This is a genomic window from Faecalibacterium sp. AF28-13AC, assembly GCF_003478405.1.
Lineage (GTDB): Bacteria > Bacillota > Clostridia > Oscillospirales > Ruminococcaceae > Faecalibacterium > Faecalibacterium prausnitzii_E.
In genome coordinates, this window is record NZ_QUFG01000007.1 from 57,133 (window position 1) to 112,745 (window position 55,613).

54 protein-coding genes, 2 tRNA genes and 1 riboswitch (1 of these 57 running past the window's edge) are annotated in these 55,613 nt (G+C 61.7%); of the genes, 16 read left to right on the forward strand and 40 right to left on the reverse strand.

Annotated elements, in window-relative coordinates:
- Both DWY95_RS11160 and DWY95_RS11165 read left to right on the forward strand, forming a co-directional pair.
- A protein-coding gene (locus DWY95_RS11160) for a hypothetical protein (RefSeq protein WP_118553550.1) crosses the window boundary here: on the forward strand, positions 1 to 466 show its 3' portion. It extends 14 nt beyond the left edge of the window; 466 of the gene's 480 nt are visible here — the last part of the coding sequence; its start codon lies beyond the left edge, outside the window; the stop codon is at positions 464 to 466.
- 184 nt (positions 467 to 650) lie between these two features.
- Entirely contained in the window at positions 651 to 980 is a 330-nt protein-coding gene (locus DWY95_RS11165; RefSeq protein ID WP_097793145.1) for a DUF6465 family protein, read from the forward strand.
- 106 nt (positions 981 to 1,086) lie between these two features.
- On the opposite strand, the gene DWY95_RS11170 is transcribed toward DWY95_RS11165, so the two are convergent.
- From DWY95_RS11170 to DWY95_RS11180, 3 genes are read right to left on the reverse strand one after another with little or no spacing between them, the layout of a single operon-like run.
- Positions 1,087 to 2,583, reverse strand: coding sequence for a carboxypeptidase M32 (locus DWY95_RS11170; RefSeq protein WP_118553551.1), 1,497 nt, complete (start codon positions 2,581 to 2,583; stop codon positions 1,087 to 1,089).
- Positions 2,584 to 2,598: 15 nt separating this feature from the next.
- A complete protein-coding gene (locus DWY95_RS11175) occupies positions 2,599 to 3,261 on the reverse strand; it encodes a metallophosphoesterase (RefSeq protein ID WP_118553552.1) in 663 nt (220 codons plus the stop codon).
- Positions 3,262 to 3,297: 36 nt separating this feature from the next.
- Complete coding sequence (locus DWY95_RS11180) at positions 3,298 to 5,223, reverse strand: BMP family ABC transporter substrate-binding protein (protein ID WP_118553553.1); 1,926 nt, start codon at positions 5,221 to 5,223, stop codon at positions 3,298 to 3,300.
- Positions 5,224 to 5,402: 179 nt separating this feature from the next.
- Here DWY95_RS11180 and DWY95_RS11185 point away from each other — a divergent pair, with 179 nt between their 5' ends.
- From DWY95_RS11185 to DWY95_RS11200, 4 genes are all read left to right on the forward strand, one after another.
- Entirely contained in the window at positions 5,403 to 5,966 is a 564-nt protein-coding gene (locus DWY95_RS11185; protein WP_118553554.1) for a DUF1643 domain-containing protein, read from the forward strand.
- Between the two features lie 18 nt (positions 5,967 to 5,984).
- Positions 5,985 to 6,524: a phosphatase PAP2 family protein gene (locus tag DWY95_RS11190; protein ID WP_118553555.1), complete on the forward strand. Its 540-nt coding sequence runs from the start codon at positions 5,985 to 5,987 to the stop codon at positions 6,522 to 6,524.
- 146 nt (positions 6,525 to 6,670) lie between these two features.
- Positions 6,671 to 6,744 (forward strand) — tRNA-Arg (locus DWY95_RS11195).
- 7 nt (positions 6,745 to 6,751) lie between these two features.
- Positions 6,752 to 6,825 (forward strand) — tRNA-His (locus DWY95_RS11200).
- 409 nt (positions 6,826 to 7,234) lie between these two features.
- Here the strand turns inward: DWY95_RS11200 and DWY95_RS11205 are convergent.
- The 10 genes from DWY95_RS11205 to DWY95_RS11250 all read right to left on the reverse strand — a co-directional run bounded on the left by DWY95_RS11205 (position 7,235) and on the right by DWY95_RS11250 (position 16,950).
- The gene (locus tag DWY95_RS11205; RefSeq protein WP_118553556.1) at positions 7,235 to 8,521 is read right to left on the reverse strand and encodes a cell envelope biogenesis protein TolA; all 1,287 of its coding nucleotides are present in this window, start codon (positions 8,519 to 8,521) and stop codon (positions 7,235 to 7,237) included.
- Positions 8,522 to 8,534: 13 nt separating this feature from the next.
- Positions 8,535 to 8,723 carry a hypothetical protein gene (locus DWY95_RS11210; RefSeq protein ID WP_097791894.1) on the reverse strand — a complete coding sequence of 63 codons (189 nt, stop codon included), beginning with the start codon at positions 8,721 to 8,723 and terminating at the stop codon, positions 8,535 to 8,537.
- A 4-nt stretch (positions 8,724 to 8,727) separates the two neighbouring features.
- A complete protein-coding gene (locus tag DWY95_RS11215) occupies positions 8,728 to 10,620 on the reverse strand; it encodes a hypothetical protein (RefSeq protein WP_118553557.1) in 1,893 nt (630 codons plus the stop codon).
- Positions 10,621 to 10,633: 13 nt separating this feature from the next.
- Positions 10,634 to 11,020, reverse strand: a complete 387-nt coding sequence (locus tag DWY95_RS11220) for a hypothetical protein (RefSeq protein ID WP_118553558.1) — start codon at positions 11,018 to 11,020, stop codon at positions 10,634 to 10,636.
- A gap of 72 nt (positions 11,021 to 11,092) precedes the next feature.
- The gene (locus DWY95_RS11225; protein ID WP_097791897.1) at positions 11,093 to 11,308 is read right to left on the reverse strand and encodes a hypothetical protein; all 216 of its coding nucleotides are present in this window, start codon (positions 11,306 to 11,308) and stop codon (positions 11,093 to 11,095) included.
- Between the two features lie 99 nt (positions 11,309 to 11,407).
- Positions 11,408 to 12,427, reverse strand: a complete 1,020-nt coding sequence (locus DWY95_RS11230) for a N4-gp56 family major capsid protein (protein ID WP_243082730.1) — start codon at positions 12,425 to 12,427, stop codon at positions 11,408 to 11,410.
- A gap of 75 nt (positions 12,428 to 12,502) precedes the next feature.
- Positions 12,503 to 13,459, reverse strand: coding sequence for a ribosomal-processing cysteine protease Prp (locus DWY95_RS11235; RefSeq protein ID WP_118553559.1), 957 nt, complete (start codon positions 13,457 to 13,459; stop codon positions 12,503 to 12,505).
- Positions 13,456 to 15,201, reverse strand: a complete 1,746-nt coding sequence (locus tag DWY95_RS11240) for a hypothetical protein (RefSeq protein ID WP_118553652.1) — start codon at positions 15,199 to 15,201, stop codon at positions 13,456 to 13,458. Before DWY95_RS11240 ends, DWY95_RS11235 begins: the two co-directional genes overlap by 4 nt.
- A 19-nt stretch (positions 15,202 to 15,220) precedes the next feature.
- Positions 15,221 to 16,666, reverse strand: a complete 1,446-nt coding sequence (locus DWY95_RS11245) for a terminase family protein (RefSeq protein ID WP_118553560.1) — start codon at positions 16,664 to 16,666, stop codon at positions 15,221 to 15,223.
- Positions 16,663 to 16,950: a chemotaxis protein gene (locus tag DWY95_RS11250; RefSeq protein ID WP_118553561.1), complete on the reverse strand. Its 288-nt coding sequence runs from the start codon at positions 16,948 to 16,950 to the stop codon at positions 16,663 to 16,665. The genes DWY95_RS11245 and DWY95_RS11250 overlap by 4 nt, the downstream gene beginning before the upstream one ends.
- A gap of 288 nt (positions 16,951 to 17,238) precedes the next feature.
- Between DWY95_RS11250 and DWY95_RS11255 the strand changes: the two genes are divergently transcribed.
- From DWY95_RS11255 to DWY95_RS11265, 3 genes are read left to right on the forward strand one after another with little or no spacing between them, the layout of a single operon-like run.
- A complete protein-coding gene (locus DWY95_RS11255; protein WP_118553562.1) occupies positions 17,239 to 18,795 on the forward strand; it encodes a glucosyltransferase domain-containing protein in 1,557 nt (518 codons plus the stop codon).
- On the forward strand, positions 18,782 to 19,684 hold the full coding sequence (locus DWY95_RS11260) for a ChbG/HpnK family deacetylase (RefSeq protein WP_118553563.1): 903 nt from the start codon (positions 18,782 to 18,784) through the stop codon (positions 19,682 to 19,684). The genes DWY95_RS11255 and DWY95_RS11260 overlap by 14 nt, the downstream gene beginning before the upstream one ends.
- Complete coding sequence (locus DWY95_RS11265) at positions 19,674 to 20,609, forward strand: glycosyltransferase family 2 protein (protein ID WP_223383236.1); 936 nt, start codon at positions 19,674 to 19,676, stop codon at positions 20,607 to 20,609. The genes DWY95_RS11260 and DWY95_RS11265 overlap by 11 nt, the downstream gene beginning before the upstream one ends.
- A gap of 84 nt (positions 20,610 to 20,693) precedes the next feature.
- Here DWY95_RS11265 and DWY95_RS11270 read toward each other — a convergent pair whose 3' ends face one another.
- The 4 genes from DWY95_RS11270 to DWY95_RS11290 all read right to left on the reverse strand — a co-directional run bounded on the left by DWY95_RS11270 (position 20,694) and on the right by DWY95_RS11290 (position 27,018).
- On the reverse strand, positions 20,694 to 23,450 hold the full coding sequence (locus DWY95_RS11270; RefSeq protein ID WP_118553565.1) for an insulinase family protein: 2,757 nt from the start codon (positions 23,448 to 23,450) through the stop codon (positions 20,694 to 20,696).
- 307 nt (positions 23,451 to 23,757) lie between these two features.
- On the reverse strand, positions 23,758 to 25,014 hold the full coding sequence (locus DWY95_RS11280) for an MFS transporter (protein ID WP_118553567.1): 1,257 nt from the start codon (positions 25,012 to 25,014) through the stop codon (positions 23,758 to 23,760).
- Positions 25,015 to 25,022: 8 nt separating this feature from the next.
- Positions 25,023 to 25,820 (reverse strand): zinc dependent phospholipase C family protein, encoded by a 798-nt coding sequence (locus DWY95_RS11285; RefSeq protein WP_118553568.1) that lies wholly within the window; start codon positions 25,818 to 25,820, stop codon positions 25,023 to 25,025.
- 211 nt (positions 25,821 to 26,031) lie between these two features.
- Positions 26,032 to 27,018, reverse strand: coding sequence for an NAD(P)H-dependent glycerol-3-phosphate dehydrogenase (locus DWY95_RS11290; RefSeq protein ID WP_243082747.1), 987 nt, complete (start codon positions 27,016 to 27,018; stop codon positions 26,032 to 26,034).
- 361 nt (positions 27,019 to 27,379) lie between these two features.
- On the opposite strand from DWY95_RS11290, the gene DWY95_RS11295 reads away from it, so the two are divergent.
- From DWY95_RS11295 to DWY95_RS11305, 3 genes are read left to right on the forward strand one after another with little or no spacing between them, the layout of a single operon-like run.
- A complete protein-coding gene (locus DWY95_RS11295; protein WP_097791910.1) occupies positions 27,380 to 28,063 on the forward strand; it encodes an amino acid ABC transporter permease in 684 nt (227 codons plus the stop codon).
- A 17-nt stretch (positions 28,064 to 28,080) separates the two neighbouring features.
- On the forward strand, positions 28,081 to 28,896 hold the full coding sequence (locus DWY95_RS11300; protein WP_118553570.1) for an amino acid ABC transporter ATP-binding protein: 816 nt from the start codon (positions 28,081 to 28,083) through the stop codon (positions 28,894 to 28,896).
- 43 nt (positions 28,897 to 28,939) lie between these two features.
- Complete coding sequence (locus DWY95_RS11305; RefSeq protein WP_118553571.1) at positions 28,940 to 29,788, forward strand: transporter substrate-binding domain-containing protein; 849 nt, start codon at positions 28,940 to 28,942, stop codon at positions 29,786 to 29,788.
- Between the two features lie 187 nt (positions 29,789 to 29,975).
- Here DWY95_RS11305 and uvrC read toward each other — a convergent pair whose 3' ends face one another.
- The 9 genes from uvrC to DWY95_RS11350 form a co-directional block, all read right to left on the reverse strand.
- Positions 29,976 to 31,829: an excinuclease ABC subunit UvrC gene (gene uvrC, locus DWY95_RS11310; protein WP_118553572.1), complete on the reverse strand. Its 1,854-nt coding sequence runs from the start codon at positions 31,827 to 31,829 to the stop codon at positions 29,976 to 29,978.
- On the reverse strand, positions 31,826 to 32,083 hold the full coding sequence (locus tag DWY95_RS11315; RefSeq protein WP_118553573.1) for a hypothetical protein: 258 nt from the start codon (positions 32,081 to 32,083) through the stop codon (positions 31,826 to 31,828). The genes uvrC and DWY95_RS11315 overlap by 4 nt, the downstream gene beginning before the upstream one ends.
- Positions 32,084 to 32,162: 79 nt before the next feature.
- A complete protein-coding gene (locus DWY95_RS11320) occupies positions 32,163 to 32,426 on the reverse strand; it encodes an HPr family phosphocarrier protein (protein WP_005920365.1) in 264 nt (87 codons plus the stop codon).
- A 259-nt stretch (positions 32,427 to 32,685) separates the two neighbouring features.
- Positions 32,686 to 33,918: a tRNA (guanosine(37)-N1)-methyltransferase TrmD gene (gene trmD / locus DWY95_RS11325; protein ID WP_118553574.1), complete on the reverse strand. Its 1,233-nt coding sequence runs from the start codon at positions 33,916 to 33,918 to the stop codon at positions 32,686 to 32,688.
- A gap of 3 nt (positions 33,919 to 33,921) precedes the next feature.
- Positions 33,922 to 34,458, reverse strand: coding sequence for a ribosome maturation factor RimM (gene rimM / locus DWY95_RS11330; RefSeq protein WP_118553575.1), 537 nt, complete (start codon positions 34,456 to 34,458; stop codon positions 33,922 to 33,924).
- A 249-nt stretch (positions 34,459 to 34,707) separates the two neighbouring features.
- Positions 34,708 to 34,941, reverse strand: coding sequence for a KH domain-containing protein (locus DWY95_RS11335; protein ID WP_005920371.1), 234 nt, complete (start codon positions 34,939 to 34,941; stop codon positions 34,708 to 34,710).
- A 16-nt stretch (positions 34,942 to 34,957) separates the two neighbouring features.
- The gene (gene rpsP / locus DWY95_RS11340) at positions 34,958 to 35,200 is read right to left on the reverse strand and encodes a 30S ribosomal protein S16 (RefSeq protein WP_097791917.1); all 243 of its coding nucleotides are present in this window, start codon (positions 35,198 to 35,200) and stop codon (positions 34,958 to 34,960) included.
- A gap of 88 nt (positions 35,201 to 35,288) precedes the next feature.
- Positions 35,289 to 36,644 (reverse strand): signal recognition particle protein, encoded by a 1,356-nt coding sequence (ffh, locus tag DWY95_RS11345; RefSeq protein ID WP_097791918.1) that lies wholly within the window; start codon positions 36,642 to 36,644, stop codon positions 35,289 to 35,291.
- 31 nt (positions 36,645 to 36,675) lie between these two features.
- Positions 36,676 to 37,059, reverse strand: a complete 384-nt coding sequence (locus DWY95_RS11350) for a sigma factor-like helix-turn-helix DNA-binding protein (RefSeq protein ID WP_097791919.1) — start codon at positions 37,057 to 37,059, stop codon at positions 36,676 to 36,678.
- Between the two features lie 211 nt (positions 37,060 to 37,270).
- On the opposite strand from DWY95_RS11350, the gene DWY95_RS11355 reads away from it, so the two are divergent.
- The gene (locus tag DWY95_RS11355; protein ID WP_118553576.1) at positions 37,271 to 38,182 is read left to right on the forward strand and encodes a pyridoxal-phosphate dependent enzyme; all 912 of its coding nucleotides are present in this window, start codon (positions 37,271 to 37,273) and stop codon (positions 38,180 to 38,182) included.
- 24 nt (positions 38,183 to 38,206) lie between these two features.
- Complete coding sequence (locus tag DWY95_RS11360; protein ID WP_118553577.1) at positions 38,207 to 39,535, forward strand: MATE family efflux transporter; 1,329 nt, start codon at positions 38,207 to 38,209, stop codon at positions 39,533 to 39,535.
- A 73-nt stretch (positions 39,536 to 39,608) separates the two neighbouring features.
- On the opposite strand, the gene DWY95_RS11365 is transcribed toward DWY95_RS11360, so the two are convergent.
- The 11 genes from DWY95_RS11365 to DWY95_RS11410 all read right to left on the reverse strand — a co-directional run bounded on the left by DWY95_RS11365 (position 39,609) and on the right by DWY95_RS11410 (position 50,491).
- Complete coding sequence (locus DWY95_RS11365) at positions 39,609 to 40,751, reverse strand: ribose-phosphate pyrophosphokinase (protein ID WP_118553578.1); 1,143 nt, start codon at positions 40,749 to 40,751, stop codon at positions 39,609 to 39,611.
- Positions 40,752 to 41,038: 287 nt separating this feature from the next.
- Complete coding sequence (gene metK / locus DWY95_RS11370) at positions 41,039 to 42,193, reverse strand: methionine adenosyltransferase (RefSeq protein ID WP_118553579.1); 1,155 nt, start codon at positions 42,191 to 42,193, stop codon at positions 41,039 to 41,041.
- A gap of 107 nt (positions 42,194 to 42,300) precedes the next feature.
- Positions 42,301 to 42,399: riboswitch (SAM riboswitch) on the reverse strand.
- A 154-nt stretch (positions 42,400 to 42,553) separates the two neighbouring features.
- Positions 42,554 to 43,219, reverse strand: a complete 666-nt coding sequence (gene deoC / locus DWY95_RS11375) for a deoxyribose-phosphate aldolase (RefSeq protein ID WP_118553580.1) — start codon at positions 43,217 to 43,219, stop codon at positions 42,554 to 42,556.
- A gap of 15 nt (positions 43,220 to 43,234) precedes the next feature.
- Entirely contained in the window at positions 43,235 to 43,369 is a 135-nt protein-coding gene (locus DWY95_RS17555) for a hypothetical protein (protein WP_005944717.1), read from the reverse strand.
- A 37-nt stretch (positions 43,370 to 43,406) separates the two neighbouring features.
- Complete coding sequence (locus DWY95_RS11380; RefSeq protein WP_118553581.1) at positions 43,407 to 44,024, reverse strand: GtrA family protein; 618 nt, start codon at positions 44,022 to 44,024, stop codon at positions 43,407 to 43,409.
- A gap of 126 nt (positions 44,025 to 44,150) precedes the next feature.
- Positions 44,151 to 46,061, reverse strand: coding sequence for a bifunctional 4-hydroxy-3-methylbut-2-enyl diphosphate reductase/30S ribosomal protein S1 (locus DWY95_RS11385; protein WP_118553582.1), 1,911 nt, complete (start codon positions 46,059 to 46,061; stop codon positions 44,151 to 44,153).
- 28 nt (positions 46,062 to 46,089) lie between these two features.
- A complete protein-coding gene (locus tag DWY95_RS11390) occupies positions 46,090 to 46,707 on the reverse strand; it encodes a lysophospholipid acyltransferase family protein (RefSeq protein WP_118553583.1) in 618 nt (205 codons plus the stop codon).
- A gap of 10 nt (positions 46,708 to 46,717) precedes the next feature.
- Positions 46,718 to 47,380, reverse strand: coding sequence for a (d)CMP kinase (gene cmk / locus DWY95_RS11395; RefSeq protein WP_118553584.1), 663 nt, complete (start codon positions 47,378 to 47,380; stop codon positions 46,718 to 46,720).
- A 23-nt stretch (positions 47,381 to 47,403) separates the two neighbouring features.
- Positions 47,404 to 48,696, reverse strand: coding sequence for an NAD(P)/FAD-dependent oxidoreductase (locus tag DWY95_RS11400; RefSeq protein WP_118553585.1), 1,293 nt, complete (start codon positions 48,694 to 48,696; stop codon positions 47,404 to 47,406).
- A 156-nt stretch (positions 48,697 to 48,852) separates the two neighbouring features.
- Positions 48,853 to 49,650, reverse strand: a complete 798-nt coding sequence (locus DWY95_RS11405) for a M23 family metallopeptidase (RefSeq protein WP_118553586.1) — start codon at positions 49,648 to 49,650, stop codon at positions 48,853 to 48,855.
- Positions 49,651 to 49,789: 139 nt separating this feature from the next.
- On the reverse strand, positions 49,790 to 50,491 hold the full coding sequence (locus DWY95_RS11410; RefSeq protein ID WP_118553587.1) for a Bax inhibitor-1/YccA family protein: 702 nt from the start codon (positions 50,489 to 50,491) through the stop codon (positions 49,790 to 49,792).
- Between the two features lie 100 nt (positions 50,492 to 50,591).
- Here DWY95_RS11410 and hemW point away from each other — a divergent pair, with 100 nt between their 5' ends.
- Positions 50,592 to 51,674, forward strand: a complete 1,083-nt coding sequence (gene hemW / locus DWY95_RS11415; RefSeq protein WP_118553588.1) for a radical SAM family heme chaperone HemW — start codon at positions 50,592 to 50,594, stop codon at positions 51,672 to 51,674.
- Here the strand turns inward: hemW and DWY95_RS11420 are convergent.
- Both DWY95_RS11420 and DWY95_RS11425 read right to left on the reverse strand, forming a co-directional pair.
- Entirely contained in the window at positions 51,669 to 52,244 is a 576-nt protein-coding gene (locus DWY95_RS11420; RefSeq protein WP_118553589.1) for an ATP-binding cassette domain-containing protein, read from the reverse strand. The genes hemW and DWY95_RS11420 overlap by 6 nt on opposite strands.
- Position 52,245: 1 nt before the next feature.
- Complete coding sequence (locus tag DWY95_RS11425) at positions 52,246 to 53,013, reverse strand: ABC transporter permease subunit (protein WP_118553590.1); 768 nt, start codon at positions 53,011 to 53,013, stop codon at positions 52,246 to 52,248.
- Positions 53,014 to 53,179: 166 nt separating this feature from the next.
- On the opposite strand from DWY95_RS11425, the gene brnQ reads away from it, so the two are divergent.
- A complete protein-coding gene (gene brnQ, locus DWY95_RS11430) occupies positions 53,180 to 54,439 on the forward strand; it encodes a branched-chain amino acid transport system II carrier protein (protein ID WP_118553591.1) in 1,260 nt (419 codons plus the stop codon).
- A 45-nt stretch (positions 54,440 to 54,484) separates the two neighbouring features.
- Here brnQ and DWY95_RS11435 read toward each other — a convergent pair whose 3' ends face one another.
- Entirely contained in the window at positions 54,485 to 55,513 is a 1,029-nt protein-coding gene (locus DWY95_RS11435) for an ABC transporter substrate-binding protein (RefSeq protein WP_118553653.1), read from the reverse strand.
- Positions 55,514 to 55,613 lie beyond the last annotated feature (100 nt).

Below are 55,613 nucleotides of genomic sequence, written 5' to 3' on the forward strand. Positions count from 1 at the left end.
TTCTGCTCCTGCGACGGCTGCACAGCGCCAGCGGGACCGCTTGCTGGGCGCACTGATCGGGCTGGCGCGCGCCACCGTCAATGAACCGAAGACCGAAGACACCGACCACGTTCTGGCCGCCGGGCTGCGGCAGGCGGCCAGGGCAGATGCCGCCGAGGACGCTCTGCGCCGGATGCAGGACATCGTCGAGACCGAGAAGCACCGGGTCGCGCCCAACTGCGCCACCTGCACCATGCGCTGCGGCAACACCGACAACTACGACCTGGCCCGGCTGTGGGATGCACCGGAGGAGCTTCGCACCCTGAAGCTGCGGCTCCTGGCTGCGCTGTTCACACTTGCCCAGCGGCGCAGCACCGACCGCATCCGGAAGGAGATCTGTGACGATCTATTTGTCCTTGCGGAAGATTGGGATTCTTCGCTGCTTTCCCCCATCGTCCGCCGTGCCGAAGAGCTATGCAAAGAGTAATTCTTTTTCAGATTCTTACGCAGATTCTTGCTGAAATCAGACCTATTTTCGAAAAACCTCTTTACAAATGATTCCGAAGTCACTATTATATAATTATATGTGACCGTTTGAAATCGATTCTTTTCATTGGGGTCATCCAGCGCTGTATACAGCGCAGATATTTTTGAGAAAGAAGGTTGAATCCATGTCTGAGAAAAAAAACGTTGTCTCCACCGCCGCAGACGCTCCTGCTGTGGAAAAGACTGCGCGTAAGACGGCCAAAGCGGACAAGGCCGCCAAAACCACTGCCAAGACCGGCAAAACGGCGCATCGCGGCCGTCCGCCGCTGGCACCGGAAGTCTATGTTGAGCACGGCGGCAAGCAGTACAACATCACCGACCTGGTAGACCGTGCCAAGGCCGATTACCGTCTGACCCACAAGGTCGGCGTCCAGTCCTGCAAGGTGTATATCAAGCCCGAAGAGGAAGCTGCTTACTACGTCGTGAACAAAGTCAGCGGCAAGCTCCCTCTCTGAGCGGCTGTGTTCCATCCGTTCCCACAACTGTGATGGCTCCACTGTGAAACAAAAAAGCGGCATCGGAACTGCATCCGGTGCCGCTTTTTTGTTTGTTTTTTACAGCTTACAACGCGTACAGCTCTGTGTACTTTCGGGTCAGGTAATCGAGGTACACCTGCGGGTCAAGGGTGCCGCAGGCATTCCGGACCACGTCGGCCGGTTCCAGCAGCTGGCCGTACTGGTGCACATGCTCCCGCAGCCAGCCGGTCACGCCGGAGAGGTCGCCCTTTGCCACCTGCCCGAACACATCGAACGCCTGCTCCATCCTGCGGAGCATCTGCGCGCCGTAGGCATTGCCCAGCGCATACGACGGGAAGTAACCGAAGGAGCCGCCGGACCAGTGGCTGTCCTGCAGGCAGCCCTCCCGGTCATTGGGGACCTCCACGCCCAGATATTCCCGATACAGGCGGGCCCACTCGGCCGGGACTTCCTCTGCCCGCAGCGTACCGCCGATGAGCTGTTTTTCGATCTCGTACCGCACCATGATATGCAGGCAGTAGGTCAGCTCGTCCGACTCGGTGCGGATGAGGCTCGGCTCCACCTTGTTCACGGCCCGGTAGAACTGCTCGGCGCTCACCCCGCCCAGCTGCTCCGGGAAGAACGCCTGCACCCTGGGGTAGATGGCTTCAAGGAACGCGCGGGAACGCCCGATGAGGTTCTCGTAAAAGCGGGACTGGCTCTCGTGGACGCCCATGCTGACGCCGCCGGCCAGGCAGGTATACTGCAAGTCATCCCGGATACCCAGCTCGTACAGCGCATGGCCGCCCTCGTGGAGGACGGAGTACATCGACGAGGCCACGTTGTGCAGGTCGTAATGGGTGGTGATGCGGACATCCTTGTTGTTGAACTCCAGCGTGAAGGGATGCTCGGTCTCGCCAAGGCCGCAGTGGCCGCGGTCGATGCCCATGACCTCCATGATGTAGTCGGCAAAGGCCTTCTGCCGCTCCACCGGATATTCCAGATGCAGGAAGCTGTCATCGACCGGGGGCTTCTCGCCGATGGCCCGGACAAGCGGCACGATGCCGTCCCGCAGCGTCTCAAAGAAGGCGTCCAGCTGCCGGGTGTCCACCCCGCGCTCATACTCGTTCAGCAGGGCGTCGTAGGGAGCCTTGGCTGCATCGTAGTAGCCCGCAAATTTCCGGTTGTAATCCACAAGCTCCTGCAAAACGGGGCAGAACGAAGCAAAATCATCGTTCTCCTTGGCCTTGTGCCAAACATCGCTGGCGCGGTTGGTCAGCTCGGTGTAGGCCATATACTCGTCCGCCGGGATGCGAGCCAGTTTCCCGCTCTCGCGGCGCAGCAGCTCCACCTCGCGCTTGTGGAGAGCATCGAGCGAGCCGGACGCCGCAGCCAGTTCATCCAGCAGGCGCTTCGTCTCCGGGTCGGTCATCAGCTTCTGGTGCTCTCCGGCTAGAATGCCGAGAGCCACGCCCCTGCCCTCGGCGGTATTCTTCGGGGCCACCGTCACGGCGTCCAGATAGAGGGAATTCTCCGCGCAGGCATAGGCGTAGAGTTTCTTTTGCAATGCGTCAAGGCGGGCCAGTTGTTCTGTTTGTTCCATGGGGCTTCTCCTTTTTCATTCTTCCGTCGGGAAGGCGGGATTTTTCCAGAAAAATTTGTGCCGGGCCTGCGGGTCCGGGTCCGGGATCTCGAACTCATACCGCTCGGTCGCATTGATGACCGTCGTGCGTCCGCAGCTACATACGCGGGGCAGCTTTGCATCATAACTCAGGTGGATATGGCCGTGCACGAACCACCTGGGCTGGTATTCTTCCAGCAGGTCATTGAAGCAGTCGAACCCCTTGTGGGCCTTGTCAAAGCCATCGTTCAGGCCGCCTGCCGGGGCATGGGTCAGCAGCAGGTCGATGCCGCCCGCGCGGTGGGCCTTGAACCAGAGCTTCCGCACCCGGCGGCGCATCTCCCGCTCGGTGTACTGGTAGGCATCCTCGTCCCGGTTGTAGCGGATGCAGCCGCCCAGCCCCATGATGCGCAGCCCTTTCCAGACGTAGACCTCATCGTCCACGCAGATGCAGCCGCCCGGCTCATCGTGGCGGTAGCTGCCGTCGTGGTTGCCGTGTACGTATAAGATCGGGGCCGAGGTGAAATTCGTCAGGTATTCCAGGTATTTCTTGGGCAGGTCGCCGCAGGAAAGGATCAGGTCGATCCCCTGCAGCCGCTCCCGTGTGCAGTAATCCCACAGTGCTTTGGAGGGGGTATCCGAAATCGCAAGTATCTTCACGTCCGCAATGCTCCGTTCTGTTGAATTTTTTGCTCGTTACAGCGGCATCCCTTTCAGGCTGCCCAGACCATTGATCTCCATCAGGCCGCGCGTTTTGACGTCGAGGTCTTCGTAGAGCGGCAGTGCGCCTTCCACGCATTCGCCCAGCCAGTCCATTTCCATCAGCTCTTTGGGCGTGTAGGTATCCCCCTGCGGCACCATTTTCACATGCCCCTGCGCATACAGCCCGCCCGACGGGAAGATGGCCAGCTCATGCTTGCGCAGGTTCTCCTCGATGATGTTCAGCAGCTGGCGGGTGCCGCCGGCCAGCTCTTCATAATAGTCCACCCGCTCGGCATCGCTCTGCAGGCCCCACCAGTAGTTGACTGCCTTGCCGCTGGCCTCGCTGCCCCAGGTGCCATTGAAGATCGAACGGATGATGCCGATGTAGAAAGTCTCCCACTTCCACACCGGCAGCGCCACCGGCTTCAGGCTGCCGTCCGGCAGGCGGCGGCAGAGGCCGAAGTCGCGGTTGCTGTCCGCCGGTTCATTGCTGCTGCGGGCGTAGAGCAGGGTGATGTCCTCCCGGTCGGAGAAATCCAGCGGCTGACCCTCCACCGGCACACAGGCCCAGCGGAGCACCACATGGCCGTCCGGCCGGACGGCCCGCATCCCGCGCGCAAAGGCGTTGACCGCCGCCGGGATGCCGTACACCGGGTTCGCGGCCACATAGCCCACCCGGTCTGTCTTGGAGAGGATACCCGCCAGCATACCCAGCAGGTAGTTCACCTCATAGGTGCGCGGGTAGTAGGTGCGCACCAGCGGGTGCGGGGTGTTCAGGCAGCAGTTCAGGATTTTGGTCTTCGGGTGCTGGGCCGCCACCTTCAGGCAGGCAGGCCGCATCCGGATGCTGGTGGTGAACACCACATCCGCATTGTCGTGGGCCACTTCTTCCAGGATCTGTTCCGCATCCACCTCCGGGGACACGTTTTCCCGGTTGGTGATGACGAGCCGGTCGCCAAATTCCGCTTTGAGGGCCTCGATGCCCTTTTCGTGGCCGCGCACCCAGGCGCTCGTTTTGGCGTCGTATTCGTGCAGGAAGACCACCTTGAGCTGGCTGGGCTTCTGGCTGAAGATGTTCAGCTTGCTCAGCAGCGGCTCGCTGGCGGAGTTCGGCTCCAGCGAGAGCGTTACCGCGTGGGGCTCGGTCAGGATCTTGATCTCATCCCACAGCTTGGAGAGGTTCTCCCGCACCTGCGCCGGGGTGGACTGGCAGGCGTCCGAATAGCGGTAGACCGAAAGGTAGACCAGCAGGGCGTCGCCCGGCGTCAGGTCCAGCGCCGAACCACCCAGCGCATAGAACTGCTGGCTGAACATGGTGTAGAGCGACGAAAAATTCATCCGGTCGTCGTCCGTCCAGGCTTCGCCCGACGCCTTGCAGACCAAAGTCTGCAATTTTGCATAGCCGCCCAGTTTGGAGAAGCGCACGTTGTTCACCTTGGACAGCTTGTAAAAATCAAGAAATTCGTAGTAGATCTTATTTTCCAGCGTATCGTTCCGGGCCGGGATAAGCCGGGTCACGGTGCCGGGGACGGTGACAGCCTCATAATATTTGAGGACGGACACCCGCTTGTTGCCCTCTTGCACATAGAACCGGTTCAGGTATTCGTAGGCGATGATGGGGGTATGGATGCCCTCTTCCAGATGGGCATCGCAGAGGTTCGACCACTTGACGGCGAACTCGGTGTCATCGTCCAACAGGGGCATGAAGTTGGCGGCAAACGCCGTGTGGCGGCCGCTGGTCTTGGTGCCCACGATGCTCTCGGCAGGGATGTCCACCAGCCCCAGCGGCTCCTGCGCCACGATGTCCACACCGTTCAGGATCTCATCCAGGACTTTCAGATAAGGCGACTGCCCCCGCGCGACGCAGGCACGGTATGCACGCTGGCCCGCACGCAGCGCATTTCTGTAATCTTCTATCATAGCAAGACTCCTTCCAGGGAAATGAAGGGTTTCTTCCACTCTTTGGAGCATACACGGCTCCAAGCACAGTATACCATGAAATTTGGATTTGTGGGAGATTTTCTCCCCCGAAGGAGTTGATTTCAGTCAAATTTTCAGGTACGATAGAAAAGAAGAGCGTATTTTGAGAGGTAACGACTATGCAAACGGAACAGCTTCCCCGTCTGGAAGCAGGCGAATACCCCGGCGGCATCTGGTATTATGAGCCCCACACCTACCTGCCCTACCGCTATGTGCTGGGCCGGGTGGGCAGACACCCGCTGGTCTGCATCGGCATCAACCCCAGCACCGCGCAGCCCGGCGCACTGGACCCCACCCTGAAAAGCGTGGAACGGCTGGCCAATGCCAACGGCTTTGACAGCTGGATCATGTTCAACGTCTACCCCCAGCGTGCCACCGACCCCAACGATATGGACAAGGTCCCCGACCGCGCCCTCTGCGACGAGAACCTGCTCTGGCTCCGGGCCGTGCTGGCCGAGACCGAGCCGACCATGTGGGCGGCCTGGGGCACCCTGATCGAAAAGCGGGATTACCTGCCCGGCCTGATGCGGGAGATGGTGGCCCTGACCCGTGAGCGGGAGATCCCGTGGGTCACCTTCGGCAAGCGGAGCAAGAAGGGCCACCCCCACCACCCGCTCTACCTGCGCAAGGATTCCACCCCGGAGCCGTTCGATGTGGAAGAATATCTCGACACCTGTTTCTGACCAAGGGAGGCCTGCACCATGACACCGGAACACTATCAGAAGATCCTGCACTGGCTGAACGCCCACCCGGCGGCAAAGCAGCTCGTCATCCTGCTGAACCACTGGCTCCCGGCGGTGCCGTTCGTCTGCTACCCGGTACTGCTGGTGCTGCTGAACCTTCAGTGGTTCCGGCTGCTGCGGGGCGGGCTGGACCAGACCGCCCTTGATTTCATGCAGTGCATCGCCCGCGCCATTCTGGTGCCGGGGTTCGTTTTTCTGGGCGGCACTCTGCTGCGCAAAAAGCTCAACTTTCCCCGCCCGTATGAGCAGCCCGGCTTCACCCCGCTGGTGGAAAAGGAGACCCGCGGCCAGTCCTTCCCTTCCCGCCACGCGCTGAGCGCGGCCGTTCTGGCGGCCGTGTGGCTCTCTTTTTATCCGGCGGTCGGCGGCGTCATGGTCGCTGTCACCGTGGCCATCTGTGTGCTGCGGGTGCTGGCCGGAGTGCATTTCCCGCGCGATGTCATCGCCGGTGCCCTGCTCGGTTTTTCGCTTGGCATCGTCGGAATGCGGCTGCTCTGAGAGCTGCTCGACCCGCCCGGCCGAAAAATTTCAAAAAAATCCACTTTTTTGCTTGACAGAACCCGATGGGTATGGTATTATACTTCTCGCAGCCCGCCTCCGACGGTGGCCTGCCCAAGATAAGGAACCCAATGGGATAACAACGTGCGCCCGTAGCTCAGGTGGATAGAGCAACTGCCTTCTAAGCAGTGGGCCGGGGGTTCGAGTCCCTTCGGGCGCATTATGTGGTGCCTTTAGCGTAGTCGGTTAACGCGCCAGATTGTGGATCTGGAGACCGTGGGTTCGAGTCCCACAAGGCACCCTCTCATCAAAAAGACCAAGAATCAAATGATTCTTGGTCTTTTTTCTTTTGTGTTTCTCTGTGGGACTCGAACAGCACGGCCCCGCCAGCGGCGGGGTAACAAACAGCCCGGTGGGCTGTTTGTTAGTGCGCGGGTCCTGGACCATTAGGAATGTCTACCGTGGTCCCACGTTGGGTGCCTTGTGGGACTCGAACAGCACGGCCCCGCCAGCGGCGGGGTAACAAACAGCCCAGTGGGCTGTTTGTTAGTGCGCGGGTCCTAGACCACTAGGAATGTCTACTGTGGCCCCACGTTGGGTGCCTTGTGGGACTCGAACAGCACGGCCCCGCGTTTCTCTGCTTCCACCGTTCCAAAACGACCCCAGCCGCAGCACAGAAGCCCCCACTTCTGCGCTGCGGCTGTTTTTTTTCAGCTGTTGAGCTGTTTCATGATCTCCCCGACTTCTTTGCTGTTGTAGCCTTCCTTCAGCAGCTCCGTCCGGATGGCGGCATCGCTCCGGCCCTGGCTGCGCAGGCGGGCGGCGGTGTAGGGCACTGCCGTGCTGCCCAGCACACCGCTCTTGCCCACGTTCAGGTTCCCGCTGCCCGGACCCGACGTGCCCGAAGCCCCCGCTGCTGCCGCTTTCTGGGCCGCTGCCGCGCTGGCTTTCTGGGCCTGCTGGGCCGCCTTGGACTGCTTGAGGGCCCATTCGCCCTTGGCGATGTTCAGTTTTTCGCTGGTCACCTGATTATTGAACTGCTGCTGGCGGAGCTTGTCCTGATACTGCTGCTGCGCAAAGTCGTTGTCGTACTTCTGCTGCGCCTGCGCGTTCTGGACCTGCTTTTCCTGCATCTGCTGGTTCCAGGCCGTATCCGCACGGTCTGCCTCATAGGCATGGTTGTTCGCGTAGATGTTGTACCCGGTGTTCACGAGCGACCCCGCCAGCGAGCCGAGGCCCGTGGTGCCGGAGAGCGCGATCTGCACCGCGTCGCCGATGAGGCCCAGCACCGTGACCGCATTGTTGAACCGCTGCTGCTTCTGGGCAGCGGCCTCCTGTTCCTGCGCGGCGTAGTTGCCATACAGGGTGTCCAGACGGCTCAGGTAGTCCTGATACTGGCCGTAGTCCTGCTGATAGGCCGTGTTGTAGGCGTTGCCCAGCTGTTCCAGCCGGGTGTAATAGTCCGAAAGTTTCTGCTGATACAGCCCCTGCGCGTTCTGCTCCTGCGTGTTGAGCTGGTCCAGCCGGGAGACCAGCGCATCGCCGCCGCTGTCGTAGGTGTCCAGCGCCAGCTGATACAGCGTCGGGATGGCCTGATTCAACGCCCCGATCTGCTGCTGGTAGGCCTGCTGGGCCACGCTGGCCGCATAGCTGGAGCCGTAGCCGCCCGTCAGCGCAGCGGCCTGTGCGGCAGCATCGGCGCTGGCGTTGTGGGCGTTCTGGGTGTACGCCTGCGCATACTGCTGGTACAGCGGGTCCTGCGCGTAGTTGTAGTGGAACGCTCTCCGCGCGTTCAGGTCGTTCAGGGTGCGGTCGATCTGGTCCTGATACCGGCTCTGGTAGTTGCCGGGGGCAGCGCTCTGCTGCGCTTTCAGGGCCGCTTCCGCTTCTGTCACCCGCTCAGAGGGCTGATACCCCGCCGACGCCAGTGCATCCTGCACCTCCTGGCGGCTGTTCAGCCCCTCGGTGGAGTAGTTCTTTTTCTTGTCGCTTGCCATAGAGTCTCCTTTCTCACTGCAGTTTCCGCAGCTTGGCCCCCAGCTCGTCCGAGACGTTCTCCACGTCCAGATTGCTCAGAACGTATTGCAGCTGCTCCTGCATCTGGTAGAGGTAGTTCCGCAGTGCGCGGGCATCCTCCGGGTCCATCTTCTCACTCAACTTCGGCAGGCCCAGCTTGCTCAGGCCCGAAATGCTTGCCATCCTGTCATGCCTCCTGTTCCATCAGTCTGCCCCGCGCCGTCGCAAGGGTGCGCGCCAGACTGCGCAGGGTGATCTGCCCTTTGCCGGTCAGCCGCAGCCGGAACATGCCGCAGCGGCGGGGCGCAAGGTGCAGGTCGAGCCGCTTCTGCTTCCCGGCCACGGCCCATTCTGCCAGCTTCTCCCAGGGGCCGTCGTCGTAGCAGATTGCCAGCTCCACATTGCTGGCGCATACGGCATCCATCTGGAGCGTCAGCCGGGAGAGATACCGGTCCTCGGCCTCGTCCATCCCGAACGCACCCGTGATGAGTTCAAAGTCCACCGTCTCCTCCACGCCCTCGGTGGTCTTCCAGTCCCGTTCACGGCTGGGGTCAGCGGCCCAGATGTCGTGTCCATCCCAGAGGTAGAGCTGCCCGCCGGTGCTGGCCATGGCGTAGGAGCAGCCGTCTTCCTCCTGCCAGAGTCCCCGCTCGGTGTCGTAGACGAGGAGCCGCTCTTCGAGCGCGTCTCCTTCCCGGCCGCTGTCCCGCGCCAGATAGAGGTAATAGCGGCCATCCAGCGCACCGCCCACCGCCGTCTGCACGTTGGAGAGCCGGGCCGTGTTCAGTTTTTCGGACACCTTGGTGGGGATGCTCCCATCCCAGGCCATCACACCGTCCGGCGAGAGATAGTAAAGTGTCTCGTTCAGCACGCAGAGGCTGCTGGCCGCGTTCCGGGCCACCCCACGGCAGCGCAGGGAACTGAGCTGGAAATCCGACGGCTTGGAGCCGTAAAGCTTGTGCAGGGCGTTCTCCTTGAAGAACAGCACCGACCCCAGGCAGGTGGCCGCGCCGGTAAACGGCCCGTCGCTGCCCACCGTGACCGCATAGCTGTCCTCTGCGATGCCGCGGTAGGAGAACCAGTTGGTGGGGTCGCCCAGCTTGCAGCCGTAGATGACGTTCTCATTCTGCGCGCAGCCCCACAGCCGGTTGTCGCACTCGGTCAGATAGTCCAGGTCCGGCACCCGGCGTTCCAGCCGGAAGGCATCGGTGTTCCCTTCCATCGTCGCGCCTTTGCCGTCGATGCCGGTCCAGCGGAGCATCTCCCGGCCCTTGGTCAGGGTCCCGTAAAAATAATCACCGCCCGGCTCGGCCTGCACCTGTACCCAGTCGTCGCCGCACGCCGTGACGATGCGGTCTCCTTTCAGCTCCTTCCAGTGCAGATCATCGCCGTCCTCCACGCCGCTCACCGTCACGGTATCCCAGACGGCAAAATTCTTCCCGATGCCGCCCGCCTCGATCCGGCACCACTTCAGCTCGATGGCCGACCAGTTGCCCGAAGCCTCGTTGTAGACTTCCAGCACGCTCTCGCTGCTGTACGGCTTCTGGATGTTGTTCACCTTGAGGAACAGCTGCCCGTCCGCCGGATTTTCCGGCTCCTTTGTGCCCTTGCCGGAAACGGTATAGGTCTTGCCGGACGCATCGCAGGGGGTCAGCACCACATCGGCACCGCCGCTGTCCCACACGGCGCCGAGCTTCGTCACCGAACGGTCCCGCGTGTCAAAGGCGATCTTGTCCGGGAAGATGATGACCTTGGTGCCCATGCCCACCATCTTCTTTTTGCTGTCCGCCACCGCGTTCCAGAAAAACTCGGCCTCCTGCGGGGTCTCATCCGAGTTGTAGATGAGGTTCTTCCCCGCCGCTACCAACAGGCCGTTCAGGTGATAGATGCCGTTCATCTGCACGACGCTCCGCAGCCTGCGGCGGGGGATGCGGGTGCTCAGTGCCGGGAAGTCCCGGCTGCTGAAATTTTTGCTGCTGCCCGCCTCGGCCTCGGTACAGCTGTACGTCTCGTTCAGGCCGCCAAAGGCCCGCAGCAGGGTGCGGCTGGTCGCTGCCGCCGCACGGCTCGTTCCGCTCATCGCGTCCACCTCCTCACCAGCGCCACTGCGCCCGGCAGCGGGGCGGGTGCTTCTGCCGCAGCCAGACAGCCAGTTCGCTCAGCAGGCCGCTGCACTGAGCCTGCTCCCCGGCATAGCGGTCGGTCTCGCCCAGAGCCGCATCGATGCGGGCGCACAGAATGTGCGGATACAGCGCATCAAAGGGCACCGGCACCAGCAGTACCGTGTCATCGGGCAGCGCCTCCCCGCTCCACGCGAGGTCGGCCCCTGCGGCGGCGTATTCGTCGGCCCTGCTCTTCTCAAACAGCTGCTGGCGCAGCAGCGCATCTTCTTCGCAGAGCCAGCGGCGGCAGGTCTCGTCCGAGATCTTGCACCCCGGCCGCAGCTCCCGTGCGCGCGCCAATGCCTGTTCTACCGTCATTGCAAAACTCCTTTCGTTTTTGAAAAAAGCCCGGCAGGGCGATGTTCCCGGCCGGGCCGCTGTTTTCTCAGGTCACTGGGCCGCGTTTTCAGCTGCCGCGATGCGGGCAGCCGTCCGCTCGTCCTGCATCTGGCTGTGTTCCAGCACCTCCGCTACTTCGGGCGGGACCTCCACCTCCACGCCCCGGCGGATCTTGTAGTTCACGCCGTTGACGCTGACGAACAGGTCCTCCTTATAGCGGCTGTTGTCCTTGAACAGCTTGATGCGCACTGCCTTTTTCTCGCTCATAGAAACTCCTTTCTGCCCTCCGTCGCAGGGCCCGCCTGTTTTTGTGTCTTGCGTTTTTCTCGTCCCGCAGGGCCAGAACCAGCCCGCCAAAGGAGCGGGTCAGTTCGCCGCCGCATTGGCCGAGTAGCTGGACACGCTCTCGATGCGGATCATATACTGCTCCACCAGACGCTCGGCGGCGCGCATCCCCTTCCAGCCCACGGAAGCGCGCTGGTTCAGCGGGTCGTCGCCATAGCCAAGCTGCTTGACGATGTGCTCCAGACCGCCGCCTTCCAGCTCGGTGACGCCATAGGCGTGGGCACCCAGCACCAGCGTACCGAACACGGCCAGACCGGTCGGGCAGGTGGCGTCCTTCCAGATCTTGGCCTCGCTGGTCTCGATGAAGCGGATGTTGCCCAGCTTGCCGATCTCGCCGCGGAACATGGCCTCCGGGTCGGCATACTTATGCACCTCGATGAACTCCCGGCTGGTCTTCAGGTCGTAGGCGGCATAGGGGTGGATGATGGCGATGTAGCTGTCACCGATGGGGTCGGCGTTCATCGCGCCCAGCTGGGCTGCCGCCTGGAAGAACAGCTTCGGGGTCAGGGTGCAGGTCTTGTCCAGACCGGCGCGGCTGGTCACGGCCGTCTCGGTGCCGTCGGCACTCTGCTTGGGCGCATAGAGAACGTTGGTGCCGCCCGCCAGCACATCGCGGGTGATGCTGTCCATGGTGCGGCCCGCCTGGCTGGCCAGCACACGGGTGGCCTGCACGACGTTGTTGTCGATGGCGGTCATCTGCAGCACATCGGTCAGCGGGGTCCAGCCGCCGTACTGGTGCAAATCGCTGGTGATGGTGGTCACGTTCAGGGTCTGGCCGTTGGGGGTCACACCCTCGGTCAGCGGGGTGGTGGCCTTGGGCAGGCTGTCGTACTTGCGGAACTCGATGGTCTTGCCGCCGTTCTGGGGCACCGGGTAGTAATCCGCAAACTGGTCGTGGACGAGGCGCGGCTCGGCCTGGTCGATGAGGCGCTTCTCATAGAAGGTCTTCATCTCGGCGGTCATGGTGCCGGAGGTATTGTTCAGCGCGGCGGAAGGGTCGGCGAACAGCTGGAGGTCGAACTTCATTGCAGTGTCGTTCATACGGTTTTCCTTTCTTTCTTGCGGTGTAATATACGGACTTCTTTGATTCGCGCTCCCCTGCCAGAGGAACTGCGTTCAGAACGTGATGACTTCCCCATGGAGGGCCTTGCGTTCCAGCGCTTCCCGCTGGGCGCGGGTCATGCGGGAAACATCTGCCCCGGTCACGGCGGCGCTGCCGGGGCGGGTGCCGTTCTCTGCCGGGCGGGAAGCCCGCTGCCGGATGCGCTCTACGACGCCCTGCTCTACGGCGTGGGCGGTCTGGCGCAGCGCGTCCTCGTAGTGGGCCAGACGGTAGGCGTCCGCCATCCGCATTCCCGGCAGCTGCATCAGACGGCGCATCTCTGGGTGCTGCAGCTCCGCTTTCAGCGAGAACTCCGGCATCACCTGCCGCAGCGCTGCCTCTTCGGCTGCCCAGCGGCTGTGCAGGGCGGCCACGGCCTGTCGGCCCGGCAGATGCTCCGGCAGCGGCGGGCGGGGCGGTTCCGGGGTGGGGCAGAGTGCTTCCGGGCCGGGGTTTGTCTCCGGGAGCTCCTCCTTCGGGGTCTCTGGCGGCGCTGCCTCCTCCCGGCCCGGCTTCAGGGTGCCGGAGGCGACGGCCTGCCGGGCCTGTGCCTCGCTCAGGGCCGGGACGCTCCCTGCGCCGCCGTTCTCGCTGCCGCCCTCTGCGAACAGTTGCAGGTCCATCATGGCCGCTTCGCCCCGGCGGCTCAGGTCTGCAAAGCGGAGGTTGTCCGGGTAGCGCTCGGCCAGCAGGGCAAACCCGGCCTTGGCCAGCTCAAAAGCCCCCTCTACCCACGGCTCCTGCGGGGCGGCGGCGGTCACGGCCAGCCGGGGGCCTTCCGGCTCATCCCAGGCATCGCTGCGGGCGGTCTTTTCCCCTGCCAGCAGGCTCACCAGAGCCTGCATCAGGGTGCTGGCACCGGCGCAGACGATGTCCTGCCCGGCGGGGGCATAGCCCGCGTGGCCGGACGCTTCCAGCCGCAGGGTCAGGCCCTCCGGGCCATCCAGTTCACTGTAGATCACACGGATCATCGGTTCTCCTTTCCAAGGCCCATGGCATCTGCCGCGGCCTTTGTGCTCAAATTATCTGCGGGGCCGGTCACAGCGGCCTTCCCCGGCTGTTCCTGCGCCGTCAACCGGTTCTGCAAAACGGCCAGCTGCATGGCCAGCGTCCCGTTCTGCCGCACCCGCTGGCGGACTTTCTCGATGCCCTCAAAATCCATCATCTCCAGCGCTACCAGAGCCGCATCGGCGTTGGCCGGGGCAAAGAAGCCCAGCTGATAGCACTCCTTGGCGGTCTCGTTCTGGCTCAGACGGCTGAAGGTCGATTTCTTCTCGGCGCTCACCACGATGTCGAAGACCGGTTCGCGGCTGCCCAGCTCCACCCCGCCCACGGTGCCGGCCGGCTGCGGGCGGAGCGCGGCCCCGGAAAAGGGCACGAACTCGTTCTGGCCTGCGGCCCCCACGATGCGGAAGACCCGCTCTTCGTCGTAGAACTGCCGCATCAGGTCCAGGATGAGGTAACACTCCCTGGCAAAGGCGCGGTACGCGCTCTTGAGCATATCCCGGCTCAGCTTCGAGCCTGCCTCCTGTAAGGCGGCAATGGCCGAAGCCGCTGTCACGCCGCCAGCAGTGCCGCCCTGGGTCATATCGCGGTTGCCGGAGATCTCCTTCAGTTCCTCGATGCGGCTGTTGCGGTAGCTCAGGCTGTTGCCCTGCAGGCCCGCCGTCTGCAAGGGGCGGAAACTGTCGTCGCCCAGCCGCCCCACCACATGGACGATATCCCGCGAGAGGTCTGCCAGTTCTTCTTCGTTCACACCGGCCGTGTCGCTCAGCACATACCGCTGCTTCGAGGCGAGCAGGACATTCTCATCCATCGCATGGTTCATCCGGTCGATGGCGGTCTGGCACTCCTTCATCACATCAATGTATCCGAAGCCCGCCGGGCTGTCCTCCTCCATGAACAGCGGGTCGAACACGAACGGATACTTGCCGTGGTCATAGAATCCGCGCCCGGCCAGCGCCGGGTCGTTCTCGCTGGCGTAGAGCACCACCCCGTTGCAGAACTTGCAGTAGTGCAGCAGCACCCGGCCCTCGGCGTCCGGCTTTTTGTAGTACCAATCCACCACGACGCTCTTTTCGGTGGTGTCCAGCCCGCCGTCGTGGAGGAACCGGGGCACATCCAGCACACTGGCGCTGTGGCCCTTGAGCTGGGGCCAGCGGGTCTCCAGCTGTCTTGTGTTCTCCATCCGCAGCGAGAAGAAGTTCGGCGATGCCTGGATATCCTCCACGCCCGGCTCCCAGTAGAGCATGAGCAGATTCATGGGCCGGATGGCGATCTCGCCCAGGCCGCCGTGCGCTTCCGGGTCCCAGAAGACGCCCTTGACGCCGGTGCCCTGCTTGAGCTTGCGCCACCAGGTGTCGCTGTACACCTGCTCGTAATCGGCCTGTTCCAGCACCACCGGCAGGATGCTGGAAAGCACCCGCGCGGTCTGTTCGTCGTCTGCCGCGCGGGGCAGCACGTTCGGAGCCGGGTAGTTGTCCATCGCATCGGCGTGTTTGTTGGCGATGGAGTTGAACAGCCACCCGCTGGACGGCTGGGGCTTGCCCTCCATCATCGGGTTCTGGTAATTTTTCCAGTGCCCCATCCGGAACCACAGTTCGTTGTCCACCAGCCGTTTGTCGAGCGCCGCCTTGCCTGCCTTGTACTTTTGCAGAACAGCCGCCGCCTCTGCGACCTCCTCCGGCCCGATGGGCAGTTTTTCTTCCACGATATCCAAAATCTACTCCTTTCTAAATCCGATAAAACCTCGCCTGCCGGTGCAGTTCCAGCGGGTCGTCCCCCACCGGCGGGCGGGCCGTGTGCCGGGGCGGCGAGATGGGGTGTTCCATCAGAACGTACCGGCACTCGTCGTAAATGTGGTCTTCCTGCCGGGTGTCGATGTCCTCCACGTTGCTCTCGTCGTACACCAGATTCGGGATGGTGCGCAGGAAGTGCCTGCAAGTATCGAACACCTGAAACATAGGCCGCCCCTCTCCGTCAAACGCCAGCCGGTAGTGGAACTGCATCTTACCGGCCAGTCGGGTGTGGTCGCCGGGCATCCAGTGCAGGAAGTTCGGCCCCCGCTCCATCATGGCGGCGATGCTCTCGCCCCGGCTCTCGTCGAAGATGGCCGGGTCCGCAATGCCCTGAATGACCCGGCCGCGCAGCTGCGGGTCGTTTTGCTCCACCTCCCGGATGCGCCGGGCCTGCTCCACCGGGTCGATCCGCAGCCCCTCGTTCGGGCGGCCTGTGCAGCCGTACAGCTCTTTTATGCGGTAGAGCCGCCCTTCCTCATCCGCCGCGTACCACCCCACCGAGAACGGCTTCGAAAACCCGAAGTCGAACCCGCGGTAGATCTTCCAGTGCTTTGGGATGGGGAACGGTGCGATGACATGGGTCCAGCGCTGGTCCTGATAGTGGGCGGGGTCGTTTCGCCACTCGGTGAACACCTGACCGGAGAAGCTGTCCCAGCTGCCATAGAGCAGAGCCTGTTTTTCCGCTTCGGGCAGAGAGGCCAGACTTGCAAGGTAATCCGGGTCGTTTTCCAGCAGGGCCGGGTTGTCGAAGACGCTGGATGGGATAAACACCCGCGCCCGCTGCAGCACCTTTTCCGTCCCATCCGGCATCCGCACCGGGAACGCTTCCACGATGGGAGTGCCGGGCGGGGCCGGGGTGATGAACCGGGCCTTGACCCAGCCGTGGCCGACGCCGCCGGGGTTGGTGGTGGCCCGCAGGTACACCCGCGTGCCGGGCCCCGTGGGGCGGTTGCGGCTCATCATGTAGCTGTACTCCTCCCATTCGAAGTGGGTCAGCTCATCGAAGCCGATGAAATCAAAGGCCTTGCCCTGATAATTCGTGCGGTCCTTGGTGTACTGCATCGAGCCGAAGTAGATCTTTGCCCCGCTGGGGAAGACCCACACATGGCTCGTGGCGTTGTACTGCGCCTCCGGGAAGGCCCGGCGGTAGTAGACCAGACTCTTGTCCACGAGGTCGCTCAGCTGGGGAAAGGTCTTGCGCAGGATGAGCCCCCGGTAGTGCGGGATCTGCACCTGCCGCAGCGCCTCGATGATGAGCGCATCGCTCTTGCCGCCGCCTGCCGCGCCGCCGTAGAGAGCCTCCGGCTCCGGTCTGCGCATGAACTCCCTCTGCCGGGGCTGGGGCCGCCAGACGACCGGCGCATTCGTTCCTGTCTTCATACATCCTCCACCGGCGGCAGCAGCACCACGCCGCACTCCCGGCCCTCCGCATCCGCGCCCTGTTCGTTCAGCGCCTTGGCCACAGCGGCCAGGTCTTTGAGCACCGCAGTGGCTTCCTTCAGGCCCTTCATGGTCCCGGCCGCCTCTGCACCGTCGCGGCGGGCCGCTTTCTGGCGGGTGTTCAGCTCCTTCACCTCCTGCGCCAGCATCGTGCTCAGCGTGTCCGTGGCGCGGTGCAGGTTGTCCAGCCCCTTGCCCGCCGAAGGTCGTATCTTCTGCGCCATTCGGTTTATTTCACATCCTTTCGTTTTGGTTTGTCAACATAATACCACCAATTATCTTTTCGCAACAGTGCAACCTTTCGCAGGCCCGCTCTGTAGTTTTTTGCGAGCATTTTCCTTTATGTACAATTTTTCTGCATAAAAATCCCCCTGTCCGCGTTCTTTTTCCGCAAACAGGGGGATCTACCCTCAATTTTTTAAGGAAACGCATAAAAATGGGCTGGCGTATCGTTTTCAAATGGTTTATACTAGAACTAAACTTCGTCTCATTTCGACCTTCGGAGGTTTTTTATGGTACACCCCGATCAGCTGCCTGCGCAGCTTGCCCGCAGGTTCCGGCCTGAATGGCGGCTCGTGTTTTTCTCCGCCTTCGGGTTCGGCCTGCTCGCGCACTTTTATAAAATGGCCAACTGGCTCCCCAACTGGGATTCCCTCGTCTTCCGGTACGATGCCCAGCAGATGCTGCAATATGGCCGCTATTTTCTCTCGCTGGCCTGCGGGCTCAGCTCCTATTACGACCTGCCATGGCTGAACCTGCTGCTGGGCTTGTTGTTCCTGGCTGGTTCGGCGGTCTGCGTGGCGGCGCTGCTGCACCTGAAAAAGCCGGTGGCGCTGGTGCTGGCCGGGGCTTTGATCGCGGTCTTCCCCACCGTCACCTCCACCTTTGCCTATGAATACGTCGCCGACGGCTACTGTCTGGCCATGCTGGCCGCCTGCCTCAGTGCGCTTCTGCTCACCCGGCCGGGCTGGCGTTCCTTCTTCGCGGGGGCAGCCTGCCTGTGGTTCTCCGTGGGCATCTATCAGGCTTATCTGACCGTCACCATCACCCTGCTTCTGGTCTGGCTGCTGGACGATCTGCTCTTTCACCGCCGCAGCGCTGCCGCGTCCCTCCGCAGTGCGGGGCGGTTTCTGGCAGGCGGTGTGCTGGCCGGAGCGGTCTATGCTGTGGCCCTGCAGCTGGTTCTGGCTTTTTCCGGCACCGCCCTGTCCGACTATCAGGGCATCGACACCGTCGGTTCGCTCCACCTCTGGTCGGCTCTGCACGGCTGCTTCACCCGCTTCTTCCGCTTCTTCTTTGACCTGCACAACGGCCTCACGGTCTGGTTTGTGCTCAACGTTCTGGTCTTTGCCCTGCTGGCCGTTTTCCTGCTGACCACCCTCGTACAGCAGACCCTTTGGCACGACCCGGCCCGCTTTTGGCTCCTGCTCGTCTATCTGGCCGCACTGCCGCTGGGGGCCGCGGCCCTCTATTTCCTCAACCCCTGCGTCGATTACCACAACCTGATGACCATGGGCTACGCCGCCTTTTATCTGAGCTTCGTGCTGTTCTACGAGCGGCTGGACGGTCTTTCCCCGCGCGCTTCCGCGCTCCGGAGCTGGGCCATCCTCCTCGTGGGCGAGGCCGTCGTCTTTTACTGCATCGTGCTGGCCAATGTCTGCTATCACCTGTCCCAGATGAGCTATGAGCGCTCCTACGGCACCCTTCTGCGCATTGCAGACCGCATCGAGCAGCTGGACGGCGCGGACGCCTGCACCCAAATCGCCGTCATCGGCCACCTGCCCGATTCCAGGGCTTACTCCGCCGACCTCTCCCCGGAAATGACCGGTTACACGGCCGGCCTCATCCTCCGCGCTGACAAGCAGTCTATGGGCCAGAGCGTCCTCACGGCTGCATTGAACGACTACTGCTCCACCGACTACACCTTTGCCACCCGCGCAGAAAAGCAGCAGCTCCTCGCGCTGGACGAAGTCCGTCAGATGCCCCTTTGGCCGCAGACCGGTTCGGTCGCAGTCGTGGGCGATACCATCGTCATCCGGGCGGGAGAGGGGATCGATGCAGATGACTGAACTTCCCATCCTCTATTTTCACGCCGATGACTATGGCATGACCGCCCACGGCGATGCTCTCATCCGGGACTGCCAGACCCACGGCTGCCTGAACAGCGTCAGCATCGTGCCCAACGGTTCGCTGGAAGAAGCCGTCGCCGCGCTGCGCCCTTCCGGGCTGAAGCTGGCCGTCCACCTCAATCTGGTGGAGGGCAAAGCCCTTTCTCCCGCTGCGGAGATCCCGCTGCTCGTCCGGCCGGACGGCAGCTTCTGCAACTCCTTCACCGGGCTGCTGCGGCTCTCGCTGACGCCCCGGCGCAGGGCCTTTGCCGCCCAGCTCTACCGGGAACTGGAGCGTCAGCTCCTCGCCTATGCCGCCCTCTTCCCCGCCGGGACGCCCCTGCGCATCGACAGCCACCAGCACACCCACATGATCCCGCTGGTCTTCCGGACGCTGCTGCAGATCCTTGCCGACCACCATCTCCCGGTCGAGCATCTGCGCATTCCGGCCGAGCCGCTGTCGCCCTTTGTCGGCTGTCCCCGGCTCTGGGGCAGCTATTCCGCCGTCAATGCCGTCAAGCAGGCCGTGCTGAACGGCTGCTGGCTGCTGGACCGCCCCGCATTCCGCCGCAGCGGCATCCCCACGGCCCTGTTCTGCGGCATCCTCTTCTCCGGCCACATGGACGCCGACCGCGTCCGGGCCGTGCTGCCGCAGTACCTCCGTCTGGCGCAGAAACGCGGCCAGCCGGTCGAGCTGCTCTTCCACCCCGGCGGCGTGGAGCCGGGCGGGCCATTCTTTGACCCGCAGAAGACCGATTTTCACCCCTTCTACCTGTCCGAGGGCCGGGCGGTCGAGGCCCATGCCCTGCACACCCTCAGCCGAAAGGAGGTCGAACACCTTGGCCGCTGAACCGCTTCTCTCCGTCATCCTCCCCGCCCACAACGAAGCGGAGAACATCCCCAAAATGGCCCGGCGGCTGGCCGAGGTCCTCACCGCCGCCCACATCCGCTACGAGGTGCTCTTCGTCAACGATGGCTCCACCGACAACAGCTGGGACGTCATCCGCCAGACGGCGCAGGCGTACCCGCAGGTGCGGGGCATCCGCTTCTCCCGCGCTTTCGGCAAGGAAGCCGCCCTGTACGCCGGGCTGCAGGCCGCCCGCGGCGACTGCTGCGTCACGCTGGACTGTGACTTGCAGCACCCCGTAGAAACGATCCCCGAAATGTACCGGCTCTGGGCTCAGGGCATCGAAGTCGTAGAGGGCGTCAAGCGCGAGCGCGGCACCGAAAGCGCCGCCCACCGCACCGCCGCCCGCTGGTTCTATAGGCTCATCAGCAAGGCGGCCAAGACCGACCTGCGCAGCAGCTCCGACTTCAAGCTGCTGGACCGCAAGGCCGTGCTCGTCCTGCTGAATCTGCCGGAGCGGGACACCTTCTACCGCGCCCTCTCGGCGTGGGTGGGCTTCCGCACGGCGCGGGTGGAGTTCGACGTCCAGCCCCGCACTGCCGGGCAGAGCAGCTGGTCTGCCTTCAGCCTCATCCGCTACGCCATTTCCAGCCTGGCGTCCTTCACGTCGGCCCCGCTCTACCTCGTCATCCTGATGGGCTTTCTGATGTTGATTGCCACCCTTCTGGTGGGCGGTGAGGCGTTATTCCGCTATCTTGCAGGCGAAGCGCTCGAAGGCTTCACCACGGTCATCCTGCTGCAGCTCTTCACCGGCACACTGCTCATGTTCAGCCTCGGCATCATCGGCTACTACCTCGCCAAGATCTACGACGAAGTCAAGCGCCGCCCCCGCTATGTCATCGCCGAAACGCTGGACGACGCTCCGTAAAAAAGCAAAAGATCCCCCGGTCAGCCGGGCCGCTCTCCGTTCAGAGCGTTCCAGCCGCCGGGGGATCTCTTCTTTTATCTTGTGTTACAGCGTCTCGATGCGGTCGAACAGGCCTTTTGCGCCTTCCACAGCCTCCTTGCTGCCAAAGGCCACGCGGGTGCCGTGCTGCATCGCGGTGCCCAGCTCTGCGGCCATGGCCTTCAGCGCGGCAGCGTCTACGCTGCACAGGGCCTTGCGGTCTGCGGCCAGCATCGCGTCGGTGATGCCGCAGAAGTACCGGCGGTCAAGGTCCCGCGCCTCTGCGCTGGGTTTCATGGGCTTGTCCATCTCGGAGACGGTGCCCACGATGGAATCCGTCAGGTCCTTTTCGGTGTACGCGCGGGCGGCCAGTTCCGCCGGGCCCTTTGCAAAGGTCTCGTAGCTCTCGGCCAGATGCGGGTCACGGTAGGTATACAGATACTCCGTCTCGGCGCGGGTCACCATGCCGGTGCCGTACGCGCCGCCCACCTCGCGGATGTGGTGCCACAGATACTCGTAGCTCATCACGCGGGCCAGCACCCGGCGCTCCGGCTTCCGCTCCTGCGGCCAGGTCAGGATGTCGTAGTTCACCCCGCCGTCGATGATGAAGGCTTCGTTCACCGGAGCCGTCAGCGCCTGGGTGTAGGGCCGGGCGGGCGAACGCATTCCCTCGGCAAAGGCACTGCCGGGCAGCAGGGCTTCCAGCTGCTTCCGGGCATCCTCGCTGCCGTGCAGGCTGATTGTCAGGGCTGCGTGGTGCAGCACCTTTTCCCGCACGGCTTCCAGCTTCCGGCCCAGGTCGGCCCAGTCGGCCTGTTCCAGCAGCGCGCACAGGAAGTGATACCCTGTCACGCCGCTGCATGCCTCGCTCAGCGCATACTCCACCGAATAGTGGCTCCCGGCGCGCACGGCGGCGTACTGGTTGCCCATCTGGAGGAACTGCTGCTCCATGTTCAGCTTCTGCTGGCTCAGCACACGGGCGAAGGCCGCTTCGGCCTTTGCGCCGGTCAGCCGGGTCTCATACAGCCACTCGCCGCCGAGTTCCACAGCCTTTTCCAGACTGCGCTCCAGCAGGCTCATGTTCAGGGTGAGCTTTGCGTGGCAGGGGTTCCCCGCCTGCCGCCCGGTCCAGAAGCTGATGCAGGCCTGGCTGTCGCCCAGCCAGGTGCTGCGCAGGGTGTTCAGCTCGCGGGCCGTGTGGCGCGGAGTGTCCAGCTCGTCCAGCACATCGGTCAGCAGGTCGAGATACTGCACTTCTTCGGTGGTCAGCCCGCCGAGGTCATAGTAAATGTTCAGATACAAACTGCCTTTGGAGGGATGGTGCAGCAGCTCCGCACCGGCCACGCTGCCCACAGCGCCCTCGGCGCTGGGGCTGCCCTCGCCCAGGTCTGCCACCGTCAGCGGATGGTCCAGTGCCAGCTTGCCGTCGGTACGGGCCGGGGCTGCATCGGGTTCTTCCGCCTTGGGCAGGGTCGGCACCTGAATGACCTGCACCGGCGCAGCCGCGAACAGCTCCCGCAGCAAGTCGTTGAACCAGCCGGAGGCCATCTTCTCCCGCAGGGCGGCGAAGAGCTGGTCCGTGTGGAGCAGCAGGGTCGGGTCCCCGGCGTGGAGCCAGCCGGTCGCTGCATGGATGGCGTCCAGCACACCGTCGGGCAGGCTGCCCGGCCGCTCCAGCGAGGCGAACTCTGCCGCGTTCAGGCTGGCCAGCAGCAGGTCTTCCGGGATGCCCTCGGCCAGGATGTCGTCCACGGCGCTCCGGACCCCGGCCGCAAACCGGCCTGCGGTCTCCTCGGTGGCACCGCGCAGCACCAGTTCCAGCGTGGGCTGCAACGTGCTGTCATCAAAGCCGATGTCGATGTCAGCCCCCAGCTGCTGTTCCAGAAGCGCAGCCTTCAGCGGCGACTGGTTCGACCCCAGCAGCGCATCCAGCAGGATCTCCACGCCCAGCTGGCGTTCCCGGTCGGCAAATGCGCCGGTGTACCAGGCCAGCGCACACTGCACCTGGTCGGCCTCCGGCTTTTCGGTGTAGTACGGAATGTTCACGCAGACGCCCGGCTGCTCGTCCTGCAGCGTCAGTCTGGGCTGGCTGGTGCCCTTGGGCATCCTGCTCAGGTAGTGTTCATCCAGGAAGGCCAGTTTTTCGGCCATATCCATCCTGCCGTACAAGGTCACACAGCAGTTGTCGGCGCTGTAATGGCGGCGGTACACCCGCTGGTACTTCTCATAGGTCAGCGCCGGGATGGAGGCCGGGTCACCGCCGGACACAAAGCCGTAGGCCGTATCCGGGAACATCGCCCGTTCCAGCGCATCCTGCAATTGTGCATCCGGGGAGGCCAGCGCGCCCTGCATCTCGTTGTAGACGACGCCGCTCACGGTGCCGTCGGCATCGCGGTGCCAGCCTTCCTGCTCGAACACAGCCCGGTCCACCATGGCCAGCGGGCAGAACACCGCGTTCAGGTAGACGTCCATCAGGTTCCGGAAGTCGGTCTCGTTGGGGGTGGCAAAGGGGTAGACCGTCTTGTCCGGGAAGGTCATCGCGTTCAGGAAAGACGCCATGCTGCTCTTGAGCAGCTGCAAAAACGGCGAGGTCACCGGGTACTTTTCGCTGCCCGCCAGCACCGAGTGCTCCAGAATGTGGAACACACCCGTGTCATCCGATGGGAAGGTGCCGAAGCCGATGCCGAACGCCTTGTTCACATCTTCGTTCTCCACCAGCAGGATGGTCGCACCGCTGACATCGTGGGTCAGCACGGTCAGGGTACCGTGCTGTTCGGGGCAGTCCTCGCAGCGCACGACGGTATAACCGGGATATTGCTTCATTGGGATTCTCCTTTTTCAAATGGATTTTTGTTTATTGTATCACGGTGCGCTGTAAGACGCAACAAACAATACTGGAATGTTCTCTTTTGCGTGCCAAAAGAGAACCAGAAAAGCACCCGCTACTTTCGAGGCGCGGGAGGCACGAACTAGGGGCTGCTCGCCCCTAGTGACCCCAAAGAAGAAGGCCCAACCAGAAAAATCGGGCGGTGCGCCAGTCGGCGCAAACGCTTTTCCGATTTTTCCGGCAGGGCCGATTTTGATAGGAGTCATGCGCATTCATAAAGACCGTGCGCAAAAGAGTACAAACTTACTCCGTAATCATGCCTTCTTTGCAAGACACCCGGAACAGCACAAAGCCCACAATAAACAGCACGATCAGCGAGCCGACGCCCACATTGGCGCTGCCGGTCAGCTGGCTGCCCACGCTGACGATCATGGTGCCCAGGAAGGATGCCCCCTTGCCGCAGATGTCGAACAGGCCGAAATACTCGCCCGACTTCTCCGGCGGGATGATCTTGGCAAAGTGGGAGCGGCTGAGCGCCTGCACACCGCCCTGGAACATGCCCACGACGAAGGCCAGCACCCAGAACTGCCACTGCCGGGTCAGGAAGAACGCAAACAGCGCGATGCCCGCATAGGCCGCGATGCAGACCGGGATGAGGGTGGTGGACGGATACTTCGCCGACAGCCGCCCGAAGATGAGCGCCGACGGGAACGCCACGATCTGAGTCACCAGCAGCGCCAGCAGCAGGCCGGTGGTGTCCAGCCCCAGCGCAGTGCCGTAGGCCGTGGCCATGTCGATGATGGTGTAGACGCCGTCGATGTAGCAGAAGAACGCCAGCAGGAACCAGAACACCTGCTTGTCCTCGTGCAAGTGGCGGAGCGTGTGGCCGATGCGGGCAAAGCTCTGCCGGATGGCGTGTTTCTCCACCTCCACATAATGCAGCTGCCGGTAGGTTTTCAGCAGGGGCAGAGTCATTGCCAGCCACCACGCCGCTGTGATGAAGAGCGCGATGTTCAGCGCCGTCATCTGGCTCAGGCCGATGGCCCCGGACCCCAGCACCAGCGCCAGACAGACCACAAAGGGCACACAGCTGCCGATGTAGCCCCACGCATACCCGCGGGAGGAGACTACGTCCATCCGGTCCGGGGTGGTGACATCGCTCAGCATCGAATCATAGAACACCAGACTGCCGGAAAAGCCCACCTTCGCAAAGACGAAGATGAGCAGGAAGGGCAGCCAGGTCTTGGCCAAGCCCATGGCGCAGCAGCCGGCCACGCCCACCACCAGGCAGAGAATGAAGATGGGCTTTTTGAAGCCCCGCGTATCGGCCAGTGTACCGAGGATGGGGCTCAGCACCGCCGTGATGATGGTCACAGCCGAAGCCGCATAGCCCCAGTATGCCAGATATTCCACGGAGCTCAGGCCGCCTTCTTCCGCCAGAGCGTTGAAAAAGATGGGGATGAGCGTCGCCACCAGCAGCACAAAGGCCGAGTTGCCGACATCGTATAAGATCCACGCGCGTTCCAGCCCGGTCAGGCTGAATTTTTTGTTTTGTTCCATAATCCCTCTCAATTCTCTCCAAAGGTGTGCTGATAAGCCGCATCCAGCGGCGCATCGGTGTCCAGCCCGGCCACGTACTCGTTGATGAGCCGTACCGCCAGCGGGATGGCTCTCTGGTACAGCGCATCCAGCTGCTTTCCGCTCTCGGCGCACTGCGGGTTCGGCTGCGGGTTTGCCACCAGCCCGTACATGAACTCCCACTTGCCCGCTGCCCGGATGGCCGCCAGCACCACCCAGCGCTTGACCGGGTTCGAAGCCAGCAGCATCTTGTGCACGAAGACCATGCCGGTCATGGCCTGATAGACCTCATCCACCGTGACGCCCTCATAGAAGGGAGCCACCACATTCGCCCAGATGCGGCTGGGCTGGATGTGGCTGGCCGTCAGGTCGTGCAGCGGGTCGCGGCCCTCCCGGCGGAGCAGCTGGTTGTCGAACTCCGTCTCGATCTCACAGTGGCTCACGCCGCTGGTGCGGACGTACTGCTCCACATAAGGGTGGCAGGTGCTGTCCAGCGCAAAATGGCAGATGTACCCCAGCGCATACACCAGCGCGGCATCCCGGTTTTTGGCGTTCCGGATCACGCCGCGCGCCCGCTCAAAAAAGACGGTGCCCGGCTGCTCGTGCATGGCATTGCCCAGCCGGTTCACCGGGTTGGACTGCAGCGCCTTATAGTAGAACAGCAGATCCGGCCCGTGAAGGCCTATATCGTACAGCGCACGGTACGGCTCGATCTTCTTCTGGAGCGCTTTCGGCAGCTGGGTCAGAACATCCGCGCCAAAGCAGCGGTGTGCATAGGTCGAAGGCATAAAAACTCCCCCTCATAAACTTTCATACAAGGTCAGTATACCAGAAACCGTTTCGTCTTACTACCCTTTCGGGTGTTATTTTGGTAAAATATTTGAGATATTTTTGAATTTTTCGGCAAAACAAAAAGACTGCCGCACCTTTCCACGCTCCGAGCACCGCCTCTGCGATGCCGGAATGAGGAATGCAGCAGTCTTTGTTTGCGTTGTGGGTTTACTTCTCGTACCCCTTGGGCAGCTCGTTCTTGGGGTCGCGGTCCATCAGGGTGCGGACGGCTTCCGCCGCGCCCATGCCCTCGTTGACGATGGCGTTCACAGTCTGCACGATGGGCATTTCCACCTGATACCGCTCCGCCAGTTCCAGCGCGGCGGGCAGGGCGTTCATACCCTCGACCACCATGCCGACTTCCTTGACGGCCTGTTCCGGCGCCTCGCCCTTGCCGATGAGGATGCCGGCGCGGTTGTTGCGGCTGTGCATACTGGTCGCGGTGACGATGAGGTCGCCGATGCCCGCCAGACCCGCGAACGTGTGGACGTTGCAGCCCATGGCCACGCCCAGCCGGGCGATCTCCGCGATGCCGCGGGTGATGAGGGCGGCGCGGGCATTGTCCCCGTAGCCCAGGCCGGTGGAGATGCCCACGCCCAGCGCGATGACGTTCTTCATGGCACCGCTGAGCTCCACGCCCTTGATGTCCTCGTTGGTGTAGACGCGCATGACGCTGTTGGAGAACACCTCCTGCACGAACTGTGCCGCCTCCACATCCGGGCTGGCCGAAACGATGGTGGTGGGCAGGTCGATGGCCACTTCTTCGGCGTGGGTGGGGCCGGACAGCGCCACCAGGTGCACCTTCTTCGGGCCGCCCTCCCGGCCCAGCTCATCGGCCAGAACCTCCGTCATGGTGTACAGGGTGTCCGGCTCAATGCCCTTGGCCACATCCACGATGATCTGCCCCTCGGCCACATAGGGCCGGGCCTTGGCAGCCGTGGAGCGCACGAAGACCGACGGCACCGCAAACAGCAGGATGTCCTTGTCCCGGCACACTTCCTCCACGCTCTTGGTAAAGCGCAGCTCCTCCGGGATCTTCATTCCGGGCAGATTGGGGTGCACACGGGTGCTCGACAGGGCGTCGATCTCCTTTTCGATGGCAGACCAGACCAGCACATCGTTCCCGCTCACGCACAGCATCCGTGCCAGAGCCATGCCCCAGGTGCCCGCACCCAGGATACCGATTTTCCGTTTCGTCACGTTCAAATCCTCCGAATCTGCCGCGCGGCTTTCGTCGCGGGCCTGTTGTGCGCCGCAGTGGGCGGCTCGTCTGGTCTCATTGTACACGAAACCGCCTGCAACGTCAACTCCTTGCCAGACTGCACAAAGTTAGTGCGTGTTCCCCTTCGATTTTGGGAATAACAGGGGATTTGCACAAACGAATTGCGTTGATTGGAAAAACATGTTATAGTATTCTGGTAGGAATTATAGGATATTCCCTGTTCGAACGCTCCTTTTCAGGTCTCTCGTCGAACCTCCGCAGGTTCTTTTTTGTCAGATAAGGAAGTTTTTTCAAATGCTCGAAGCCATTCTTTCCAACCGCACGGCCAGCGTTTTGTGGGAAGCGCTGCCCCGCATCCTGTCGGCGGGCCTCACCATGACCATCCCGCTGACCCTCATCTCCTTCAGCCTTGCCATGGTGCTGGCTGTGGTGGTGGCGCTGGTGCAGTACGCCAATGTGCCGGTGCTGCGTCAGCTGGCCCGGTTCTACATCTGGGTCATCCGCGGCACACCGCTGCTGGTGCAGCTGTTCATCATCTTCTACGGCCTGCCCAGCGTCGGCATCATGCTGGACGCTTTCCCGGCGGCCGTCATCGCCTTTGCCATCAACGAGGGGGCCTACTGCGCCGAGACCATGCGCGGCGCGCTGGAAAGCGTACCCCAGGGCCAGCTGGAAGCCGGTTACTGCGTGGGCATGACCTGGTGGCAGATCATGCGCCGCATCGTGCTGCCGCAGGCGCTGCGCACGGCGGTGCCTGCCCTGTCCAACTCGCTCATCGGCATGATCAAGGACACCTCGCTGGCGTCGAACATCACAGTCGCCGAACTGTTCATGGCCGGCCAGCGCGTTGCCGCTCGCACCTACATTTTCCTGCCCATCTACTGCGAGGTTGCCGTGGTCTATCTGCTGTTCTGCACGGTCGTCACCAAGCTGCAGAGTCTGTTGGAGCGTCAGCTGAACGCCCACGGTTTCCAGTGAGAAAGGGGGGACGCATCATGGCCATGTTAGAGATCAAGAACATTCACAAATCCTTTCGCACCTATGACGAGAAACCGCATTTTCACATTGGGCCGTTCCCGCGCGGCCATGCCCGCCGGGTGATCCGCACACTGGACGTGCTCCGGGGCGTGGACCTGACCGTGGAAAAAGGCGACGTCGTTGCCATCCTCGGCCCCAGCGGTTCCGGCAAGACGACCCTTCTGCGCTGCCTGAACTTTCTGGAGCCCACCGACAGCGGCAGCCTGACCTTTGACGGCGAGACCTTCGACCTCAGCAGGATCTCCGGCGCCGACATCGCCCGCCTGCGCAAAAAGACGGCCTTCGTCTTCCAGAACTACAACCTGTTCCGGAACAAGACCGCCCTGCAAAATGTCACCGAAGGGCTGGTCGTGGCCCGTAAAATGCCCAAGGCAGAAGCGGACGCCATCGGCCGGAAGATGCTGACAAAGGTCGGTCTGGCCGACCGGGCAGACGCCTATCCCCGCCAGCTTTCCGGCGGCCAGCAGCAGCGGGTGGCCATCGCCCGCGCCCTTGCCACCGACCCGGAGATCATCTACTTTGATGAGCCCACTTCGGCCCTGGACCCGGAACTGACGGGCGAAGTGCTCTCGGTCATGCGCCAGCTGGCCGAGGAGGGGATGACCATGCTGGTCGTCACCCACGAGATGGGCTTTGCGCGGAACGTTTCTTCCAAGACCGTCTTCATGGAAAACGGCGTCGTCGTGGAGCAGGCCCCCTCGCAGGAGTTCTTTGCGAACCCGAAGGAGGAGCGCACCCGCGAATTTTTGCAGAAGATCTCGCAGCACGCATAATTTATTCGATTTGATTTTCTTACTTTCGAAAGGATATGATACCATGAAAAGAAGAACCTTTATCTCCCTGATGAGCGTTCTGGCTGCTGCCGGTGTGCTCACCCTGTCCGGCTGCTCTTCCAACGCATCCAGTTCGAACAGCAATTCGAGTTCCAGGAGCGAATCCGCTGAGGCTGCTGACCAGCTTGCCTCTATCCAGGCCAGCGGCAAGCTCATCGTGGCACTGGAAGGTGCCTGGCAGCCCTGGAGCTACCACGACGAGAGCGACACCCTCGTCGGCTACGATGTCGAGGTCTCCCGCGCCATCGCCGAGAAGCTGGGCGTGGAGCCGGAATATGTCGAGAGCGACTGGGACAGCCTGTTCGCCGGTCTGGATGCAGGCCGCTATGACATGGTCTGCAACGGCGTCGAAGTCACCGACGAGCGCGCCCTGACCTACGACTTCACCACCCCCTACGGCTACATCCACACCGCCCTTGCCGTCAAGAAGGACAATGATACCATCCAGACCTTCGAAGACCTGAAGGGCAAGACCACCGCCAACAGCCTGGCCTCCACCTATATGGAGCTGGCCGAGAGCTACGGCGCTACTGTGCAGGGCATCGACACGCTGGAAGAGACCATCCAGCTGCTGACCGCCGGCCGCATCGACGCGACCCTGAACGCCGACGTCTCCTTCTACGATTATCTGAACGTCCATCCGGACGCCGACTTCAAGATCGTCGCCCAGACCGAGGAGTCCTCTCACGTCGCCATCCCCCTGCGCAAGGGCGATGCCAGCGCCACCCTGCTGGAAGCCATCAACAACGCCATCGACGAACTCCGCGCCGACGGCACCCTCAAGGAGCTGAGCGAAAGATACTTCGGTCAGGACATCTCCTCGGAAAACTAAGGCAAATTAAAATCGGCCCTGTCGAAAAATCGGAAAAGCGTTTGCGCCGACTGGCGCACCGCCCGATTTTTTGGCAGGGCCTTCTTCTTTGGGATTATCAAGGGCGAGCAGCCCTTGATTCGTGCCTCCCGCGCTTCGAAAGTAGCGGGCGCTTTTCTGGTACTCTTTTGGCGCACAAAAGAGTACATCAACCCGTCGTGTGGAAATAGTCATAGATTGTCTGCGCCAGCTGGGGGCCCACGCCGGGCGTGTTCTCCAGCTGTTCCGGTGTTGCTTCCCGGACTGCCCCCACGCTCTTGAACTGTGCCATCAGCGCTCTGGCCGTCTTCGGCCCGACACCGGGCACCTCGGTCAGGGTGGAAGAATAGCTCTTTTTCTTCATCTGCTGCTTGCGGTAGGCGTTGGCAAAGCGGTGGGTCTCATCCTGGATGGCTGTGATGAAGGTGAACGTTCCCCGGTTCATGTTGATGGCGATCTCCCGGCCCTCGCTGTCCACGATGGCGCGTGTGCGGTGATGGTCGTCCTTCACCATGCCGTACAGCGGCACATCCGCCAGCCGGGTGCCCGCCAGCGCCGCTTTGGCCGCACTGACCTGTCCCCTGCCGCCGTCCATCAATAGCAGGTCCGGCTTCTGGCCGAAGTAGTTGTCGCTCGCCTGCCCATGCTCGGCCAGCAGCGCATATTTTTCATACTCCGCCGCCCGCCGGGAGACCGTCTCCGCCAGCGAGGCATAGTCATCGGTGCCCGCCACGGTCTGCATTTTGAACTTCCGGTAGCCTGCCTTGTAGGGCTTGCCGTCCCGGAAGGTGACCATGCCGCAGACGCTGGTTCCATCGCCCCAGTTGGAGATATCGTAGCTCTCGATGGTGCGGGGCGGCTTTGGCAGACCCAGCACCTGTGCCATCTCATCCAGCAGCTTTTCCTCGCGGGCATAGCGGCCGCTTTCCCGCGCCAGACGCTCCACGGCGTTGGTGTGGGCCATCTCGACTAGGTGCGCCTTGTCGCCCCGCTGGGGGACATACAGCTGCACCTCGCTCCCCCGCTTTTCGTTCAGGGCCTGCTGCAGTGCATCGCTGTCCGGCGGCAGCTCGTCCACCGCGATGACCTTTGGGATCTGCTCATCGTCCAGATAATAGCGGGGCAGGAACTCCTCCCGCACCGCCGCGATGTCGGCGGTATCGTGGAAGAGAAATTCCCGCTTGTCCGTCAGCCGCCCCTCGCGGAAGCGCAGGACTGCCGCGCAGACGCTGCTGGGGGTCCCGGCCAGCGCCACCACGTCCATCTCCACATCCGGGTCCACGACCACCTTCTGGCCCGCCGTCACCTTGGTGATGGCGTTGATCTGGTCCCGCAGCAGAGCCGCCGTCTCAAATTCCAGCCGGTCAGACGCTTCCTGCATCCGCTCGTTCAGCGTTTTCAGGATGTCCTTTTTGCCGTAGCGGATGAGATGCACCGCGCTCTTGACGGCCTGATTGTAGTTTTCGCAGCTGATCCTGCCGCTGCACACCGCCATGCACTTGCCGATGTGGGCGTTCAGGCAGGGGCGCCCCTTGCCGCAGTCCTGCGGGAAGCGCTTATTGCACCGGGGCAGCAGAAAGGCATCCATCGCCGTTTCCGCCATCTGCCGGGCCGCAAAGCTGGAGGTATACGGGCCGAGATACTCTGCGCCGTCGTCCTCCTTTTGCAGCGTGAAGGACAGACGCGGCCACGGCTCTTTCGTCACTTTGATATAGCTGTAGCCCTTGTCGTCCTTCAGCAGGATGTTATATTTGGGGGTGTGGGCCTTGATCTGGCTGGCTTCCAGCACCAGCGCCTCGAACTCGCTCTGGCAGACGATGACGTCGAACGCGTAGGCGTGGGCGATCATCTGGCTGACCTTGTTGTCGTGGGGGACCCCCTCCCGGAAATACTGGCTCACCCGGATGCGCAGCCGCTTGGCCTTGCCGATATAGATGATGGTGTCGGTCTTATCCCGGATGATATACACACCGGGCAGCAGCGGCAGCATACAGGCTTTCTGGTAGAGTTCTGCTTTCGTCATTCTTCTTCGTCGTGTTCGTGGTTCTGTTTTTCTTCCCGGATGCGTCTGGCTTTCCGGATGTTATAACAGGCGCTGCCCATGCCCGCGCCGGCCAGGATGGAGCACCACAGCTTCGGCTTTTCGCCGGTGAGGGCGGGCAGCAGCAGGTCTGCCGCCAGCAGCGCTGCAAACAGGCCGAAGAACACCTTCCAGATGGTGCCCTCCTCGCAGATGTCGTTCACTTTCTTCAGCAGCTTCGTTGTCGATCCTTTCACGGCACATGCCTCCTTCTTCTCATCCTACCAAAAAAGCGGCAGGAAATACTCCCACCGCTTCAAAAGATCAAGGCTCGAATTACTCTGCAAAGCCGGACTCGACCAGCTTGATCAGGCCATCGACTGCAGCCTGCTCATCCGCGCCGTCCGCGATGATGCGGATGGTGGTACCGCCCACGATGCCCAGAGACAGAACGCCCAGCAGGCTCTTCGCGTTCACGCGGCGCTCCTCTTTCTCGACCCAGATGGAAGACTTGAACTCGTTAGCCTTCTGGATAAAGAAGGTAGCCGGACGAGCATGCAGACCAACCTGATTTTCAACGGTAACTTCTTTGACGTACATAGTAAAACGCTCCTATCTTATCGTTTTCGGGATGCAATCATGTTTTGTGCCTGTTGCGTTGTACCTATTTTAGCGCAAGGCGAAACCGTTGTACAGCCCCTCGACACATTTTTGGCGGTTTTCCCAATGATACTGGGGGCTTTTTTCGCCATTTATACAAAGATACCAAAATTATTCCCCTGTCATTGGCGGGGTAATACAAAAGTTTTCAACATTTTTTCGACTGTCGGCGGACGTTTGCAGGCTTCGGCAGCTCTTTTCAGCCCTCGTACCGCATCTTGAGCAGGCGGCTCTCCACGGCCACATCCTCAAATTTTTCCGGATCGAACACCAGCTCGATGCCCTCGACGGCCCAGCCCATCCGGCGGTAGAGCGCCAGCGCACGGGTGTTGGTATCCAGTACGGTCAGGGTCGGATGCTCGTGCTCCGGCAGCTTTTTGCGGGCAAAGTCCAGCATCTTCATACCAATGCCCTTTCCGCGTGCCGCAGCGCTCACGAACAGGTGCTCGACCTGGCCGGTCTTGTGGTTCACACTGACCATGCCGTCCGCCACATCCTTCGTATAGTGCAGGTAGCAGACCCAGCCGTCCTGTTTCTCCTGTTTCAACTGCTCCAGGAACACTTCCGGCGTCAGCGTTTCCAGGTATTCCGCCGTCCAGCCGTCAGCACAGACGGTTTTCCGTCCCTCCGCAAAGAGCTGTGCAGCGGCCCGGAACTGCTCTTCGGTCTTCACCAGCCGGACATTCTCGCCCCGTTTCCACTTGGGCAGCTCGGTGATGGGGTGGGTCCTGCACCACGCCTCATAAAGCTCCGGGCGGCGCAGCCGGGTGCGGGTGCGGCTCTGCTCACCCCGCCATGCGTCGATCTTCTGGTGGTCGCCGCCCAGCAGCACCGGGGGCACCGCGCGGCCCTCCCAGACTTCCGGTCGGGTGTACTGCGGATATTCCAGCAGACCGTCCCAGTAGCTTTCCTCTTCGTAGCCCTTCTGTTCGGCCAGCACACCGGGCTTGAGCCGCAGCACACTGTCCGCCACCACAAGGCTTGCCAGCTCGCCGCCGGTCAGGATATAATCGCCGATGGAGATCTCCTCATCGGCAAAGGCGTCGATGACCCGCTCGTCGATGCCCTCGTAGTGGCCGCAGACCAGAGTCAGATTGTCGTATTCCGCCAGCCGCCGGGCATGTTCTTCGGTGTAGCGCTGACCGCCTGCCGTCAAGAATACAATATGCGGCTTGGGGCGTCCCTGTGACTCCACTTCTTGCTGAACGGCCCGCAGGCAGTCCGCAATGGGCTGGGCATACAGCACCATGCCGCAGCCGCCGCCGTAGGGGTAGTCGTCGGTCTGCTTTTGTTTGTTCAGGGTATAGTCCCGGATCTGGTGGCAGTGGGTCTCAATATAGCCCCGCTTTGCCGCACGGCCCAAAATGCTGGCATCCAGCACCTGCTGGCACATCTCCGGGAAGAGAGTCACGATGTCCACACGCATTCCCATGGCTCACTCCTCCTCCCGCTCGCTGTCGCAGTCGTCGTCCAGCAATCCAGGGATGGGCGTGACGAGGATGTACCCCTCCGGCGGGTTCCGCTCTTTCAAAAAGGCGTCCACACCGGGGAACAGATATTCTTTGCCGTTGGGGGCCTTGACGGTGTAGATGTCCTGCGCACCGGGGTGGTCCACGCTGGTCACAACGCCGTACACCTTGCCGGTGTCGGCATCCCGCACCTCGCAGCCGATGAGGTCGGCCACATACCACCGCCCGGCGGGCAGAGTGGCATCGCTGCGGTCAAAATAGAACACCTGCCCCCGCAGCGCACGGGCGGCATCCATGTCGTTGACGCCCTCCAGCTGGAGCAGCGCCATCTGCCCCTGCGGGCGGATGGACACGATCTTGTAGCACCTGCCGCCCTGGGCCGAAGCATACAGCCTGCCGACCTTTTTCAGGAACGCCACGCCGTCGCACCAAAGCTCCAGTTTCATTTCACCGCGCACACCGTGGGTGGTCACGACCTTTCCTGCTTCCAGATATTGCTGCATCGTTATCTCCTATCATTCTGCATCCTGCCCCTCTCCGTCATCGCTGCGCGATGCCACCTTGTCCCCTTCTGGCACTGTCGTGCCACCTCCCCCGGCCGGGGGAGTCTTTCTAAGGGCGAGGTCTTGGCAGTCTACGCGACGCAAACAATGCGCCAAAAGCTCCCCCTGCGGGGGAGCTGGACGCGAAGCGGCCTGAGAGGGTTCAAACAAAAAGGCCCTTTGCCTTGCAGCAAAGGGCCCGTAGGGTGCTCAGTCGATCTCAACAAGGACCTTTTCATCGACCCGCACAGCAGCCGCGCGCATCACCACACGAATGGCTTTTGCGATCCGGCCCTGCTTGCCGATGACACGGCCCATATCTCCCTCTGCCACGCTCAGGTGGTAGACGATGGTGCCGTCCTCGCGGGGCTCGTCCACCGTGACCTTGACGGCGTCCTTGTCCTCCACGAGACCGCGGGCAACTGCCAGCAACAGCTCCTGCATGAGTCAGCCCTCCTACTTACAGAATGTTGGACTTCTTCAGCAGCACGCGAACGGTATCGGTGGGCTGTGCGCCGTTTGCGATCCATGCCTTTGCCTTCTCGGCGTCAATCTTCACGATAGAGGGCTCCTGGTTGGGATCGTAAGTGCCGATCTCCTCGATGAAACGGCCGTCGCGGGGGAAGCGGCTGTCAGCAACAACAACACGATAGAAGGGAGCCTTCTTGGCGCCGACGCGGCGCAGACGAATCTTAACTGCCATGGTAAATATCCTCCAAAAATTGTTTGTGCCCCAGTGCGGGGTGTTCTAAAAATCTATCTGTACAACCCCAGCGGGGTGTATACCAACATTATTTCAGGCCGCGGAAAGCGTTCGGGTTGCCCATCATGCCGCCCAGGCGGCGGGCAAAGCCCTTGGGGCTCTTCTTGAACTGCTTCATCATCTTCTGCATCATCTCAAACTGCTTGAGCAGCTTATTGACGTCCTCGACCTTGGTGCCGCTGCCCGCTGCAATGCGGCGCTTGCGCTTGGGGTTGATGATGGAGGGCTTCTCGCGCTCTTCCTTCGTCATCGAGTAGATCATCGCCTCGATGCGGTCAAAGGCCTTCTCGTCGACCTGGCTGGCGTCGATGCCTGACATGCCGGGCATCATGCTGAGCATGGCCCCCGCGCCGCCCATCTTGCGGATCTGCGCAAACTGGGCCAACATATCGTTCATGTCGAACTTGTTCTCCATCATCCGCTTGGCCGTCTCTTCGGCGGCCTTTTCGTCGGCGGCATCCTGTGCGCGCTCGATGAGGCTGAGCACATCGCCCATGCCGAGGATGCGGCTGGCCATGCGGGAGGGATGGAAGACTTCGAGGTCATCCAGCTTTTCGCCGGTGCCCTGGAACTTGATGGGTTTGCCGGTGACGGACAGCACCGAAAGGGCTGCGCCGCCGCGGGTGTCGCCGTCGGTCTTGGTCAGGATGATGCCGTCGATGCCGACCGTCTCGTTGAAGGTCCTGGCGACGTTCACGGCGTCCTGACCGGCCATGGCGTCCACGACCAGCAGGGTCTCATCCACAGGCACGGCTTCCTTGATGTCCACCAGCTCCTGCATCAGGACCTCGTCGATCTGCAGGCGGCCGGCGGTATCCAGGATGAGGATGTCGTTGCCGTAGTCCTTCGCGTGGGCCAGCGCCTTTTTCGCGATGACCGGCGGCTTTTCGCCATCCAGCGTAAAGACCGGTGCCCCGGCCTGTTTTCCCACGACCTTCAGCTGGTCGATGGCGGCCGGGCGGTAGATATCGCAGGCCACCAGCATGGGGCGGCGGCCCTGCTTGATGAAGTATTTGGCCAGCTTGGCGGCGTGGGTCGTTTTACCATTGCCCTGCAGGCCGCAGAGCATGATGATGGTCTGGCCCTTGTTCTTGACGATCAGCTTCGGGGCTTCCTCGCCGCCCATCAGGGCGATCAGCTCCTCGTTGACGATCTTGACCACCTGCTGGGCGGGGGTCAGGCTCTCCATGACCTCCTGCCCCATCGCGCGTTCCGAGACCTTGGCGCAGAACTCCTTCGCCACCTTGTAGTTGACGTCGGCTTCCAGCAGGGCCATCCGGACTTCGCGCATCGCGGCCTTGATGTCGGCCTCGGTCAGTTTGCCGTGGCCGCGCAGTTTTTTGAACACACCGGCAAGGCGGTCGGTCAAAGATTCAAATGCCATGTGCGGTGCTCCTCTCAGAATGATCTGAGCATCAGCTCTCGTTGACCTCGTCCATGGACCGGATGATCCCCAGCATCTTGGTCAAAGTGGCTGCATACTCGGTGGTGGTGAGTTTCGCGTAGGGGCCGGTGCACTCGAACCGTGCATCCACAACGAGCTGTTCCAGCTCTTCCAGCTTTTCCTGCACCCTGCGGTAGCGGGCCGCGAAGCCGACTTTGGCTTCCAGCTCCTTCAGGGTGGTCTCGCCATGCTTGATGGCGTCCCGTGCGCCCTGGCGGGTGATGCCGAAATTTTCCCCGATCTCGCTCAGCGAAAGGTCGTCGTTGTAATACTGGTTCAGCATCTCGCGCTGCTTGGGCGTGAGGACTTCGCCGTAAAAATCGAGCAGATAGCCCATCTCAAAATCTTTTGCCATTGTGCGTTTCTGCCCTGACCTTCCATCGTTTGTAAAGTTTTTTTGCTTTACATACGGAGTATAGCAGACTGTTCGCCCCTTGTCAAGGCTTTTCTTCATCACTCTGCCAGATTTTTCGCGGATTTTCTCCATTTTTGCCAAAGTGCGGCTTGACGCCCCGCCCGCTTTGCGTTAGGATTATTATAATGTATCCCACCGAAGGAGGAATTTCGTGGCCATTTATCCGAATTTTTACCAGACCCTGCTGCCCTGCCCCATCGTGGAGCTGCGGGGCTACCTTTCTGCCTGCGGGCTGAAGGGGCGGCTGTATGCCTACCTGGACTTTGACGGCCCCACCGGCACGTCCCGCGATGCGCTGGCCGAAGGGATGCTGGCCCTTGCGGCAGAGCAGCACGCGCTGGCCCCCGGCCAGCCCATCATCGAGGCTTCCACCGGTGCCTTTGCGGCGGCACTGACCCTGGCCAGCCGCACCGCCGGGCACCCCATCGTGATCGCCATGCCGGAGGATGCCCCGGCCCTGCGGCAGGAGTATCTGCTCCGCCTCGGTGCCCAGATCTTGCACTCCCCGGCCCGGAACGGTCTGGCCGGTGCGCGGGCGCTGGCCGAGAGCAAGGCTGCGGAGAACGGCTGGTACTATATGAACTGGCTCGCCAACGACAACAACCCCGAATACCACCGCCGCGTCACCGGCCCCGCCATCGCCAAAGCCATCGCGCGGGAGGGCAGGAGCCTTGTGGACAGCGTCGTGGTCAGCGTGGGCAGCGCAGGCACCATCACCGGCGTGGGCGAAACGCTCAAAGCCTGGACGAACGACGTCCGGATGGTGGCGGTCGAGCCGTTTGAGAGCCAGGCCCTCAGCGGCGGGTTCACGGGCGGCCACGGCATCCCGGAAATGGGCTTCGGCTTCATCCCCAAAAATTACAATGCCTACGTGGTGGACAACGTCGCCGCCGTCACCCGCTCCGACGCCGCCCGCGCCGCACAGAAGGTCCTCATCACCGACGCCATCCCTGCTTCGCTCAGCGCCGGTGCCGCCCTCCACGCCGCCGCGCAGCTGCTGGCCAAGGGCACCAGCCGTTCGGCCCTCGTCATCCTCAGCGGACGGCAGAACCTGAATTTTTGATTCCAACAGAAAAGAGCATCTACCATGACAAAAGATATGACCACCGGCAGCATCACACCGCTTCTGGTAAACTTCACCATTCCCCTCGTGCTGGGCAATCTGTTTCAGCTCACCTACAACGCGGTGGACAGCATCATCGTGGGCAAGTTCGTCGGCGAAGACGCTCTGGCCGCTGTCGGCACTTCCAACCCGCTGATGACGCTGGCCATCCTCTTCATCAACGGCATGTGCCTGGGTGCAGGCATCCTCGTCAGCACCGCGTTCGGTGCAGGCGACAACAAGCTCGTGGAGCGCCAGGTCTCCACCACCGCCATCGCGGGCACCGTGTTCTCTCTGGCCTTCTCGCTGGTCTGCATCCTGCTGGCGAATCCCCTGCTGCGGCTGCTCCAGGTCCCGGAAGAGATCCTTCCCATCGCGGTGAACTACCTGCGCATCGTCTTTGCAGGCCTCATCTTCACCTTCTTCTACAACTTCCTCGCCGCCACCATGCGCGCTTTGGGCGACAGCAAAAGCGCCCTCTACTTTCTGATGGTCAGTTCGGTGCTGAACATCGCGGGCGACCTGTTCTTTGTTGAGGTTCTGGACTGGGGCTCGGAAGGCTGTGCGCTTTCCACCGTCCTCAGCGAAGCCGCCTGCTGTGCGCTCTGCCTCATCTACATCCGCTGGAAGATCCCCGTCCTGCAGCTTGGCCGCCGCTGGCTCATTTTTGACAGCTCCCTGCTGAAAAAGACCGTCAGCTATGGCTGGGCCAGCGCCATGCAGCAGGCCACGGTCCAGCTGGGCAAGATCGCGGTGCAGGCCATCGTCAACACGATGGGCGTCAACGCCATGGCCGCGTTCACTGCGTCCAGCCGCATCGACGACTTCGCCTATATTCCTCAGCAGAACATCGGCCACGCCGCCACCACCCTGATGGCCCAGAACCGCGGTGCCGGGAAAAAGGACCGCGTCCGCAAGGGCTTCTTCTGCGGCCTGAAGATCGAAGCCGTCTACGCCGTCTGCATCACGATTCTCTGCTACGTCTGCGCCGAACCCATCATCCGCCTCTTCGCAGACCAGCCCGAAGTCGTGGAGCTTGGTGTCCGCTTTCTGCGGCTCGTCTCCCTGTTCTACCTGATGCCTGCCCTCACCAACGGTGTGCAGGGCGGCTTCCGCGGCCTGGGCGACCTGAAGATCACCCTCAACAGCAGTATGCTCAACATGGCAGGCCGTGTGGCCGCTGCCGCTGTTTTCGTCCTCATCCTCCACATGGACATCGAGGCACTGCCCTACAGCTACGCCGTCGGCTGGGTCCTCATGCTCCTCTACGAAGTGCCCGCCCTCGTGCGCTGCCTGAAGAACGGGACGTTGTAAAACCAGACCCTTTTCCGGACGCTAAAAAGGGAGGCCTCCTTCGCAGGAAGCCTCCCTTTTGGTTTGCGTTTGATCAGCCGCGCTTTGCCAGCAGAGCCTCGATCTTCTTGATGGGATCGATGATGCTGGAAACGGACATGTCGTGGTTCAGCGCCACCACGAAGTAGGCAGCATACTTGGAAACATCGACATCGACGTACCAGTTGCGGGTCAGCAGCTCCGGCAGACGGTAGGTCAGGTTGGTGCCCACCACATAGTCCAGCGTGCCGTCCGCCACGGCCTGGTCGAATTTTGCCAGACCGCTGGTGAACAGCGGGAAGGTAGCGTTGGCGATGATGCGGCCAGCACCGCGCTTCTTCAGGTTGCCGGCAACTTCCAGCATGCTCTCGCCGGAAGCGATGATGTCGTCCGCGATGAAGACGGTCTTGCCCTCCACGGAATCGCCCAGATACTCGTGGGCCACGATGGGGTTGCGGCCGTTCACGACGCGGGTATAGTCACGGCGCTTGTAGAACATGCCCAGGTTGCAGCCCAGCACACTGGAGAAGTACATGTTGCGGCTCATTGCGCCTTCGTCGGGGCTGACCACGATGAACTGCTCCTTGTCGAAGCTGATCTCCGGGTTCTTCTTCAGCAGGCTCTTGAGGACCTGATAGGTCGGCATCGCGTTGTCGAAGCTGAGCAGGGGCACGGCATTCTGGACGCGGGGGTCGTGTGCGTCAAAGGTGATGATGTTCTTCACGCCCATGGTCTGCAGCTCCTGCAGGGCCACAGCACAGTCCAGGCTCTCGCGGACGACGCGGCGATGCTGGCGGCCGCCGTACAGGCTGGGCATGATGACCGACACGCGGTGTGCCTTGCCGGCCACGGCCTGGATGAGGCGCTTCAGGTTTGCGAAATGGTCGTCGGGAGAGAGGTGGTTCTCGTAGCCGAACAGGTTGTAGGTCACGCTGTAGTTGCCCGGATCGACAACGATGAAGATATCGTCGCCGCGGACGGACTCCTTGACCAGGCCCTTTGCGTCGCCGCTCTGGAAGCGGGGGCACTCGCAGGGGATGATGAAGCTATCCTTCTCCACACCGGCAGACTTTGCCCACTCGACAAGGTGTCTGTCGATGAGGTCGGTCAGCTCCTCTGCACCGGGGCAGGCCAGCAGACGCAGATCTGCAACGCTGGGCTCCTGAAAAAATGCCATCGGGTTAACTTCGTTAGACATTGTTACAACTCCTTCATGTTCCTTAAACCAAGCCGACAACAGGACTGCTGAAGTCCATATCTGTTTCTATTCTATCACAAAATCTCCGTTTCGACACCCAAAAATTCCCCCATGAGCGGATTTTCTGCGCCTTGCACATCTGTTATTCCAAAATCCGTAGGACTCTGTGAGTTTTTTACAAAAACCACAGTTTTTTCATACAAACCTGCCTTCTTCGACACAAAAAACAGTCCGGGGCCTCTCCCAGCGGAAAGGTCCCGGACCGTTTTTTCAGTTTCTTATGCCGATCACAGCGCTGCCACAGCAGCCTTCAGTGCTTCCACGCGGTCGGTGTTCTCCCACTTCACGCCCAGATCCTCGCGGCCCATGTGGCCGTAAGCGGCCAGCTTGCGGTAGATGGGCTTGCGCAGGTCGAGGTCGCGGATGATGGCGGCGGGGGTCAGGTCAAAGACCTTCTCCACAGCCTGCTCGATCTTGTCGTCGGCGACCTTGCCGGTGCCGAAGGTATCCACCATGATGGAGACCGGCTTTGCCACGCCGATGGCATACGCCACCTGCACCTCGCACTTGCTGGCCAGACCGGCAGCCACGATGTTCTTGGCCACCCAGCGGGTCGCATACGCAGCGCTGCGGTCCACCTTGCTGGGGTCCTTGCCGGAGAACGCGCCGCCGCCGTGGCGGGAATAACCGCCGTAGGTATCGACGATGATCTTACGGCCGGTCAGGCCGGAGTCGCCCTGCGGGCCGCCCACGACGAAGCGGCCGGTCGGGTTGATGTAGTATTTGGTGTTCTCGTCCAGCAGCTCGGCGGGGATGGTGGCCTTGATGACCTTTTCCATCACGTCGGCGCGCAGCTGCTCCATGCTGACGGAGTCGCTGTGCTGGCTGGAGATGACCACGGCGTCCACACGGAACGGCTTGCCGTCCTCATCGTACTCCACAGTGACCTGGCTCTTGCCGTCCGGGCGCAGATAGTCCAGCTCGCCGTTCTTGCGCACCTCGGTCAGGCGCTTGGCCAGCTTGTGGGCCAGTGAGATGGGCATGGGCATCAGCTCCGGGGTCTCATCGCAGGCATAACCGAACATCATGCCCTGGTCGCCTGCACCGCCGACCTGATCGTTGGTGCCAAGGGCGATGTCGGGGCTCTGGCCGTCGATGTTGGAGATGACAGCGCAGGTGTCGGCGTCAAAGCCGTACTTTGCGCGGGTGTAGCCGATCTCAGAGACGACCTCGCGGACGATCTTCTGGAAATCGACGTAGCAGTTGGTGGTGATCTCGCCCATGATGTGCACCAGGCCGGTGGAAGCACAGGTCTCGCAGGCCACGCGGGCGTCGGGGTCGTTGGTCAGGATCTCGTCCAGGATCGCATCGGAGATCTGGTCGCAGATCTTGTCGGGATGTCCTTCGGTAACGGACTCAGAAGTAAACAGATGTCTTGCCATAAAAGTTGTCCTCCATAAAATGTGGTGATCCATTCACAGCTTCCTACACGGCATCAAGATTTTTTGCGCAAACAAAAACGCTCAGAACCGAAGCTCTGAGCGTTGCACTCTTATCTTTCGGTTTCCCGCAGGATTTGGCACCTTATGCTCTCGCACAGGTTGTCGGGCTTCACAGGGCCTGTCCCCTCAGCCGCTCTTGATAAGTCGGTATTCAGTTGTTTTCTGCGTAATATCTTATCATCTCTTCGTCGAAATGTCAAGAACAGTCTGACTCTTTTTATACAACATTCCAAAATTGATCAAGAAGACCGGTTTGACCAACAAAAGCACAGCGTTCGCTGTGCTTTTGCTGAAAAAAAATCAGTAACCCTTTGCCTGTTCGCCGTTCAGCAGCTTGACCGCGCGGGAAGTGCCCAGACGGTCCGCGCCCAGCGCGAGGAACTTTTCCATATCGTCCACGGTGGAGATGCCGCCGGCAGCCTTGACCTTGCAGCGGCCATGCACACCCTTGACCATCAGCTCCACGTCGTGGAAGGTCGCGCCTGCGGTGGAGAAACCGGTGCTGGTCTTGATATAATCTGCCCCCGCCTCACAGACGATGTCGCACATCTTCTCTTTTTCCTCGTCGGTCAGCAGGCAGGTCTCGATGATGACCTTGAGCACCTTGTCGCCCACGGCCTGCTTGACGGCGCGAATGTCCTCGCGGACGGCGTCGTACTCCTTGTTCTTTAGGCGGCCGATGTTGATGACCATGTCCACCTCAGACGCGCCGTTCTCGATGGCCTTCTTTGCCTCAAACGCCTTGGACTCGGTGTCCATGGCCCCCAGAGGGAAGCCGACGACGCAGCACACCGGGATGCGGCCCGCCAGATACTCCACGGCCTGTTTCACATAGCAGGTGTTGATGCAGATGGAAGCCGTGTGATTTTCAACGGCCTCGTCGCAGATAACCTTAATCTGCGGCCAAGTGGCCTCCGGCTTGAGCAGAGTGTGATCCACATGGGAGAGAATTTCTTCACGAGTCATGTTTGTTTCTCCTTTTTACTTGCTGGCACGGCGCACCTTTGCCATGCCGACAGCACTCAGGGCAATTGCAGTTGCAGAGACCGTTGCACCAATGATGCCCAGCACCAAGCCGGAAACCAGAAATGCAAAACCTTTCAGACCACGCTTCATAAAACCGTACCTCCTAAATGTTTTGATTGGTAGAACCTTACTTTTTCTTAAAAATGATCAACTTGCTGAACACATAGTTCAGCACGATCACCAGTACATTGGAAAAGATCTTCACGGCAAGGCCCCACAGTGCCTGCGCATTGTAGCGGCTGGTAACGAAGATCGCCGTGGGGCCGTCTGCACCGCCGATGACGGCAATAGCGGCAGAGCCATCCGTGACCCCCGCCGGTGTGCCTGCATAGGAGGCTGCCATCTGGATGGCCGTATCCGGGCCAAGCCAGTGGGCCACCACGCTCAGCACCCCCTGCATCAGCTCGTCCATCAGCGCTGCACCCTGCGCAGCCAGCAGATTGCCCAGCACCAGCATAATTGCAGTGTCCAGCAACATTGTACCCAGACGACAGGTGACGAATGCACCAAATTCCCTCGCCATGGCCTTGCCCTGCGTTTTGCTGCGGAACACAAAGGCGCGGTTGGTGCAGTAGGCAAACAGGATGCAGATGATGTTATCCAGCACATTGCCCCAGCTGTTGGCAGCTGTGTAGCCGAACAGCTTGTTGAACAGCGCATACAGCACGATGTTCAGCAGGGTGGTCAGCACACCAAAGATGAGATAGGAAAGCACTTCCCAGTGCTTTTTGATCCAGTGTATCATAAAACTCACATTTCCTCAACCGCAGGGCCTGCCTGCAAGGGGATAAAAAACAGCCCCGCCGCCGTTATCCCGGCAACGGGGCTGTTGATCGCATTGTGTCAGGCGTTTGCCTTCACGATGGGCTGATTACTCAGCGTCCTCGTTCAGCAGAGCCTTCATGGACAGGCTGATGCGCTTCTTGTCGAAGTCGACATCCAGCAGCTTCACATCGACCATATCGCCGACCTTCAGTGCGTCGGAGACCTTCTCAACGCGGTCATTGCTGATCTCGCTGATGTGGACCAGACCGTCAACACCCGGCAGGATGCGGACGAAAGCACCGAACTTGGTCAGAGAGACGACCGGAGCATGGAAGGTGCTGCCGATGGGGTAGTTGTTCTTCAGCTGCTCCCAGGGGTTGTCCTCAGCCTTCTTGTAGCCCAGAGAGACCTTGTGGTTCTCACGGTCGATATCCTTCACATACACCTCGATGGTGTCGCCGACAGAGACGACCTCAGAGGGATGCTTGATGCGGTTCCAGCTCAGCTCGCTGATGTGGCACAGGCCGTCCACACCGCCGATATCGACGAATGCACCGTAAGAGGTCAGGCTCTTGACAACGCCGGTGTAGCTCTTGCCCACTTCGACATTTGCCCAGAACTCCTCACGCTTTGCCTTGTTCTGCTCAGCGGTGACCTTGTTGATGCTGCCGACGATCTTGCGGCCGGAGCACTCGGTGACGACCAGCTGAACGTGCTGGCCGACCAGAGCAGTGTAGTCCTCGTCGCGGCGCATCGTGGCCTGAGAACGGGGAACGAACACCTTGACGCCCTTGACGTTGACGACAACGCCGCCCTTGTTGAACTCGGTGACATCGCCCTCGACGACTTCACCGGATTCTGCTGCCTTGGCGATCTCTTCCATGCCCTTGCGAGATGCGAGCTTCTTGCGGGAGAGCTGGATGACGCCGTCCTGGTCCATAACCTTCTCGACGATGAGGTCCAGCTCATCGCCAACCTTCACCAGGTCTTCGACCTTGGCGGAGGAATCATCGGTCAGCTCGCTCAGCTTGACAAAGCCGGTCTGCTTCGCACCGATATCCACCTGGATCTCGTTGGCAGAGATGCTGGTCACGATTCCTTTCACAATACTGCCTGCATGAACACGCTTCTCCTCGGATGCGTTCAGCATCTCCTCGAAGCTCATGCTGTCATTGATTTCTGCGCTCATACTGTTAAGTACCTCCTCAATAATAGACGATGGCGTTGAAGCCCCTGCTGTGACGCCCGCCGTTTTAACATTCGCAAACCATTCAGGCCGAAGTTCGCTCGCTGTCTCGACCGTTACGGCTCGCGTGTGCTTTGCGGCGACCTGTACCAGCTTTTGGGTATTGGAAGAATGATGACCGCCAATGACAACAATGATGTCGCATTGCTGGCTGAGGTCTTCCGCTTCCTGTTGCCTCGCCCACGTCGCATTACATATTGTATCAAAAATTCGGGCGTTTGTATAGGCTTTTTTGAGAAACTCCGAACTTTCTTGCCATTTTGTTACCTGAAATGTGGTCTGTGCAACCGCAAAAATGGGTTTTGAGGGGTCCGAAGGGCCTTTCCAGGCCTTCAACTCGTCCAGATCACTGAACACAAATACCTCTCCCCCGGTATGTCCGACGATGCCCTGCACCTCCGGATGGGTCTTGTCGCCTGCCACCAGCAGCACTGCGCCCTCGGCCTCGGCCCTGGCGGCGATGTTCTGGATCTTCTTCACAAAGGGGCAGGTCGCGTCGTGGTAGACCAGGGCACGCTGCTCCAGCGTGTCGTAGATGCTGCGGGGCACACCGTGGCTGCGGATGATGACTTCGTACCCGGCGGGGATGTCGTCCACCGTGTCGGCCACCAGCGCCCCCCGGCGCTCCATATCGGCCACAGCCTGCGGGTTGTGGATGAGCGGCCCCAGCGTTGCCACCTTGTGGCCCTCATCCAGCAGGTTATACGTCAGCTCCACCGCCCGGTTCACACCGAAGCAGAAGCCCGCCGTCTTCGCCAAACGAATCTCCATGTTATCCTCCTGTCTTGATTGGCTTCACTCACTGTCGACCCAAATCTTCCCATGCGTCCAGAAGCGCCTGCTTGTTGGCCCGCAGGGTCTTCAGGTCGCGGCGGCTCTCCATGGCGAACTGCGCGGCGGGCATCGGCTCGCCGTAGACGACCTTCACCTTGCAGAACAGCTTCATCCTGCCGTCCGGTGTGTCGTAAAGGATGCGCACCGGCACCACATCCACCGCCGCCTGCGCCGCAATGACGAACAGGCCGCTCTTGGGCTGCAGGAGCTTCCCCTCTTTTTCGCGGGTGCCCTCCGGGAAGATGAGCAGTGTGCCGCCGTTCCGGCAGGCCTCCACCGTCTGGTCGATCACGTCCAGCTCTTCGCGAGTGCCGCGCACACACAGCGCCCCCATCCAGCGGAAAAACCAGGTCAGCAACACGTTGATCTCAAACAGTTCCTTCTTGGCAAAGACCACCATCCGCCGCCCCCAGAACCGGGTGATGACCACGAACACCGGGTCGATGGCGGAAACATGGTTCGGTGCGATGATGCAGCCGCTCGTCCGGACTTTCTTCAGATTCTCCCGACCGATGCACTCCACCCGGAACCCGATGTGGAACACGATCCACGCCAGCGGGAGCAAAATATAATAGAGTACCATTGCGCTCCTCTCAGACCTTGGATGCGATGATCTGTTTCATGGCATCCAGGCTCTGCTCAAAGTTGAGCTCAGAGGTGTCCAGCAGAACGGCGTCGTCGGCCTGCTTCAGCGGGGCAGCCTCACGGTGGGTGTCCTGATAATCGCGCTGCTTCACATCTTCCAGCACCTTTTCAAAGGAGATGTCCACGCCCTTCTCCTGATACTCCTTCCAGCGGCGTCTGGCGCGGGCCTCCGGGGCAGCGGTCAGGAAGATCTTCACGGTCGCATGGGGCAGCACCACCGTGCCGATGTCGCGGCCGTCCATCAGAACGTTCTGGGTCCGGGTCATATCGCGCTGCTGATCCAGCAAAAAGGCGCGGACTGCCGGGTTGGCCCCCACAGCCGAAGCCGCCATGCCCACCTCATCAGTGCGGATGAGCCGGCTGACGTCCTCCCCGTTCAGGTAGATGTGCTGTTCGCCGTCCACCGAATCCAGCCGCAGCGAGATCTCCGGCAGCAGTGCATTGACGGCCTCGTTGTCCTTGGGGTCTTTGCCCGCGCGCAGTGCATACAGGCCGATGGTGCGGAACATCGCACCGGTATCTACATAAATGTAGCCCAGCTCAGCCGCCAGACGGCGCGCCAGCGTGGATTTGCCCGCACCTGCAGGCCCATCGATCGCAACAGAAATCATGTGTATGTCTCCTTATCTATAAATTATAAATTATTTGCAAAACTCTGTGCGGTACAGAACGCGATCTGCAAATTGTAGCCGCCGGTGTAGGCATCCACGTCCAGCACCTCGCCTGCAAAATAGAGGCCCAGCGCCTTCTTGCTCTGCATGGTCTTGGGGTCAACCTCCCGCACCGACACGCCGCCCGACGTGATGACCGCATGGGCCAGGTCGCCGCGGGCATCAATGGGCACCTTCCAGTGCTTGCACAGCTGCACCAGCTCCCGCTTCTGCTCGCGGGTGATCTGGTTTGCTCTGGTGGCCGGGTCGATGCCCCAGCGGGCCACCATGACCGGCTGCATACTGGACGGCAGCAGCTTGACCAGTGCCCCCTGCGCCGCGTGGTTCGCCAACAGGGCAAAATCGCGGGTGATGCGGTCGTAGAGCTGCTCCTCGCTCAGGGCGGGCTTCAGGTCGATCTCCGCATGGTAGCGGTGCTTTTTCATGTCGCCGAGGTGGCTGGATGCGCTCAGCGTCAGCGGGCCGCTGATGCCGAAGTGGGTAAACAGCATCTCGCCCTGCTCGTCGAAGATGGCCTTGCCGTCCTCAAACAGGGTCAGCGTCACATTTTTCAGGGCCAGCCCCATCATCTTCTTGCAGTCCGGGTCATGGCTGACCAGACTCACCAGGCTGGGCACCGGCTCCACGATGGTGTGCCCGGCCTGCTCGGCCAGTTTGTAGCCGTCGCCGGTGGAGCCGGTCGTCGGGTAGCTCAGGCCGCCCGTGGCCACCAGCACGGCGTCGGCGCGGTACTCTCTGCCGGAGGTTCCCCGCACCCCGACGCAGCGGCAGGCCGCACCGGGCTTTTTCTTTTTGGGGTGGCGCGGGTTCTCCGGCACCGCAGAGGCAGCCTCCTCAGCCGGGGCCAGCGGCTCCAGCAGCAGTTTTTGGGCCCCGTCGCGGACGATGCGGGCCTCCTCGGCGTAGCGCAGCAGCGCCTGACGGATCTCCTCGGCCCGGTCTGACACCGGGAACACCCGGCGGCCCCGCTCGACCTTCAGTTCCACGCCCAGCCCCTCAAACAGCTCCATCGTTCTGGCTGGCGGGAACGCCCCCAGCGAGGAGAACAGGAAGCGCGGATTGGTCCGCACATGGCGCAGGAATTCCTCCGCCGTGCAGTCGTTGGTCACGTTGCAGCGGCCCTTGCCGGTGACGAGGATCTTCTGGCCGGGCTTTTCCATGTGCTCCAGCACCGTCACCTCGTGCCCCTGCCGCACCGCGGCACCCGCCGCCATCAGCCCGGCCGCACCGCCGCCCACGATTAACACCTTTGCCATCCTGCTTCCTCCTGTGTTCACGCTCTGTCGAAACTTGTTCTATTGTATCATACCAGAATCGGCTTCCAAATGCAATCGCTTCCCGGCCCGGAACTGCTGGAAATCCCCACACAAAAAAGCCCGCCGGGGGCTTTTTCCCTCCGGCGGGCCGCTGATTCAGTTCCTGCACGCTGCGGGGTCCAGATAGCTGTCGCCCTGCTTCACTTCCAGATGCAGGTGGCTCTCCTCGGCGCACTCGCAGCTCACGCTGCCCACGGTGCCGAGCACCTGCCCGGCCGACACGGTGTCGCCTTCCTTCACCTTGGGGCTGGCCACACCGCAGAGCCGCCAGACACGGCCCGCGCTGTCCTTCACGGCCACGACCGGCCCCCAGCTGCCATCGGCACCAGCGAGCACCACGCTGCCGTCCACCGGGGAAGGAACTGCTTCGCCTTCGTGGGCTGCATAGTCGATGCCGTTGTGGGTGCGCCAGTCGCCCAGCGTCTTGTTGTACACCAGCTCATCGCCGCTGTAGGCGTTCAACACTCTGCCAAAGATGGGCTGCGTGGAAGCAGGCGCTGCCGAACTGCTGGCAGGCGAGGATGCGCCTTGCAAGGCGGAGGGTTCGCGCACCGAACCAGAGCCAGACGCCTGCCCAGACGAGGCAGCAGACGACGCTGAAGACCCGGCTTTGGGGGCCGGGTCGGCCTTGGGGACATTGGCCACACTGTTTGCGGCGGGCGTAGTAGGCTGCTGCCATTCGGGATATTCCTCCTCCGGGATGATCGTCAGGTCTTCGTCGATGCCGGGCAAGGTCGAAGTGCTGTCCGGCTCGTTCAGGCCGTCAAGGTTCTCTTTCAGCTCGTCCCGGACGGTGCGCACGGCCCAGACGCCCGCCGCAGCCGCGGCCACCAGACAGGCCAGCAGCGCCAGCGCAAACCCCTTGTCCCGCAGAAATCTTTTGAGTTGTTCCATGGTTCGTTACTCCAATCATCGTTTGTGTACGGTCCAAATTCTGATTGTAGTGTGCGATGGCTGCGCAGGGTTTATTCAGTTGTTCCTATAAAAAATAAGGGATGTGCCCGGCGGGCACATCCCTTATTTTTTAAGATCGTCAGCTGCGGCGGCGGTTGTTGCCCAGCAGGCGGACGACATACAGGAAAATGTTGATGAAGTCCAGATACAGGGTCAGCGCACCGTAGATGGAAGCCTTTTCCGCCATTTCGGCGTCGGCAGCGTAATAGCTGTACATCTGCTGCAGCTTCTGGGTATCGTAGGCGGTCAGCAGCATAAAGACCACCAAGCCGATGCCGCAGTAGAGCACCGAGCCGCCAAAGCCAAAGCCGAACAGCATCCCGACAAAGCCGGTGATGAGCATGGCCACCAGTGCCATCATCAGGCGGGGGCCCCAGCCGGTCAGGTCTTTGTGGGTAGTGGTGCCGTAGACGGCCATCAGGCCGAAGTACAGCGCCGTGGAAAGGAAGGCTAAGATCAGCTCCCCCACCGAGAAGGCGAGGAAGTAGTAGCTGAGCACCATGCCGTTGAGCAGCGCGTACCCGAAGAAGGTCGCCCTTGCCCCCTGCACCGACATGGTCTGTACACGGGAGCTGAGCACGAACACGAGGGCCAGCTCAGCGATGGTGAGCACAAGGTAAAGCGAATCGACCAGATACAGCAGCGGCGTTGTCGCGGTGATATAGGCCATTGCAAAGGTGATGAGCAGCCCGCTGGCCATCCAGCGGTAGGTGCGGGTCATATAGTCCGATGCGCTCATCGTAGGCTCCGCATAGCCGCGGTTATAATTTCTGTAATCCATGGTAAGGTCCTCCCATCTTGTTCCGGAGCCTTGCCCCGGTCTACGAAATATAGTATACTGCATAGAAATGAACGTTTCATGAAAAAGGCTGTGATATTTCGTGTCTCTTGGACTTTATCTCCACATTCCCTACTGTTTTTCCAAATGCCGGTACTGCGATTTCTATTCCGCACCCGGCCAGCGGGGCGTCCCCTCGGCATACGTGGACGCCCTGCTGCGGGAACTGCACCGCTTTTCGCCGGATGCCCCGCTCCGCCCGGACACCCTCTATTTCGGCGGCGGCACCCCCAGCCTGCTGGCCCCGGAGGATGCCGCCCGGCTGATCGCGGCAGCGTCTCCCCTCCCCGGTGCCGAGGTCACGCTGGAAGCCAACCCGGAAACGGTCACCGAGGCATCGCTCTGCGCCTTCCGGGAAGCCGGCATCAACCGCATCTCCTTCGGCGTCCAGTCCGCACGGGATAGCCAGCTGAAAACGCTGGGCCGCCCCCACACAGCCCGGCAGGCGCGGGCGGCATTCGCAGCCGCGCGGCGGGCAGGCTTCGAGAACATCAGCGGCGACATCATGCTGGCCCTGCCCCATTATACGCAGGCGGAGTTCGACGAGACGCTGGAGCTGATCGAAAGCGGCGGTGCCACCCACATCTCAGCTTATCTGCTCAAGATCGAGCCGGACTCCGCGTTTGGCCGGCATCCGCCGGAGGGGCTGCCCTCCCCGGACGAAGCGGCGGACTTTTATCTCTACGCCGTCGAGCAGCTGGAACACCATGGCTACCAGCAGTACGAGATCTCCAACTTTGCAAAGCCCGGCTATGAGGGGAAGCACAACCTCATCTATTGGGACTGCGGGGACTACCTCGGCCTCGGCCCGGCGGCGCACTCCTGCATGGGCGGCAGGCGGTTCTATTACCCCGCCGACACCGAAGCCTTTCTTCACGACACTGCCGCCCCCATTCTGGACGGCGGCTGCGGCGCAGAGGATTATCTCATTTTACAGTTGCGCCTGCGCAAGGGGCTGGACCTGGCGGAGTACAAGGCCCGCTTCGGGAAGGAATTTTCCACGTCGCAGCTTGCCTTTGTCAAAAACTGCGTCAAGAACGGCTATGCGTCCTTCGACGGCCGCACCCTCGCGCTGACCCCCGCCGGGCTGATCGTGCAAAACAGCATCCTGGCAGAATTGTTATAATTCTATCACCCGCCAGCCCAGCTCCTGAATGGCCTCCTGATCGTGGGTGGCCAGCAGAACGACCTTTTCGCCGCAACGCTCCTTCAGCAGCGTTGCGGCTTTTTTCATGGTGTCGGGGTCCATGCCGGTGAACGGCTCGTCCAGCAGCAGGGTGTCACTCTCGGCCCAGAGTGCCCGCAGCAGGGCCGCACGGCGTTTCTGCCCGCCGGACAGCTTCCGTGCCGGGAGCGAGAGGGCGGCTTCATCCAATCCGATCTGTAAAAAATTGTTGTGGATCTGCTCTCTGTATTTCGTTTTTCCCTCCGGGAGCACCAGTTCCACGTTCTGGATGGCGTTCAGCTGGGGGCAGAGCCGGTCTTCCTGAAAGACAGCCCCCACCTTCCCCACGCCGGTCACAGTGCCGGAGGTGGGCACTTCCAGCCCCATGAGGATGCGGAGCAGGGTCGTTTTGCCCCACCCGCTGGGTGCCCAGAGGATAGCCGGGCCGGTAACGGTCAGGTCCAGCGCTTCGAAGAGCGTTTTTTCTCCGAAGCGTTTTGTCAGATTCGAAATTTCCAGTTTGTATTGCATTTTATACACCCTCTTCCCCCAGCACACGGGCCACGGCTCTGTCCAGCAGGGCCAGGAACAGCTTTTCGAACACTGCGCTCAGCAGGATGATGACAAAAGTCCAGGCGAACAGCTCCCCGGTGGACAGGGTGATCTTGGCCCGGTACAGTGCATCGCCGATGCTGCCGTCGGGCAGGCCGATGACTTCCGCCGCTACGCCGCTCTTCCAGCAGATGCCCAGTGCCACGCTGCACCCCTGCCGGAACGCCGGCAGCACAGCCGGGAGCCAGATGGCCCGCAGCCGACGCCCCAGCGGGAGCCGGAACACCTTTGCCATTTCCAGCAGCTGCACATCCACGCTCCCGATGCCGGTGCGCACCGCGCCGTAGAGCACCGGCAGCACCATCAGAAAGCTGATGAGGACCGACAGCGAGCTTCCGCTGACCCACACCAGTGCCAGAATGATGAAGCTCGCCACCGGCGTCGCCTTCACCAGCTGCATCACCGGCGCGAGCAGGGCTTCCACCCACGCCCAGCGCCCGGCGGCCACGGCCAGCACTACACTGGACACCGCCCCCAGCCCGAAGCCCAGCAGGATGCGCCCGGCACTGAAGCCAATGCGCTGCCAGAACTCTGCCTGGGGCAGCAGCTCCAGCAGGGTGCCCAGCGTCTGCACCGGCGACACCAGAAAGACCTCCTGCCCCACGGCCATGGCCGCAGCCTGCCAGACCGCCAGCCAGAACCCCGCCGCCGCCCACTTTGCCAGGCGGCTTTTTTTCGTTTGTTTCATTGCGCTCGTCCGCTCCTTCCCATTCCCTGTTTTTTCTTTTATAAGATAGCATATCATGTGATAGAATACAATTCTTCACCTTTCTTTTTCTTGACGTGAGGGGTTTTCGCTTCTATACTGTAAAGTAGTTCATCGGGCATCCCGCCCGGAAAGGAGGCCCTCCCCCATGCAAAAGCTCCCCGTCAGGCAGCGCCTGCTCCTCGGTTTTACGCTGTTTTCGATGTTCTTCGGAGCCGGGAATCTGATCTTTCCGCCCCATCTCGGCGCACAGGCCGGTTCCAACTTCTGGCCTGCCTTTGCCGGGTTCGCCGTCAGTGCCATTGGCCTGCCCATCGCAGGCGTAGTGGCCGTGGCCAGAGCGGGCGGGTTCGACCATCTGGCCAGCCGGGTCCACCCGAAATTTTCCCTCGTGTTCACCATTCTGGTCTATCTCTCCATCGGACCATGCCTCGCCATCCCCCGCACGGCCAGCACCTCGTTCGAGATGCTGGTGCCTCTGGTGGGCGGCGGGCGCGGTCTGCAGCTGAGCTACTCCATCGTTTTCTTTGCAGCGGCGTTCCTCGTGGCGCTCCATCCGGAAAAGCTCACCGACCGGCTGGGCCGCGTCCTCTGCCCGGCCCTCATCGCGCTGATCTTCGTCCTGTTCGCGGGCTGTCTGCTCCACCCGGTGGCCGCGCAGTACGGCTCCCCTGCCGCCGCCTATGCCCGTCTGCCCGCATTCGAAGGCATTCTGGGCGGCTACCAGACCATGGACGCCCTTGCGGGGCTGAACTTCGGGGCTGTCCTCGCACTCAACATCCAGGCCCTCGGCGTCACTGAGGAAAACGCCATCCGTCAGAACACCATCCGGGCGGGCTTCCTCGCGGGCGGGCTGCTGCTGGTCATCTACGCCATGCTGGGCCATATGGGCGCGCTGACCGGTGCCGCCGCGCCGGACTGCACCACCGGCGCCGAAGTCCTCTCTGCCCTTGCCAGCGCCCTGTTCGGCCGGGCCGGGCAGTTGCTCTTAGCGGCCATCTTCCTCATCGCCTGCTTCAACACCTGTGTGGGGCTTATCTCCTGCGTGGGGCAGTATTTCCACACCCTGCTCCCCCGCATCCCCTACCCGGCTCTCGCGGGCTTTTTCGCCGCCGCCAGTATGCTCATCTCCAACATCGGGCTGGCGGGCATCATCCGGCTGTCCACCCCGGTTCTGAGCGCACTGTATCCGGCAGCCATCGTGCTCATCGCGCTGTCGTTCCTGCCCAAAGCGTTCCAGAAACGGAGCGTCTACGTCTGCACCGTCGCACTGACGGCCGTGCAGAGCGTCCTTGCAGCCCTGCCGTTCACCGCTGTCTTCGTCACCGCCCTTCCGCTGGGGGCCTATGGCTTCGGCTGGGTCGTCCCGGCAGCGGCGGGGCTTCTGGTCGGGTTCCTGTTCCCATGAAAAAGTGCCGTGCAGCTGCACGGCACTTTTTTATGGAAGCCCTGTTTACTTCAGCGAGTTGACCAGGCGCTGGAATGCCTTCTGCACACGTTTGGCCACCGTGGCCTCGGTGTAGTAGAAGTTTGCATCCGGCAGCTTGCCGCCCACGGCGGCGGGCGAAGCGTCATAGAGCACCTGCAGATAAGCGTTGACGTCCGCCTTCATCTCGTCGCCGATGCGGTAGACGATGTTGCACTTGGGCAGCGCCTTCTTCGCGATGGCTGCCTTGGCCACCACGCCGACCTCCTCGCAGAGTGCGGCGGTGCCGTCCAGGTCGTCGTTGGCGGCATCCACGCTCTTCTGGTAGTCCTTCAGGAAGTTGATGACCTCCTCCGGGTGCTCCTCTGCGTAGGCGGTGCGCACCACCGTCACGCCGGTGATGAGCTGGGTGTCGCAGACCTTGTTCCACTCCTTGGTCAGGTCCAACACGACGCGCAGGCTGCTGTCCTTCATCTGGGCGGCAGTCACATAGGGCTGGGGCAGCACGGCGATGGCGTCTTTCTTCGTGGCAGCCATCTGGGCAGTCACCTCAGATGCCTCGCTGTAATATTCGATCTTCACATCCTTGTCGGGGTCGATGCCGTTCTTCCGGAGCAGATAGCGCAGCACGTACTCCGGGGTAGTCCCCTTGCCGGTGGACAGGATGGTGCGGCCCTTCAGGTCTGCAAAGCGGTGGACGGTGTCGCCCTTTTCCACCACATACAGCACGCCCAGCGTGTTCACGGCCATGACCTGGATGCCGCCGCTGGTCTTCTGGTAGAGGGTTGCGGCGAGGTTGGCCGGGATGGCGGCGATGTCCACTTCGCCCTTGATGAGCTTGGGCACGACCTCATCGGCGGCACCGTAGAGCTGCAGGTCGTAGTTCTGGGAAGCCGTTCCGTTCTGTTCCATGGCCAGCAGATTCACCAGACCCATGGTGGTGGGGCCTTTCAGGCCGGCCACCCGGACGGTGGTGTTCGTCTTGGCCGATGCCCCGCAGGCCAGCATCCCGACGAGCAGCGCCGCCGACAGCAGCAGGGATGTCAGTTTTTTCATCATTGTGTTGTTCCTTCCTCTCTTGATCTGTTCCAATCGTGAACAAATTTGCAAATTTTTCGAAAAACATTTGCTTTACAGGCTCAAGTTTACTATAATA

Bases quoted from the DNA above. Each gene is read 5' to 3' on its own strand.
- DWY95_RS11165 (WP_097793145.1), top strand. From the start codon at position 651: ATGTCTGAGAAAAAAAACGTTGTCTCCACCGCCGCAGACGCTCCTGCT.
- DWY95_RS11170 (WP_118553551.1), bottom strand. From the start codon at position 2,583: ATGGAACAAACAGAACAACTGGCCCGCCTTGACGCATTGCAAAAGAAA.
- DWY95_RS11180 (WP_118553553.1), bottom strand. From the start codon at position 5,223: ATGATAGAAGATTACAGAAATGCGCTGCGTGCGGGCCAGCGTGCATAC.
- DWY95_RS11185 (WP_118553554.1), top strand. From the start codon at position 5,403: ATGCAAACGGAACAGCTTCCCCGTCTGGAAGCAGGCGAATACCCCGGC.
- DWY95_RS11190 (WP_118553555.1), top strand. From the start codon at position 5,985: ATGACACCGGAACACTATCAGAAGATCCTGCACTGGCTGAACGCCCAC.
- DWY95_RS11205 (WP_118553556.1), bottom strand. From the start codon at position 8,521: ATGGCAAGCGACAAGAAAAAGAACTACTCCACCGAGGGGCTGAACAGC.
- DWY95_RS11210 (WP_097791894.1), bottom strand. From the start codon at position 8,723: ATGGCAAGCATTTCGGGCCTGAGCAAGCTGGGCCTGCCGAAGTTGAGT.
- DWY95_RS11215 (WP_118553557.1), bottom strand. From the start codon at position 10,620: ATGAGCGGAACGAGCCGTGCGGCGGCAGCGACCAGCCGCACCCTGCTG.
- DWY95_RS11220 (WP_118553558.1), bottom strand. From the start codon at position 11,020: ATGACGGTAGAACAGGCATTGGCGCGCGCACGGGAGCTGCGGCCGGGG.
- DWY95_RS11225 (WP_097791897.1), bottom strand. From the start codon at position 11,308: ATGAGCGAGAAAAAGGCAGTGCGCATCAAGCTGTTCAAGGACAACAGC.
- DWY95_RS11230 (WP_243082730.1), bottom strand. From the start codon at position 12,427: ATGAACGACACTGCAATGAAGTTCGACCTCCAGCTGTTCGCCGACCCT.
- DWY95_RS11235 (WP_118553559.1), bottom strand. From the start codon at position 13,459: ATGATCCGTGTGATCTACAGTGAACTGGATGGCCCGGAGGGCCTGACC.
- DWY95_RS11245 (WP_118553560.1), bottom strand. From the start codon at position 16,666: ATGAAGACAGGAACGAATGCGCCGGTCGTCTGGCGGCCCCAGCCCCGG.
- DWY95_RS11250 (WP_118553561.1), bottom strand. From the start codon at position 16,950: ATGGCGCAGAAGATACGACCTTCGGCGGGCAAGGGGCTGGACAACCTG.
- DWY95_RS11255 (WP_118553562.1), top strand. From the start codon at position 17,239: ATGGTACACCCCGATCAGCTGCCTGCGCAGCTTGCCCGCAGGTTCCGG.
- DWY95_RS11260 (WP_118553563.1), top strand. From the start codon at position 18,782: ATGCAGATGACTGAACTTCCCATCCTCTATTTTCACGCCGATGACTAT.
- DWY95_RS11270 (WP_118553565.1), bottom strand. From the start codon at position 23,450: ATGAAGCAATATCCCGGTTATACCGTCGTGCGCTGCGAGGACTGCCCC.
- DWY95_RS11280 (WP_118553567.1), bottom strand. From the start codon at position 25,014: ATGGAACAAAACAAAAAATTCAGCCTGACCGGGCTGGAACGCGCGTGG.
- DWY95_RS11285 (WP_118553568.1), bottom strand. From the start codon at position 25,820: ATGCCTTCGACCTATGCACACCGCTGCTTTGGCGCGGATGTTCTGACC.
- DWY95_RS11290 (WP_243082747.1), bottom strand. From the start codon at position 27,018: ATGGCTCTGGCACGGATGCTGTGCGTGAGCGGGAACGATGTGCTGGTC.
- DWY95_RS11295 (WP_097791910.1), top strand. From the start codon at position 27,380: ATGCTCGAAGCCATTCTTTCCAACCGCACGGCCAGCGTTTTGTGGGAA.
- DWY95_RS11300 (WP_118553570.1), top strand. From the start codon at position 28,081: ATGGCCATGTTAGAGATCAAGAACATTCACAAATCCTTTCGCACCTAT.
- DWY95_RS11305 (WP_118553571.1), top strand. From the start codon at position 28,940: ATGAAAAGAAGAACCTTTATCTCCCTGATGAGCGTTCTGGCTGCTGCC.
- uvrC (WP_118553572.1), bottom strand. From the start codon at position 31,829: ATGACGAAAGCAGAACTCTACCAGAAAGCCTGTATGCTGCCGCTGCTG.
- DWY95_RS11320 (WP_005920365.1), bottom strand. From the start codon at position 32,426: ATGTACGTCAAAGAAGTTACCGTTGAAAATCAGGTTGGTCTGCATGCT.
- trmD (WP_118553574.1), bottom strand. From the start codon at position 33,918: ATGGGAATGCGTGTGGACATCGTGACTCTCTTCCCGGAGATGTGCCAG.
- rimM (WP_118553575.1), bottom strand. From the start codon at position 34,458: ATGCAGCAATATCTGGAAGCAGGAAAGGTCGTGACCACCCACGGTGTG.
- DWY95_RS11335 (WP_005920371.1), bottom strand. From the start codon at position 34,941: ATGCAGGAGCTGTTGCTGGCAGTTGCCCGCGGTCTCGTGGAGGACAAG.
- rpsP (WP_097791917.1), bottom strand. From the start codon at position 35,200: ATGGCAGTTAAGATTCGTCTGCGCCGCGTCGGCGCCAAGAAGGCTCCC.
- ffh (WP_097791918.1), bottom strand. From the start codon at position 36,644: ATGGCATTTGAATCTTTGACCGACCGCCTTGCCGGTGTGTTCAAAAAA.
- DWY95_RS11350 (WP_097791919.1), bottom strand. From the start codon at position 37,059: ATGGCAAAAGATTTTGAGATGGGCTATCTGCTCGATTTTTACGGCGAA.
- DWY95_RS11360 (WP_118553577.1), top strand. From the start codon at position 38,207: ATGACAAAAGATATGACCACCGGCAGCATCACACCGCTTCTGGTAAAC.
- DWY95_RS11365 (WP_118553578.1), bottom strand. From the start codon at position 40,751: ATGTCTAACGAAGTTAACCCGATGGCATTTTTTCAGGAGCCCAGCGTT.
- metK (WP_118553579.1), bottom strand. From the start codon at position 42,193: ATGGCAAGACATCTGTTTACTTCTGAGTCCGTTACCGAAGGACATCCC.
- deoC (WP_118553580.1), bottom strand. From the start codon at position 43,219: ATGACTCGTGAAGAAATTCTCTCCCATGTGGATCACACTCTGCTCAAG.
- DWY95_RS17555 (WP_005944717.1), bottom strand. From the start codon at position 43,369: ATGAAGCGTGGTCTGAAAGGTTTTGCATTTCTGGTTTCCGGCTTGGTG.
- DWY95_RS11380 (WP_118553581.1), bottom strand. From the start codon at position 44,024: ATGATACACTGGATCAAAAAGCACTGGGAAGTGCTTTCCTATCTCATC.
- DWY95_RS11385 (WP_118553582.1), bottom strand. From the start codon at position 46,061: ATGGAGATTCGTTTGGCGAAGACGGCGGGCTTCTGCTTCGGTGTGAAC.
- DWY95_RS11390 (WP_118553583.1), bottom strand. From the start codon at position 46,707: ATGGTACTCTATTATATTTTGCTCCCGCTGGCGTGGATCGTGTTCCAC.
- cmk (WP_118553584.1), bottom strand. From the start codon at position 47,380: ATGATTTCTGTTGCGATCGATGGGCCTGCAGGTGCGGGCAAATCCACG.
- DWY95_RS11400 (WP_118553585.1), bottom strand. From the start codon at position 48,696: ATGGCAAAGGTGTTAATCGTGGGCGGCGGTGCGGCCGGGCTGATGGCG.
- DWY95_RS11405 (WP_118553586.1), bottom strand. From the start codon at position 49,650: ATGGAACAACTCAAAAGATTTCTGCGGGACAAGGGGTTTGCGCTGGCG.
- DWY95_RS11410 (WP_118553587.1), bottom strand. From the start codon at position 50,491: ATGGATTACAGAAATTATAACCGCGGCTATGCGGAGCCTACGATGAGC.
- DWY95_RS11420 (WP_118553589.1), bottom strand. From the start codon at position 52,244: ATGCAATACAAACTGGAAATTTCGAATCTGACAAAACGCTTCGGAGAA.
- DWY95_RS11425 (WP_118553590.1), bottom strand. From the start codon at position 53,013: ATGAAACAAACGAAAAAAAGCCGCCTGGCAAAGTGGGCGGCGGCGGGG.
- brnQ (WP_118553591.1), top strand. From the start codon at position 53,180: ATGCAAAAGCTCCCCGTCAGGCAGCGCCTGCTCCTCGGTTTTACGCTG.
- DWY95_RS11435 (WP_118553653.1), bottom strand. From the start codon at position 55,513: ATGAAAAAACTGACATCCCTGCTGCTGTCGGCGGCGCTGCTCGTCGGG.